We start from the raw sequence: 40,602 nt of genomic DNA on the forward strand, positions 1-40,602 counted from the left end.
GGAAACGCCGGCCGGCGGCGACGGCTCGCTGGACTGGCTCGACCAACCGGTGTTCGGCGCAGCGAGACATCCCCTCGGGTCGGGCGACGAGCCGGCGACCGCCCCTTTGTTCAGTCATCGAGTAGAAAAGTGAACCACGTCATAGGCCGGACCGGTTGGCGGGCGGTCGACCGGCGTGTTTGTGTTACTCCTGTGTGGCAGCCTTCCTTCCTCGTGACCCGGGCGCACATCGATCTGCTCCGCGTCGCCTCCGCTGCCTGTCCGGCCGGCTGACAGCCACCATCCGAGCGGCGTTCGCCCGCTCTCCGGCCCGTTCCTCGTCGGGCCCAGCCATGCCCCGCGTACCGGGGCTCGATGCCCGTGCCGGCGCAGCCCGCCGCGGCATCTCCGTCCGGCCACCGGTCCCGGCGCCCGCGGCCGGCCGGCCGCCGGCACCGACCGCGATGCCGCACCCACCGGCAGCCCGCAGAACCCGAGGAAGGCACCGCCATGCCTGTCGAGTACATCCGCGTTCACGAGACCACGGCCACCCCCGCGACGAGCGCCTCGGCGACGACCACCCTCACCGGCCAGCTCTTCGGCCAGCGCGCCGACCGGGGTTCCGGCCGCCGTTTCGCCACCCCCGGCACGCCGCCACGGACCCGCCCGCTCGCGGTACCCGGCCGGACCGGCATCCACCTCGACCGGGCCAGCTGGGAGGCACGCGCCGACGGGCGGCGCCTCGACCTGACCTATCTGGAGTTCGAGGTCCTCGACTTCCTCGTCCGCTCCCCCGGCCGGGTACACAGCCGCGCCGTGCTGCTGCGGGACGTCTGGGGGAACCAGGGCGAGGGCGGGCCGGTCCCGGGCGAGCGCAGCGTCGACGTCCTGATCACCCGGCTGCGGAATAAGATCGGGCCCGGACGGCGGCACGAGATCGAGACGGTGCGGCGGGTCGGCTACCGCTACCGGCCGGCCGAGGCCGCAGCGCAGCGCTGACCGCCGACCGATCTCCGGGAGCCCGCCACACATGACGATCGTCTCGCCCACCCCGCCGCCCGCCACGTCCACGGACGTCCGCCCGGGGGCACCCACCGCCCCCGCAGCGGCCCCGCTCGGGCCCGCCGTGGTCGCGGTCGTGATCCCGGGCCAGTTCGTCGGCCAGCTCCGCGCGCTGGTCGGCGCCGAGACGCAGGTCGTGGACGTCCTCGGCGGCGATCCCCTGCCGCCGGTGGAGAGTGGGGCGGGGCCGGTGATGACACTCGTCATGCCCTGGTCGCTGAAGGGCTCCCCGCCGGCCGCACTGGCCGCACTGGCCGCGGTCGAGCGGGCGCAGTGGGTGCACTTCGTGTCCGCCGGGGTCGACGGGTTCCCCCTCGATCGTCTGGCCGGCCGCACGGTGACCTGCGGCCGCGGCGCGAACAGCGCGGCGATCGCCGAGCTGACCGTCGGCCTGCTGCTGGCCGCCGAGAAGCGGATGCCCGACATCTGGGAGGCCGAGACGAACGAGCCGTTCTTCACCGCGCCGCTCGGCTCGCTCGTCGGTCGGACCGTCGGGCTGCTCGGCTTCGGCTCCATCGCACGGGAGCTGGCCCCCCGGCTGCACGGGTTCGGGACGCGCCAGCTGGCGCTGCGGCGCAGTGGCCGCCCCGCCGACGTGCCGGGGGTGACCGTTGTGCGGACCCTGCCGGAGCTGCTCGGCGAGACGGACCATCTGGTGGTGGCCGCGCCGCTGACCCCGGAGACCGATCGCCTGCTCGACGACGCCGCGTTCGCCGTCGCCAGGCCCGGGCTGCATCTGGTGAACGTCGCCCGCGGCCGGATCGTCGACACCGACGCGCTGGTCCGGGCACTGGCGGCCGGGACGGTGACCCGGGCCAGCCTGGACGTCACCGATCCCGAGCCGCTGCCGGCCGATCATCCGCTGCGCCGCGACCCGCGGGTCCGGATCATGCCGCACCTGTCGTGGTCGGCGCCCGGTGGGCTCAACGCCGGCCTGACGGTCTTCGTCGACAACCTGCGCCGCTGGCGGGCCGGCGAACCGCTGCACGGCGCAGTCGACCTCACGGCCGGCTACTGAGCCGCCAGCCAGCGCCGCCGGTCGAGACGGAACGCTCCCGAGGCGATGCCGCCGAGGATGGCCGGGCCGAGCCCGACCCGGACGGGCGCCCGACCCGGACGGGCGCCCGGCGCGGTGTGCGCCGTGCGCCCGCCGGGCGTTGTCAGACCGCGGCCGTCCCGCCCCGCCCCCGCGAGCGGGCGACCGTCCCGTCCGGTTCCGGGTGGATGACTACTTCTTGATCCACAGTTCTTCGGGCAGCAGCGACCCGGCGCCGTACTGGCGGACGCCGCCGACGTTCTCGTTCGCGATCACACCGGCCGCGGAGCGGGTCAGGAAGATGACCGGGGTCAGCTCGGACAGGCGCTCCTGCACGGTTTCGTAGGCGGCCTTGCGTGCCGCCTCCGACGTCTCGACCCGGCCGGCGTCCAGCGCATCGCTGAGTTCCTGGTCCTTGACGCCGGAGAGGACCGCCCGCGAGTCCTGGTGGAAGGCCGTCCACAGCCGCGGCTCGGGGTCCTGGAAGAACGCCGACGAGACGAGCGCGTCGAAGTCGAAGGTCGTGCGCAGCGCCGCGACCTGCGAGAAGTCGACGATCTTCACCTCGACCTTGACGTTCTTGAAGCCGCTCAGCTGCGCCTGGACGTTCTCCGCCATCGCCCGGTTCTGGCTGGTGGGGAAGGCGGAGAAGGCGAACGTCACCGGCTTGCCCTCGGCGGCGAGCTCGTCGAACAGCCGCTGGGCGAGGGCCTTGTCCGTCTTGCGCAGCGGGATGTCCGCGTAGAACGGTGACGACTCGGCGAACAGCTTCTCGGGCACCTGCGCGGTGCCGTTGTAGACGGCGAGGTTGAACGCCTCCATGTCGAGCGCCGCGGAGAGGGCCTGGCGGGCGCGGATGTCGTTGAACGGCGCCCGGCGCGAGTTCAGGGCCAGGAAGTTGCCCCCGCTGAGCGGCATCAGGTCACTGGTCATTCCGGCCTCGGCGGCCTTGTCCAGGTTGACCCAGTCGGCTTCGGCGGCGACATCGGCACCGCCGCTGACCAGCGTGTTGTAGCGCTGGGTGGTGTCGAGGGACGACCGGATGGTGAGCCGGTCGAGGTAGGGCTTCGGCGCGTCCCAGTAGCGGGAGTTCTTGACCAGCCTGATGTCCGCCTGGCGGGTCCAGCTGTCGAGGGTGAACGGGCCGGCGCCGATCGGGTTCTCGTCGAAGGACGCCTGGCCCTTCTGGAGCGCTGCCGGCGAGCCGATCCAGTTCATCGAGGACGTGAGGATGGCCTGCGCGTACGCCGACACCGGCTTGGCCATCGTGACCTTGAGGGTGGTCTCGTCGACGACCTCGGTCGACTGCATCATCGACGCTTCGGCGACGTAGGACGAGCCGACCGCCGGGTCCTTGGTCCGGTCCCAGTTGAACTTCACGGCCTCGGCGTCCAGCGGCGTGCCGTCGGAGAACACCAGGTCCGGGCGCAGCTTGAGGGTGAAGGTCTTGCCCTGGTCGGTCGTCTCGAACGACTCGGCCATCGTGTAGCTGATCTTTCCGGCCTCGTCGCCGACCATGAGAGTGCCGTACAGGGCGTTCCCCAGCACCGCGGTGATCGGGGTGTTGTTACCGAGAGTGGCTGGGTCCAGGCTGCGCGGGTCGCTCAGCATCAGGATCCGGCCTTCACCCCCGGCCACCGGCTGGCCGGTCGGGCCCGATGAGGACGACGAGGGCGAGCCGGTGTCATCGTCGCCGCCGCCGCAGGCGCCGAGGACGAGCGCCATACTGGACACGACGGCCGCGACCAGTAATCGCTTTACCCGAATCATGTTCTGCCTTTCTCGGTGTTTTTCTGGACGGTGCGTTCCGTGCGTTTTATGCGCTTATTTCATTCGGTGCGTTCAGTATGGACTGTGCGCGGGAGAGGTACCCGCGGTGGTCACCGTTTCGGACGGGGCGGAGCGCGCGCGGCCGTCCCGACCGCGGATGTGCCCTAGGCTTTCGACGCAGCGACTGGGCGCCGACTCGGTAGCGGGTTCCTCTTCACGACCGGCGTCCGGTTCCCGCTTTCCTTCTGCGTCGCGGCCGGAATCCGGCGGGCAGTACGCGGCCGCTTCACGTCTCCCGTATCCCGCCCATATGCGGGCCGCCGTCGACGGCCAGAGTCTGCCCGGTGATATAGGACGCGGCGTCGCTCACGAAGAACAGAATCGCCTGGGCGACCTCGTCCGGGGTCCCGGGGCGCCCGAGAGGCGTGGAACTGCTGAACTCGGCGGTGTCGATACCGGCCACCTGCCAGGCGGCCACGGCCCGCGCGGAGGCGACCGGGCCGACGGCGAGACAGTTGACCCGTATCCCGTGGGGTCCCCATTCGGCGGCGGCCACCGAGGTGAACATCTGCAGCGCGGCTTTCGACGAGGCGTAGTGCGCCCCGCCCCGCACTCCGTGCAGACCCGCGTCCGAGGAGATGTTGACGATCGCGCCCGACCCCTGCGCGATCAGATGACGACCGACCTCCCGGGTGCAGAAGTACGCCGCACGCACGTTGAGGTCGAAACTGGCGTCCCAGCCCTTGGTCGGCAGGGTCGCCAGCGGGCCCATCCGGGTCCCGCCGGCGTTGTTGATCAGGATGTCCACGCGGCCGAGCTCGTCGACGGTGCTCCCCACCAGCCGGACGACATCGTCCTCGACCTTGACGTCGGTGCGGATGGGCAGGCAGCGCCGGCCGGTGGCCTGTTCGACCTCGGCGGAGGTCCGCTCCAGGTCGGCGACGGTGCGCGCGGCGATGGCCACGTCGGCCCCGTACTCGGCAAGCAGCCGGGCGGTGGCGGCGCCGATACCGGTCCCGCCGCCGGTGACGATCGCGACCCGGCCGGTCAGGTCGTAGAGCCTTCTCCTCCGGTCGGCCGGCCCGCCGGTGCGTGGTGACGGCCCGGACGGGCCCGACAGCACCGCAGGTGAGAGGGCTGGTAGCGCCGCTGGCCCGGCGGGCRGCGGTGCGGAAGGCGGCGGCATGGTGGGTGAGGGGTGCGCCGCCGGTAACGGGTCCGACAGCGCGGTGGGTAAGGGCACCGAGGCCGGGGCGGACGGCACCATCGGCCGCCCCGTGGACGCATCCGTGTCGGGCTCGGCGAGCGGTTCCACGAACGGCGCCATCCGTGCCTGCCCGGCGCGCGGTGGACGAACCGGGTCACGAAGGCACAGCGCGTTCGCACAGAGTCGGGTGATCTGCTCGAGGGTGGCGTCGAACTGGCGGTCGGGGTGGCCCTGCACCAGCCACTGCTCGGCGAAGCGCCAGGTGAGCGCGCCCAACGCCGCTGCCGTCACCACCGGGTCGAGGTCGGGGTCGGCCAGCCCGTGGCGCTGCAGGTTCTCCACCGACGCTGCGACGTCGGTGTTGTGGTTCCAGTACAGGCCGTCCCACAGCTCGCGGATCCGCTCGTCGTGCCGCCCGACCTGTTCGATCACACTCATGATGCGCGCTTCTTCGCGGTAGGCCTCGAAATGGACCCGGATCGCCGCCGCGAGTCGCTCCCGGGGGGTCGCCGTGGACTCCCGGTCGAGAATGATGCGCATTCCGGCGCTGAGCTCGGTGTCGATCGTCGCCGCGACCTCGCGGAAGATCTCGTCTTTCGAGTCGAAGTAGTGATAAAAGGAGCCGTGGGACAGGCCCGCACGCTCGGCCACGTCCGCCACCCGGGCCTCGTGGAAGCCCTTTTCCTCGAACACCGACTTCGCCGCCTTCACGAGACGCGTCCTGGTCTCGGCGCCTCGGCGCGAGCGCGGCACGTTCGATTCGTTGGGGTCGGCTTCGGAGGTGGTGATCACGATGCGCTCCTGAGAGTCAAGGCATTACGGTGAAGGCCTCGCACTGCTTCTCGCCGCGGCACGTGAAGATACTCGCGTGCAGCGCGGTGCCCGTGGCCCGCCATCCCGGAAAAGCACCGGGAAACCGGGCCATGCCTAGGCCTTCCGAAACAGGTCGGGCGGCCGGAACCCGGGGGCCGGCGTGTACCCGCCCCCGCACATCGACTCCTGAACATCGCGCCAGAGATGGTTCTGTCTGGTCATGGTTCTCGTCGTGGTGCCGTTCTCGTCGTGTTCTGTTCTCGTCGTGGTTCTGCCTGGCGTCGACGTCAATGTTAGGAGAACATGACGTCAACGTAGACGAGAACGGGCAGCTCAGCAAGCATCCAGTCCCCTGGTAATCGCGGGACCCGCAGCGCCTGGCCTCAGCCGACCGGTGGTCCTGACGTTCGCGTCAACGTGGGCACCGCCGCTGGTCACCGGCCGCGACGCGCTCACCCGAAGCCGGAGCCGGGATGGGACCGGCATCAGGCGCCCGCGGTGCCACCGGTGCCACCAGCGCCGTCACGTACCCGGGCCACCAGATCCTCGGCCGCGCCGGGCCAGGTGGGGAAGTCGAAGACAAAGCCGGCGCGGAGCAGGCGGCCCGGCACCACGCGGCGGCTCTTCAGGAGAAGTTCGGTGTCACTGCGGAGCGCGAAGGCGCCGATCTCCGCCATCCAACGCGTGGCGGGCAGCCCGAGCCGCACGCCGGCCGCACCGCGCAGGCCCGCCATGAAGGCACGCAGCGGCAGCGGGTTCGGCGCAGCCAGGTTGACCGGCCCCGCGAATGTGTCGTCGGCGAGAAGAAGGTCGACGGCCCGCGCGAAGTCGCGGCCGTGGATCCAGGACATGTACTGCCGCCCGCCGCCGACCGGCCCGCCGAGGCCGCACCGGGTCAGCCGGAGCAGCATGTCGAACGCGCCGCCCCGACCGGGAGCCATCACCATCGACGTTCGGAGCGCGACCCGGCGGGTGTCCGGGGTCGGAGCGTCGGTCTGGGCGCGTTCCCAGTTCCGCGCGATGTCGACGCTGTACGCCCAGTAGGCCGGAACACCGTGCTCGGAGCCGCCGATGACGCCGGTCGCCTCGTCGTTGGCGCGGTCATGGCTGTGCGCGTAGATCGTGGCGGTGCTCATCTGCAGCCATACCCGGGGCGGCCGTGCCGCCCCGGCGATCATCGCGCCGACGGCGCTGGCCGAGTCGACCCGCGAATTCATCATCTCCCGCAGGTTGGCGTCGGTGTAACGGCAGTTCACAGTGCGCCCGGCCAGGTTGACCACCGCGTCCGCACCGTCGATCTCGGCCGCCCATGCTCCCGCGGTGCGCCCGTCCCAGTGCACCAGGCGGGCGCCGGGCACCTGCGCGTCCGGCTGCCGACTGAGCACGACCACGAGGTGCCCCGCGCCGCTGAGCGAACGCGCGAGCAGGCGCCCGAGGTGCCCGGTGCCGCCCGCAATGACGATCTTCACGATGCCCTCCCACGGAGGCCGGCCACCAGGGTGTGCAGGTCGTCGGCGACGCCGCGCAGGCCCGGCAGCCGGGTGAGCGGGACGGCCCGGGCGATCATCCGGGCGGAACCGTCGACCAGCTGCCGGGTGCGGGCCTGCCCGGGCGAGGTGTCGTACACCCAGTACAGCGTGATGCCGAGGTAGGCGAGCCACAGCAGCTCGGGCAGGTCCCTGCCGAGAGGCCCGGCGGGGCGGGCGTCGGAGCCGTCGAGTACCTCGCGGAACAGCCCGATCGCGGCGTCCCGCGCTGCGGCCGATTCGGGGCTGAACGGGCTGGATGTCGACGTCGGGGCGATCGCCACCCGGATGAACGACCCGGCGAAGGCGTGGTAGGGCGTCATCTCGTCGATGCCGGCGTGCAGCACCCCACGCAGCCGCTCCGCGAACCCGCGGGACTGCAACGCCTCGGTGGCCCGGAGCCGGTGCCCGTCCTGGATCAGGGCGTAGAACTCCTGGACCAGCTGTTCCTTCGAGCTGAAGTAGTAGTAGGCGTTCCCCGGCGAGACCCCGGCCGACTGCGCGATCCCCCGCATCGTCGTCTGGTCGTAGCCGCGGTCCCGGAACGACGCGAGCGCGGTCTGCAGGATCAGCGCCCGCGTCGCGGCGCCCTTCCCCGCGTTCCTTCCCCCGCTCACCGCGGGCCGGCCGCCGAGGCCGGAGCGGCCGGAAGGTTCACCGTCCTCGGTCTCCACTCCGGACTCCCCTGGGTCGGTGATCGCGTCAGGTCACGTTATCGCTCGATTTGAACGTGTTCAACTTCTGCTGGTACAGCCGTCGAAGGAGCGGACGGTGCGGCCCACAGACGGAGGAGGCGCTCCGGCAGGCGGGGTTGCGGCAGGGCAAGCCAGAGCCACAGGCTGAACCCGGGTGGAACCAGCGCTGCCGCCTGCTGCTGCTTCTCGAACGCATCGGCAAGAGAGCGCGCGCCCACCGCCGCTGCCGTGCTGCGGTCAGCTCGGCGGTCCGCARCCCGCAGTCCCATGGTCTGGGCAAACGAGGAGGCCAGCACTCCGGTACACGCTGTCAGCAGGACGGTGAGCGGCACGCCTTCGTCCTGCCACCCGATCAGCGTGGCGCACGCCACCCAGATCGCAGTGCCTGCCGGGAGGACGAGGTGGGCGGCCGGCGTGCGAAGCCTGGCGACATGGTGCGTGGCCAGGGCCTCCAGCTCCGCCGGGCTGGCCGCTGCCAGCTCCTTCCCCAGGATCACGTGATCGCGGCCGAGCAGCCCGACAGCCCCCACGTTGTGCACCGGACCGCGCCGGTTCGGCAGAATCCGCACGTCGGACAGCGGCCTGCCGACCCGCGCGGCCGCCGCCATGACCCGGCCACGCATCGGCTCCGCGCACGGCCGTGATCGTCTGATGACGAGCACCGGAAGCACGAGATACCCCAGCACGAGCTGGAACATCGCGACGCCGACAGCCACTCCGGCCGGCGGCGGGGCACCCAGCACGCCGGCAAGGAACCATCCGCCCGCACCCGCCGGAACGGACAACAGCGCGAGGGCCAGCCCCGCCCACTGGGCCGACATCGGTATCCCGGTAGCCCTCAACCGCGACGGCGACCGTGACGCCTTCGCCTGCCTTGCCACCGGGACGGGCAGGTCAAGCTGATCCTCACGTTCCGGCATGCGGAAATCCCTCCCCACGCACCCCGCGTGGGTGCGCGCGACATCTGATCACATGCCCGCAGGAGTGATCAGCCCGGCCCCGAGATGCTGATCACGCACGCCTGGTGCAGCGGATGGCGGCGACGGCTTGGGTAGTTTCAGGGATGCCAGGGCGGCCGGCCCTGGCGGACGTCCGTGCACCGCTACCGAACAAGGGACTCTTCTGTGAGCCTTCGGCTGGGCGATATCGCGCCCGATTTCACTGCCGCCACCACCGAGGGCGACATCTCCTTCCATGCCTGGAAGGAGGGCTCCTGGGTGGTCTTCTTCAGCCACCCGGCCGACTTCACGCCCGTGTGCACCACCGAGCTGGGACGGACCGCGGCGCTGCAGACCGAGTTCGCCAAGCGCAACACCAAGGCGCTCGCCGTGTCCGTCGACCCGGTCGAGGACCACCGTGGCTGGGCCCCGGACATCGGCGAGGTCGGCGGCACGCCGCTGAACTTCCCGATCGTCGCCGACCCGGACCGCAGCGTCGCCGAGCTGTACGGGATGATCCACCCCGGCGAGGGGGACACCTCCACGGTGCGCTCGGTCTTCATCATCGACCCGGCGAACAAGGTGCGCCTCACGCTCACCTACCCGAAGTCGGTGGGCCGCAACTTCGACGAGATCGTCCGGGTCATCGACGCGCTGCAGGCCACCGACGCCAACCCGATCGCCACCCCGGCGGACTGGAAGCCCGGCGACCGGGTGATCGTCTCGCCGGCCCTGTCGACCGAGGACGCCCGGGCGAAGCTCAGCAACGTCGAGGAGATCAAGCCCTACCTCCGCTACGCGGACGCTCCCTGACCAGTCGACCCAATCGACCCGGTCGACTGCCGGCAGACCAGCCGACCCGCTGACCCGCTGACCTGTCCGGCCAGCAGACTGCCCGGCCGGATGGCAGGCTGACCGTCGCTGGTCAACCGCGTGACGGCCGGCTCCGGATCCGGCGTCGGGGTGGGGTTCCGTGCCCCGCCCCGACGCCAGTCCGGCATGGACACACCGGCATAGACACACTGGCATGGACACACGACGGGACGCCCGACGAGAGGTGCGGTCCATGACTGACCAGACAGCTGACCAGACGGCTGACCGGCCGGCCGACGGGACCGCGTCCGAGGCGCCGGTGGACCAGTCCGCGGACGGGGCGGCGGGAAGGCCCGCGGAAAGGTCGGCGGTGCGCCGGATCTGCGTGGCGGCCGGCCTCGACCTGCACGTCGAGGACCTGCACCCCGCGGCCGTCGACACCACCCGGTCGGACCCCACCCCGGTCGTTCTCGTCCACGGCATCGCGGGGACCACCGCGGACTGGGCACGGGTGGCTCCCGAGCTGGCCACGACCCGACGGGTCATCGCCTACGACCACCGTGGCCACGGTGCCAGTGACCGGGCCGCCGGCGGACGCCCGTCCTACACCTTCGATCTGCTGCTGGCGGACCTCGTCGCGCTGCTGGACACGCTCGGCCTGCGCGCCGTCGACCTGGTCGGCCATTCGATGGGTGGAGTGGTGGCACTGCGCTACGTGCTCGACCATCCGGAGCGGGTGCGCTCCCTCGTTCTCGTCGACACCGCTGCCGAGCCGGCCTCCGCGACGGGCGGGGCGGCCCGGCGGGTCGTGTCCGCGTTGCTGGAGGGTGCCGCGGCGATCGCGACCGCCGTCCACGGCGCGCATGACCCGGAGCCGGCGGCCGACGGCGGCCCGAGCGAGCTCGCTGTCGTCGACGAGCGGGCCGGGGCGGCCGAGCGCCACGGCAGTGCTGCCGACCACCAGGTCGAGGGCCTCGGCCGGATCGATCCGGAGGCGCTGGTCGCGTTCGGCCGTGAGCTGGGGGCATACCCGTCGATGGTCGACCGGCTTGGCGAGATCGGCTGCCCGACGACGGTCATCGTCGGCGAGCGGGACTCGAGCCTGCGTGACTCGGCGCACACCCTGGCCCGGGCCGTCTCCCGCGCGCACCTGGCGGTGATCGCGGGGGCGGACCACAGCCCGCATGCCAGCCGACCGCTGGCCTGGCTGGCCGCCGTCGAACGCCACTTCGGGCGCCTCGCAGCGGACCTCGCAGTGAACCTTGCAGCGGACAAAGCCACCGCACCTGGGCGATCCGCCTACCCGTCCGCGCCGCTGCGCCCGTTCACCTGACCACGCCGGCTCGCACCGGCAGGGTTCGGGATGAACCCACGGGACGGGGGGCCGCCGGATGTCCGACACCGACACGGATCTGCTGCTGGTAAGGCACGGCGAGGCACACTGCAACATCGCCTGGGTCGCCGGTGGCGACCGCGGCTGCACCGGGCTGACCCCGCGGGGCCGCGAGCAGGCGGCGGGCCTTGCCCGGGCGCTGCGTGCCCTGCACGCGGCGCGGCCGATCGACATGGCCTACGCGGCGCCGCGGCTGCGGGTGCGGGAGACCGCACAGATCGTCTGCGACGAGCTCGGCCTGCCGGTGGCGGCGGAGCCGCGGCTGTCCGGACCCGATCACGGCGAGGCGGACGGACGGCCGTGGGCGGACATCATCGCCGAGTTCGGCGGGCCTCCCGCGGACCGGCCGGAGGAGCCGTTCGCGCCCGGTTCGGAGAGCTGGAGCGAGTTTCTCATCCGCGCGGGCGGCTGCCTGCGGGAGCTGACCGAGCTGCACCGCGGCCAGCGCGTGCTGGTCATCGCCCACGGAGAGACGGTGGAGGCGGCCCACCGGCTGCTGATGGGGGTGCCGGCCGTCACCCCGCTGCCCTATGGCTTCTCCGTCGCCCACGCGTCGCTGACCTGGTGGTCGCACCGCTGGTCCTCAGCTGGCAGCAGCCGGTGGTCGCTGGTGCTGCACGGAGCCACGGACGGCTTCCACACGATCCGGCCCAGCCGGGAGAACCGCAGCTGAGCGGGAGTACAGCGAGCGGCTCCCGCGGCGTGACCCACAATGCGGTTATGGTCAGCCCCCGCCGTACCGGCGCCGAAAGTTCCCGGACCCGCGCGCTCCTGATCCACGTCACCGAGCGCCTGATGCGGCAGGACGGCTACGCCGCGGTGAGCTCGCGGAGCGTCGCGAAGGCGGCCGGGGTCACTCCAGCTCTGATCCATTACTACTTCCCGACCCTGGATGATCTGTTTCTCGCCGTCTTCCGGTACGGCGCGGAGAAGAACCTCGCCCGGCAGGCCCGCGTGTTCACCGAGCCGCAGCCGCTGCGGGCCCTGTGGGAGCTCAGTGTGGAGCCGGCCCGCACCGCGCTGCTCTCCGAGTTCATGGCCCTCGCCAACCACCGCAAGAGCATCCGCGACGAGATCGCCGAGTACTCCCGGCGGTTCCGCCGGCAGCAGGCGGAACTCCTCGCCAGCCGACTGCCGGACTTCGGCACCGGCCCGGACGACATCCCGCCCGCCGCCCTGCTCTTCCTCATCGGCGCCGTCTCGCGCGGCTTCGTCGCCGAGGACCCGCTGGGGCTCACCGACGGCCACGCCGAGACACGCGCGCTGGTGGAGCGCCTCCTGCGCCGCTACGACAGCGGCGCGCTCGCCGCGGACACCGGCGCCCGCGCCGCAGAGGCCAGCACCCTCGAGGACGGCACCGCGGAGGACGGGACGTGAACTTCTGGTCGGCGCGGCTCGGTGACACGCGGTTGGTTCAGGGCAGGTGGCGTGCCGGCCGGCGGCTGGCCATCGGGTCAGACTCCGGCCAGGTCAGACTCCGGCCAGGTCGGAATCGGGCGCCGTCGCGGGGCGCCAGCCCAGGGCGGGCGCGACCTCGGTGGCGAGCAGCTCCAGCGCGCGGATGGCCGCGTCCTGGTCGACCACCGCCGGGTTGAACTGGGCGATCAGGTCGGTGGCCACCGGCAGCACCCGCTCCCGGCGCAGCGCCTCGGTCACCTCCTCCGGGTGTCCGTAGAAGGAGTGGAAGCGGCGTAGCGCCTCGTCGGTGTCGATGCCCGGCGGGAAGGCACCACGCTCGGCGAACCGCTGGGCGGCGGCGAGGACGTCCGGGCCGATCTGGGCCAGCGCGGTGCGGCGGTCCGCGGCCGGAAAGATGAACCGGGACAGCCCGACCCGCGGCGCCCGTGGCTGGTCCCAGGCGGCGAGATAGGCGTCCGCCCAGGGACGCTGCACCTCGTCGGTGGGCTCGTCGTAGCCGTAGGTCGCCCGGTTGAGGAGCAGATTCGAGCGTGACTGGGCGGCGTACCGTGCCCCGGGCCCGCTGAAGACGCCCTGCCAGATCCGGTCGGTGAAGTCATGCGCGGCCGGTTGGATGGTGAAGCCCGCCGCGCCCACCTCCTGGTTCGCCAGTGCCCGGCGCAGCACCGCCAGGCCCTCGCTGGTCAGTTCGCGCCTGCGGGTGATGTCCCGGCCGAAGGCCGCGTACTCCAGCTCGCTGCCGCCGCTGCCGACGCCGATCTCGACCCGGCCACCGCTGAGCGTGTCGACGACCGACACGTCCTCGGCGAGGCGCACCGGGTCCTCCAGCGGAAGGATCGTGATCGCGGTGGCGAGGCGGATCCGATGGGTGCGGGCGGCGGCGTAGGCGAGGAACGTCCACGGGGAGGGCAGGCCGCCCCCGCCGAGCGGCACATGGTGCTGGGCGACCCAGCCGACATCGAAGCCGAGCTCGTCGGCGACGACGAACAGCTCCTGGGCGTTGCGGTAGGCCGCCGTGGCGCCGGCCCGCCCCTGGACGTGGGTGAGGAACCCGAGCCGGAAGCGCGGCCGGCCGCCCCCGGGAGGCACGTCGGTCATGCCTGGACGCCTTTCAACGCCGGCAGAGCGGAGGTGCCCGCGGGGACCGGGAGGGCGGGGGCCGGTACCTCCGGACTCCCGGCACCGAGCACGCGGTCGAGGACGGCGCCAGCGCCGCCGGCGGGAAGCTCACCGCCGCGCCAGGCCACGTGCTGGTCCGGGCGGACGAGTACGTTGTCGGCGCCGTAGAGGGCGCGCACCGACGGGTCGGTGAGGTGCACGACGGTGAACCGCAGCCCGCGAGCGGACGCCTCGGTGGCGAACGCCTCCTCCACCGCGCGGTCCGAACCGAGCGCGAGCAGCGCGAAGGAGCTGCCGATCCGGTCGTAGAGCGTGTCGCCGTAGGGGTCGACGAAGCCGTCCGGCGCGCGATGGCCCGGGCGCGGGTCATCCTCGTAGACGTCCGCCCGCCACGGCGTCTCGGCGTCCAGCTGGCCGGCCTCGTACCAGATCACCGCGGACGCGTCGTAGCGCTCGTCGAACGTCACGCCGGTCGCCTCGAACCGCTCCCGGCCGATGTGGGCGCTGATCTCGGCACGCCGCTCGGCCGCCTGGGCGCTGGTGTCGGCGTCGTCGGGAATGCCGCCCGCCCGCAGCTCGGCCAGCAGGTCCCGGGAGCGCCGTCCGCGCTCCAGCGCGTGGTCGGCGACCCGCCAGTTGTGCGGACGGCGCTCCTGGTCGTACGAGTCCAGCAGCGTGTCGGGCGCCTGGCCGGCGAGCACGGCGGCAAGCTTCCAGCCGAGGTTCACCACGTCACCGAAGCCCTCGCCCAGGTTGCCGCCGGGGGTGCGCACGTGGGCGGCGTCGCCGGCGAGCAGCACCCGGCCGCGGCGGAACGTCCGCGCGATCCGGGTCGCGTCGTGGAAGGTCGTCGCCGAGGCCAGCTCCAGGTCGAGGTCGAACCCGAACGCCGCGCGGGCGACGTCGAGCAGCTCGGCCTCGTCGGGGGTGTGGTCGAGTGGGTACGGCCCGGCGTACACCCGCCATTCGCGGGTGCTGATCGCGGCGAGGAAGCCCGCGGCCTTCTGGTTGAACACGACGTTGGTGCCGCTGGGCGCCGCGCCGACGACGCCGGAGATGTCGCCGGTGCGGACGACGAGGCGCAGCCGCCTGTCGGGGGCGTGCTCGCCTTCGCGATCGATCCCGGCCAGCCGGCGGACGGTGCTGCTCCCGCCGTCCGCGCCGATCACATACCGTGCCCGGACGTCGATCCGCCGGGTGTCACTGTTCGTGACCGCGCCGTTGACCGTCCCACCGCCTGCCGCGCTGCCATCCGCCGGAGTGTTGGGCGGCCGCGGGCCGACCGCCGCCAGGCTGGCGGCGACATGATCGGCGCGTTCGTGCAGCTCGTCCAGCTGCCAGCCGCCGCTCACGGACACGCCGCGCTCCGCCAGATGGGTGAGGAAGACCTGCTGGAGGGCTGTCTGCGGGCGGCGCAACGCCTCCTGCGAGGAGTGCCGTCCGGTACCCGGGCCGGTGAAGGACACACCGCGGGCCTGGCCCAGCTCATGGCCGACGAGCGAGGTGACCAGCCGGATGCCCCGGTTCCACTCTGGCGGGAAGGTCCACTCCTCCCGGATCCGCTGCAGCAGGCCCCAGCGGCGGAAGTGCTCCACCACCCGCGGGGTGTGGCCCATCGCGCCGGCCCGTACCAGGGTGGCGGTGTGGGCGCGGTCCACGACCGCGACCCGGGCGCCGTGGGCGGTGAGCTCGACCGCGGCCGACAGCCCGACCGGGCCGGCGCCGACGATCAGCACGTCGACCTCGGCCGGCGGCGTGGTCAGCGGAAACCGCACGGTGTGGACGTCCCGGCCGCCCGTCGCCGCGACGGTGGTCATACCGTGCCCTCCGTGCCGGCGACGGCCGCCTCCCGGTCCGCGGTTTCCCGCGCCAGGGTGTGGCGGTTGACGGGGAACGGCAGGCCGAGGTTCTCGCGCAGGGTGTCGCCCTCGTACTCGGTGCGGAACAGGCCGCGCTTCTGCAGGAGCGGGACGACGTCGGCGACGAAGCGATCGAGGTCGTCGAGAGTACGGAAGCGCAGGTTGAGGCCATCGGTGGCAGCGGCCTGGAACCAGTGCTCGATGGTGTCGACGACGGTGTCGGGCGCGCCGGTGAACGGGGACGGGCGGTACTCGGTGACGGTCTCGACCACCTGCCGCAGGGTCTGCCCGGACTCCCGGGCCCGCTGGACGAGCTTCAGGCCGTGGGTACGTCCGCCCTTCTCCGCCAGGTGCGCGACATCAGGGAACGGCGCGTCGAGGTCGTGCTGGCCGAAGTCGTACGCGCCGAACGCGCGGCCGAGGAAGGCGAGCTTGCGGTCGAAGTCGTTGTCGGCGTCGAAGATCTCGCGGGAGATCCGGTGCGCCTCGGCATCGGTACCGCCGACGACGGGGCTCGCGCCGACGAAGATCACCACGTGGTCGGGCTCGCGACCGAGCGCCGCCGCGCGGGCCTTGACGTCGCGGAAGTAGGCCTGGGCCTGCTCCAGTGACTCGCCGGGGGCGTAGATCCCCTCCGCGACCCGAGCGGCCAGGTCTCGGCCCTCCTCGGAGACACCTGCCTGGAAGATCACCGGCTGCCCCTGCGGGGACCGCGACAGGTTCAGCGGGCCGGCCACCCTGAAGTGCTCGCCGACGTGGTTCAGGGCGTGCAGCCGGGTCGGGTCGAGGAAGAGGTTCCGCTCGACGTCGGCCGGGAAGGCATCGTCCTCGTAGGAGTCCCACAGCCCGCGGACCACCTGCACCGACTCCAGGGCACGCCCGTAGCGGGTGGCGTAGTCGAGGTGCTCGTCCAGGCCGTAGTTGCGGGACGTCTGGGTGTCGAAGCTGGTGACGACATTCCAGCCGGCGCGCCCGCCACTGATCTGGTCCAGCGAGGCGAAGCGCCGGGCGAGGTTGAACGGCGAGTTGTAGGTCGAGCTGGCCGTGGCGACCAGACCGAGCGACCGGGTGTGCGTCGCCACCGCCGACAGCAGGGTCAGCGGTTCGAGCCGGTTCAGGTAGTGCGCCGGGTAACCGGCGTTGATGAACTGGCTGTCGACGATGAAGTACGCGTCGAAGAGCGCCTGCTCGGCGGTCTTCGCCTGCCGGATGTAGTAGTCGATGTCGATGCTGGCGTTCGCCGGGACGCGCGGGTCCTTCCACAGGCCGTGCTGCCCGGGGCCACCGACGCCGTAGGCGCTCAGGGCGAGGTGGAGTGTGCGGCTCATCTGGTTTCCTTTCCGGCAGGTGTCAGCGCGCCGGTGCGAGGTCGGCTTCCGTCCGTGCGTGCAGCAGGGCGCGCAGTGCCTCGCGCTCGGCCCGGCTGGCCGAGGCGGAGCGCAGCGTGGGTGCCGAGCCGACGAGCAGGCGGGTGTAGGGGTGGCCCGGGGCCTTGATGATCGTGCGTGCGGGGCCCACCTCGACGATCTCGCCCTGGTAGAGCACGGCGATCCGGTCGGCGACGCCGACGACGGAGCCGAGGTCGTGGGAGATGAAGACGAGCGAGACCCCGGCGTCCCGCAGCTCCTTGAGGATCTCCAGTACGCCCACCCGGTTGGCGGAGTCGAGCGCACTGACCGGCTCGTCCAGAATGATCAGGCTGGGCTCGGAGACCAGCGCCCGCGCCACGGCGACTCGCTGGCGCTGGCCGCCGGAGAGCTCCCCGGGCAGCCTGCCGAGCAGGTCGTCCGCCAGGCGCACCCGGGCCAGGTAGGCACGGCCGCGGGCAGCCGCCTCCGCGCGGGGCACGCCCTGGATCAGCAGTGGCTCGATCAGCGACTCCTCGACCGTCAGATCCGGGTCGAGGCTGCGCAGCGGGTCCTGAAAGACGTACTGGACGACACCGCGCCGGCGCAGCGCCCGCCACTGCTGCGAGGAGTAGCCGGTCACCTCCTCCCCCGCGATGGTGATCCGTCCGCTGGTGGCCCGGACCAGGCCGAGCACCGCCCGGGCCAGGGTCGACTTGCCCGAGCCGGTCTCCCCGATCACGCCGACGGTCTCGCCGCGGTTCACCGTCAGGGAGACGCCGTGCAGCGCCCGGCGCCGCCTGCGCCGCAGGCCGTAGTGCACCTCCAGGTCTGCGACGTCGAGCACCGGCCGGCTGTCGTCGTCATCGGACACCGTCGAGCACCTTCCGATCCGGCGACTTCCGCCGCACCGGCAACGCCGGCCACTCGGGGGAATCCGGCAGGTCCGGAGACTCCCCCGCGACGGCGGTCGCGGCCGGCCCGTCCAGGTACCGTTCCAGCCCGTACTGCTCGTGCTCGGTGATGAGCAGCCTGGTGTACTCGTGCCGCGGGTGGTACAGGACGTCCTCGGTCGGCCCGTGCTCCACCACCTCGCCCTGACGCATCACCAGGACCTCGTCACACAGCTGCGCGACGACCGCGAGGTCGTGCGAGACGACGACGAGCGTGAGCCCGATGCGCTCCCGCAGGTCGGCCAGCAGGTCGAGGATCTCCGCCTGCACCGTCACGTCGAGGGCGGTGGTCGCCTCGTCGGCGATCAGGACCTGCGGGTCGGCGGCGATCGCCGTGGCGATCAGGACCCGCTGCAGCATCCCGCCGGACAGTTCGAAGACGTACTGGTCGTAGACCAGCTCGGGGTCGCGCAGGCGCACCGCCGCCAGCAGCTCGATCGCCCGGTGCCGCGCCGCCCGCCGGCCCAGGCCCAGCTTGGCCCTCAGGACCTCGGTGATCTGCGGCCCGACCTTGATGGACGGGTTGAGATAGGAGGCGGGATCCTGGAAGACCGCGCTGATCGTCGACGCACGCAGGTCCGTCCATTCCCGCTCGGTCAGGCCGCCGATGTCCCGGCCGGCGATCTGGACCGAACCGGCGGAAACGACGAGGTGGTCGGGCAGGATGCCGAGCACCGCCCGGCAGGTCAGCGTCTTGCCGCTGCCCGACTCCCCGACGATGCCGATCGCCTGGCCGGGCCGCAGCTCGAACGAGACGCCGTGCACGATCTCGCGGTCGTTGACCTCGTCGCGGATCCGGACGTCCCGGACCGCCAGCACGACCGCGGCCGCCGCGGGGCCGGCGTCCGCCGGTACGACGGAGTTCGTCGGCACGACCGTGTCCGTCGGCACGACCACGTCTGCCGGGTTGTCGGGAAGGGTCCCTGTCATCGGGTGGTACCTCCGGCGGTGAGCGGTTCGGGGCTGTCGAGGCGGCGGGCATGGGCCCGGCGGCTGTTGACCAGGGTCCGGCCGGCCTCGCCGGAGACGTCCCGGATCGCGTCGGCCAGCAGGTTGCTTCCCCAGACCGTCGCCATGATCAGGGCGGCCGGCACCACCGGTGCCCACGGCTGGTACGCCAGGTAGCCCAGGTCGGAGGCGAGCAGGCCACCCCAGGTCGGTTCCGGCGGCTGCACGCCGATGCCCAGGAAGGTCAGGCTGGAGACGACGATGAACCCGGTGCCGATGGTCTGGGCGAGTGCCACCGCGATCGGCGGCAGCACCTTGCCCCACACATGGCGGCGCACGAGCCAGCCGACCGAACCTCCGGAGATCAGCGCCGCCTCCACGTACTGCGACCGGGCGACGGCGAGCGTCGCCGCCCGTGACACCCGGAAGAACAGCGGCGAGACGAGCACGCCGACGACGAGCATCGCCTGGGAGATCCCGTTGCCGAGCAGCGCGGTGACGGCCACGGCGAACACAAGGAACGGCAGGGCGATGAGAGTGTCGGCGGCCCGCAGGGTCAGCCATTCGAACGCGCGGCCCAGATACACCGACAGGATGCCGGGGACCGCACCTGCCACCAGGCCGATCAGCGCGACCTGCACGGCACCGAGCACGCTGGTGCGCGACCCGTCGAGCAGCCGGCTGAACACGTCCCGGCCCAGGTAGTCGGTGCCGAGCCAGTGTGCCCAGGACGGCCCGGCGAGGGTCTCCGGGCGGGTCAGGAACGGATCCTGCGGGGCGAGGACCGGGCCGAGGATCGCCAGCAGCGCGATCGCGGACAGGATCCCCACGGCGACCCGCCCGGCCCGCAGGCCGAGAATGCGACGGACCATCTCACACGCCCCTCTGCGAGGCCGGCGTGACCCGTGCCAGGGCCACGTTGACGATCAGGTTGAAAGTGACGACCAGGACGATCGAGACGACCAGCACGCCCTGGACGGCGGGCACGTCGCCGGCCTGCGCCGAGTCGTTGGCGAACCGCCCGAACCCCTGCAGGCCGAAGATCCACTCGGTGACGACGGCGCCGCCGATGAGGGTGGGGAACTTCAGGCCGAGGACCGCGAGCGCCGGCCCGGTGCCGTTGCGCAGTACGTGCCGGAAGAAGATCCGCCGTGGGCTGAGCCCGCGCACCTTCGCGCCGATCACGTAGTTCTCCTGGTAGGCGGCGATGAGGCCGGTCCGGAGCTGCCGCGCGACGTCCGCGATGGTGTCGAAGCTGAGCGCCAGCGCGGGCAGCAGGATGTGGGACAGCCACGGCCAGGCCCCCGCGGCCGCCGGCACGTAGCCGGCGGCCGGGAGCCAGCCCAGGCCCACCGCGAAGACCGCCACCAGGACGATGCCGACCACGAACGGCGGCGTGACCGCCATGAAGGTGGTGAAGCCGGTGATCGCCCGGTCGACCCAGGTGGTGCGGCGCAGCGCGGCCAGCGTGCCCAACCCGAAGCCGCCGACCACGCCGATGACCAGGGCCAGTGCCGCCACCGACAGGCTGACAGCCAGGCCGTTGCCGATCAGCTCGTCGATGTCGGCGCCGTTCGACCAGCTGGAGCCCAGGTCGCCGCGCAGGATGTTCTCGAACCACGTCCAGTACTGGGCGAGGAAGGGGCGGTCGAGGCCCCACTCGTGCTCGATGYGGGCGACCGCCTCCGGGGTGGCGTTCTCGCCGAGCTGCATCTGTGCCGGGCTGAGTCCGCTGATCGCCCGCAGCGCGAAGGTCAGGAACGTCGCCACCAGGAAGACGGGGACGAAGATCGCGGCTGAGCGGGCGAGGGTGACCAGGACGCGGACGGCTGCCCGCCGCGCCCTGGTCGCGGCGACCCGTCCACGTCGGTCGGACACGACCAGGGTGTCAGCCGTGCTCACCGTCATGGGGTTGCCTCCTCTCGTTCGGGCGGGACGGCGACTGCGGTCAGTCGCCGAAGGTGACGCCCGTCCACTCGACGTGACCGGGGTTGGCGGGCAGGTCGGAGATCGCCGTGTTCTTGGCGTAGAGGTTCGGCTGGGAGTGGGTGAAGACCAGCGCCTTGCTCTCCAGCCCGGCGCGGGTGGCCGCCTGCAGGACCTGCGGGTAGTCCGGCGCGTCCAGCGGCGTCTCGCGGACCTTGGCGATCGCCGCCTCGAAGCCCTCCGGCTCGTACGGGGAGCTGAGGTTCAGCGGCCCGTCCGGCCCGAAGTGCGCGGTGAGGGTCTGTGCCGCGGAGTCACGCCCGGTCGTGCCGTACAGCGAGATCGTCAGGTCCTTGGCGAAGAACGGCGTCGTCCAGTTCTTGTCAATCTTGATGTCGAGGGTGATGCCGACCGCGCCGAGCTGGGACTGCACGATCTCCGCGGCCGGGCTCTCGGAGGGGATGACCAGCTCCAGCTTGATCTCACCGGGCTCGTAGCCGGCCTCGCTCAGCAGGCGCCTGGCCTTCGCGGCGTCGTGGGGGTACGGGTCCTTCGACTGCGGGTCGAAGGCGATGTAGCCCTCGGGGAACGGCTGGCTCGTCGCCGAGCCATAGCCAAAGGTGATCTTGTCGACGAACTCCTGGCGGTTGACCGCGTGCCGGACGGCGTCGACGACCTTCGGGTTGTCGAACGGCGGCTTGTTGATGTTCAGGCTGATGTTGGAGGCGTTGAAGCCGGGCTGCACGAAGACGTCGAGGCCGGCGGCCTTCGCGGCCTTGGCCTGGCTCGGCAGGATGTCGGCGAAGTTGTAGACGCCGGTCTGCAGGCCCGAGACGACGGTCGCCGGGTCCGGCGCCGAGACGAGTTCGACCCGGTCGATGTGGATGTTCGCCGCGTCCCAGTACCTGTCGTTCTTCTTCAGGACGGCCTTCGTGCCGGGGATCAGCTGCTCGACGATGAACGGGCCGGCGCCGACCGGGTTCTGGTCGAGCTTCGCCGGGTCGGCGGCGGCCTGCGGGCTTGCGACCTGCAGCACCCGCTGGCCGAGCAGCAGCGGGATCTGGTGGTCGACCTGGGTGAGATGGACGACGACGTCGAGGTCGCCGCTGGTCGTCACCGACTCGATCGAGGTGAGGTCCCCGAACAGGGCCGAGTCCTTCTGCGTCTTGGCCCGCTCGATCGCCTTCCTCACCGCGTCCGCGTTGACCGGGGCACCGTCACTGAACGTGATGTTCGGCCGCAGGTGGAAGGTCACCTCGTCACCGGCGTCGTTGTAATCCCAGCTCTCGGCCAGGTCGGGAACCGCGTTGCCCTTCGTGTCGGTGCGGGTCAGGGACGCGTAGACCAGCGCGAGCTGGCGGAACTGGGCGCCGCTGCCGGAGACCACCGGKTCCCAGTGGGTCGGGAAGTAGGAGGACGCCCACTTCAGCGTGGCCGAGCCACCGGCCCCGGCTGCGGTGCTGGTCCCGCCGCTGCCGCAGGCACCCAGAAGCAGGGCCGCGAGCGCCGTCAGGGCCCCGAGGATCACACCACCTCTGCGGCGGTGCGTGGATACCAGGTGTCGCTCCGAGGTCATGGTTCTCTTTCTTTGTTCAGGCTCCGGCAGGGGAGGACCGTGGTTCGTGGAAGATCGCGACGGCCACCCGCGGGCGAGCCGGGGCATCAGGAGACAGGCAGGGACCGGGACAGGGGCAAGAGGCAGGCGCCAACCAGACGGACAGGGCTGAGCAGGCGGACAGGGCTCAAGGAGGCCGGCGGGGCACCGAAGGGGCGGGCTCGTAGGCGGGTGGCCGCCTCAGCGGCAGGCGGGCTCAGCGGCAGGCGGGCTCATGGCGGACTCAGGAGACGAGCGTCGACTCCGCCGGCCCGGAGGCGGGCGCCGCGGCGGGTGCGTCCGCGAATCCGGCCTCGACCTCCGGGGGCGCGGCACCGTCGATCCCTGTGGGCTGGGACTGGTGCCGGGCCGCGGTGTGCCGGTTCTCCGGCACGCGCAGGCCGAGGTTGCCGCGCAGCGTCGTCGACTCGTACTCGGTGCGGGCGACACCGCGCTCCCGCAGGATCGGCAGCACCTGCTCGGTGAAGCGGGCGAACTCGCTCGGCACCGTCACCATGATGTTGATGCCGTCGAAGCCGCCGGCCTCGAACCAGCGCTGGATCTCGTTCGCGACGGTGAGCGGCGAGCCGACGAACGGCGAGCGGAACGCCCGGAGCTGGTGTTCGACGACCTGGCGCAGGGTCAGGTTGTTCTCCCGCGCAAGCTTCTTGATCCCCTCCGCCTGGGTCCGGAAGCTGAGCGCGCCGGCGTCGCCGACCTCCGGGAACGGGGCGTCAAGGTCGTACTGCGAGAAGTCGTGCCAGCCGAAGGGACGCCCGAGCTCCGCGAGCGCGCGGGCGAAGCTCTTCGCCCCCAACGTCGCTTCCTCCCTGGCCCGGGCCTCCTCGTCGGTGTCAGCGATGATCGGGAAGATGCCCGGGATGATCAGCACCTGCTCGGGGTCGCGGCCCTTGGCCGCCGCCCGCGCCCGCAGCTCGGTGCGGAAGGCCTGCGCCTGTTCCAGCGTCTGGGCATGGGTGAAGATCGCGTCGGCGATGCTCGCGCCGAGGTCCCGGCCCTCCTCGGAGTCGCCGGCCTGGAAGATGACCGGCTGGCCCTGCGGGGTCCGCTCCAGGTTGAGCGGCCCGACCACCGAGAAGTACTCACCGATGTGGTTCAGCGGGTGCTGACGGCTGCGGTCGAAGAAGACCCCGCGCTCCTTGTCGCGGGGGAAGGCATCAGCCTCGTAGGAGTCCCACAGGCCCTGCGCGATCCGCACATGCTCGAGGGCACGGCCGTACCGGGTCGTGTAGTCGTAATGCTCGTCGCGGCTGTAGTTGCCCGCCGTTCCGGCGTCGCCGCTGGTCACGACGTTCCAGCCGGCCCGCCCGCCGCTGATGTGGTCGAGCGAGGCCAACCGCCGGGCGACGTTGAACGGCTCGTTGTAGGACGTCGTGATCGTTCCCACCAGCCCGATGTGGCTGGTGTGCACCGCGACCGCGGACAGCAGCGTCAGTGGCTCCAGCCGGCTCAGGTAGTGGTTCGGTGAGTCCGCGGTGATGAACTGGCTGTCCACGATGAAGATGTGGTCGAACTTCGCGGCCTCCGCCTCCTGGGCGCGGGCGATGTACCAGCGGACGTCCACGCTGGCGTTGCCCGGGATCTCCGGGCTGAGCCAGGTGTTGTGCTGCCCGGGGCCGCCGACTCCGATGAGGACGGCCCCGAGCTTCAGCGTGCGAGTGGACATTCGGTGGAACCTTCCTGGTGGTTGGGCCGCGAGCACACGGGAGCTCCGCCGGCGTCCGCGCGGTCGGACTGCGGACGTCCAGCTGGGATCGGACGGTCGGGACCGCCGGCGCGGACCGGCCGGCCTGCCGGTCCGCCGGGTCGACACCATTGCGGCGACGGGCGTGCGGTGGGGTGGGGTGGGAAGCGAGAGCCCTGCACCTCGCGCGGCCGCTGACCTGATCACCGGCCGCGCGGCCGGTGATCAGGTCAGCGGCGGTGCGGTACGACGAACGTCCCGCGCCTGCGGGCACGGCGACGCGTCAGGAGACGGCGGAGCAGAACAAGGGCAGCGCAGGTCGGTGACCCGGTTCGGGTCAGCTACAGCGGGCTGCCTGGCTACGCGCAAGGTCAAGCCAGCGACAACACGTGAGCAGCACGGTGGTCAACTGGGTCATGGCGATGAGCATGCTTTGCCCAGGGCCAGATGTCCAACAATGGTTCGTAATGGCGATCTATCGCGGGCTGTGATTATTTCCCACTTTCCCGATGAACATGGTACGTTTCCGAGTACTCTGGCTGGCATGAGACGGACGTTGGACATCGCACCGCTGCGCAGCTTCGTCGCTGTCGCAGACTGCGGCGGTTTCCAGCGCGCCGCGCTGTCGCTGCACCTCAGCCAGGCGGCGGTGAGCCAGCACGTGCGCCGCCTCGAGGCCGCGACCGGCCGGGTCCTCGTCGAGCGCCAGGGCCGCGGCTCCTGCCTCACCCGTGACGGCGAACATCTGCTCGCACAGGCCCGGCGGATCCTCAGCCTGCACGACGAGACCCTGCACAACTTCGGCCTGGAGGCCGAGGAGACAGTGCTCATCGGGTCCACCGAGCACGGCGCCGCCCAGCTGCTGCCGTTCCTCGCCACCGCGCTGGAGCAGTCGCTGCCCCACCACCGCGTCCGGTTCCGCATCGACCGGGGCACCTCGCTGCGCGAAGGGCTCGACGCCGGGCGGATCGATCTGGCGCTGCTTCTCGGCCCGGCCGACGACCTCCGGGCGCACCCGGTCGGAGAGCTGGAGCTGACCTGGTACTCCGCCCCCACCTGGCGGCGTCCCGCCGCGGCGCAACCGATCCCGGTGGTGGCCTTCGACCAGCCCTGCGCGCTGCGCACCCGGGCGCTGGAAACGCTGTCGTTCCACGCGATCCCCGCGGTGATCGGCGCGGAGGCCATCCAGCTGGCCGGGGTGCAGGCCGCGGTCGGCGCCGGCCTCGGCATCGCACTGATGGCCACCCTCGGCCAGACCCCCGAAGGCCTCGTCGCCCGCCACGACCTTCCCGAGCCCACGCCCCTCCCGCTGGCGGTCTGGGCCCGGCACGGCCTGCCCGGGCAGGTCTCGCAACAGGTCGCCGACGCACTGCGGGATGTCCTCGCACACCCGGGCGGCGAGCCTGCCATCGCGGATCTCGAACTCGCCCAGGGCGCCTGACCCCAGCCCACGCGCTGCGGCGGGCTCCCCGAGCAGGCGGCGGCGAGCCGAAGGCCCCCGCCGGCCGGCCACACCACACCACACCACAGCGGAGCAGAGCATCCGTCCGTCGTTGACAGGATTACTGCTGCCTGCGGGATTTCAAGATCATCTAACTCGCGGCCAGCCGTCAACGTCGTTGACTATCTTTACGCGAGTGGCGCAACGCGGGATCCGATGGCGTCATCCCCCTGTCACCCAGGACGCCGGGCGCCTCAGCCCCGGTGGCAGCTGCGTCTGCCCATCTCCCCAGGCGACATCCACCTGCCACTGTGACAACCCGAGCGCATCCAGAAGGTTCGCTCGGTGCAGAACAGCGTTGGCGAGATTCGCCCCGCCCAGCTCGGCACCGGCGAGGTTGACTCCCTCCAGCCAGGCGCTGGTGAGATCGGCCCCGACCAGCCGGGCACAGCTGAGGTCCGCCACGCTCAAACCAGCATGGGCGAGGTTCGCCCCGTCCAGTCGGGCGTAGGCGAGGTTCGCCCCGAACAGCCGGGCGGACGTCAGATCAGCCCCCTCCAGCTGAGCAAAGGCGAGATTCGCTCCCTCCAGCCGGGCGAACGTCAGATCCGCGCCGACCAACTGGGCATGCGCGAGGTTCCCGTCGACGGCCTGGAGGCGATGCAGGGCGGCGGGGCCGGTCAGGTCAGCCCCCAGCAGATCCGACCGGGGCACACCAGCGAGACCGGGCAGGCGGGCCAGCACGGTCACCGCCGCATGCACGTCAACCGCCGCACGCACCGGCGAGGCCGGGTCAGGGGAGGCAGGCCGCAGGTCGGGATCGGCGCTGCGGTCGCGCGCGAACGCGGACAGGACCTCCACGACGGTCCGCTGGTCCGCGGGCGAGTCGACGGCTATGCGCTCAAGCGCGTAGATCCCGGCCAGCCGGATTCCGCGCTCATGATCATTGAGGAGCTTCACGGCCTCCACATAGAGCTCTCGGACGTGCGTGTTCGCGTTCGCCCGCCGCGTCTCGTCCAGGGCGATCAGACCACCGGCGACCGCCGTCAACGCGGCGGCCGCGGTCAGCAGTCCACTCTGCAGGGCCGCCCGCGCCGCCTGGTCGGTGTACATCCGATCCGGCAGGTGCCAGATCCCCACCACCGCCGCCACCGCCCCCAGAGCGGCGATCCCCGCCACGATCCACAGCCAGCGCCGCCCGCTCCGCCGGCGTGCGCCCCCCATGTCAGCCATGGGCCTGGTTGTACGCCACCGCGACCCTTGGAGCGCACACCGTCATCCATCAGCGGACCGTCGCCGTCACCGCGAGACTCTGTCGATCCCGCCGTCGCCCGCGAGGGGGCCAGATCGGCCCGCGCCAGTCGACCGGGCCGCCTTCCGCACCGCGCCCGTGCCCGTGCCCGCGCCAACTAGAGAATCTTTCTAGAAAAACTTTCTAGTTCTTGCTACGGTCGCCGGGTGGACGACACCGAGCGCGGCACCGGGAGTGCTCGTGACGACGACCCGGCGACGGCAGTAGTCACCGGCGGTAATCGCGGCATCGGCCAGGCGGTGGCCGAGCAGCTCGCCCGGGCGGGGGTGCGCGTCGCCCTCGTCGCCCGCGACCCGCTGCGCGGCGAACGGGCACGGGCCCGGCTCGACGCCACCCGAGGACCGCGGGCACCGCACGTCGAGCTGGTCACCGGCGACCTGTCGGACATCGCCGGGGTACGCGCCACCGCCGCGAAGCTGCTGGACGTCTGCCCGCAGCTCGACATCCTCGTCCACAACGCCGGCATCTGGCCCGCCGCACGCACCCTGAACGCCGACGGGCTGGAGCAGGCGTTCGCCACCAACCACCTGGCTCCCTTCCTGCTCAACCATCTGCTGGAGGACCGGCTCGCCGCCAGCAGCGCCCGGGTCGTGCAGGTCACCGCCGGCCTGTACGGCAAGGCACGGATCGACCTGGAGCGGACGCCGCGCGGCGACGACTTCCACCCGATCCGCACCTACGCGAACACCAAGGCGGCGAACCTGGCACTGGTCCCGCTGTTCGCCCGCCGTTGGGCGGACGCCGGCACCGGCATCCGCGTCAATGCCGTGCACCCGGGAGTCATCCGCACCGGCCTCGGCGACCGGCGGGGGCCGCTCGGGCTCGCTCTGAAGGCGGTGAAGCGGTTCTGGACGCCCGTCGAGCAGGGGGCGCCTCCGGTCATCCGGCTGGCGCTCGCCCCCGAACTCGACGGCGTGACCGGGCGATACTTCGAGATCGAGAAGGCGGCCCCGCTCCACGGCCCCGTCGACGACCCCGACCTGGCCAGGCTGCTGTGGACACAGGCCGCGAACCTGACCGGCGTCGGCAGCCGCCCACCGACCCACCCCCTGACCCTCCCGCCGGCCGACACCGTGGCCCACCCACCGGGCCGGTGAGATCATCGCGGTCATGCTCCCCGGACAGCGATGACCCCCCGACAGCAACGCGGCGCGGACACCGTCGAGCGACTCCTCACCGCCGCGCTTGACGTGTACGCCGACCGCGGCCCGGACGGCTTCACCGTCACCGCCGTCACAGCGGCCAGCGGCACCAGTCTCGGGAGCCTCTACCACCATTTCGGCACCTTCGACGGCCTGGCCGCCGCGTTGTACGGCCGCTGCATGGACCGGCTGCTCGACCGCCTGGTGCACGCCGTGGAGCAGACGGACGGCGCCGCGGCAGGCATCCGCGCCGCGGTGACCGCCTACCTCCAGTTCGTGGGCGAGGAACCGGCAGCCGCCCGGGTGATCCACCTCTCCGGATTCGCGCCGCGGACGCCCGAACAGGCCGAGCGTTTCGCGGGCGGCAAAGCCCCGCGCATCAGCCGCCTGCTGGCCTGGCTACGCCCGCACACCCGGTCCGGCCAGATCGTGGACGTGCCGGACCTGCTGATCGAGATGCTGCTGATCGGCCCCCCGGCCGAGCTCGCGCGCCGCTGGCTGGCCGGCGCCGCCGATATCGACCTCGTCGCAGCGGCCGACATCCTGCCCGAGCGTGTCTGGCAGTCGCTGCGCGGCACGGACCGCTGAACCGCTTCCCGCTGGTCGCCTTCGACCGCCTCGGCGGGTCCGGCCGAGCACCACTGCGCGGCGCCGCGCGGTCGCGGACCATGGCGATATCCGGGGCCGCGGGGCGAGCCGAGCGAGGACCGGTTCGACGAAGCCGCTACCGGGTGGGTCTGTGTTACCGGTCCTCGCCGGTCTCGCGACCGCGGTCGTGAGGTCGGCCTGTCGCGGCGCTTCCGTCAGCGCCGGCTACCTGGCCTTGTCGGGCTTCCTCGCCGCGCCGCCCGCGGAGCGCCGACCGTCACTGGACAATGGAGGCGATACAGGCCACAACACCGCCTCTGGGCGCGTTGACATTCGCGGCGAGCCGGTAGTTCCTCTCGGTGTAGGAAACGGAGACCTGCCGCTTCCCGTAGAAGTCCTTGTAGATCTTCTCGATGTCCTCGCCCTCGGTGACGAAGCCTATGTACGTTCCGTTGTCCTCGAAATACGGGACAGCGAAGAGATGCGCGAAGCGGATCTTCGGAGAACTGAAGATCATGACTCCTTCGGCACCGCGCATCCCGAAGTTCCGGTCGGCGAAGTAGATTCCGGCGAACACGAGGTTCTCAGGATCGTTCGGCCCGAAGTTGATGCGGGCCCTGATCTGCACCTTCGGTGAGATCAGCCCGCCCTCGTTGTCCTGCATGAAGGAGGCCATGTGCCCGAAGGCCAGATACAGGTCGCCGGCCTTCTTCCCGTCCACCCCCTTCTCCCAGTCCTTGACGACGAAGTGCTCGTCGGTGTCGTTGATGACCATTCCGAGGATCTTCTTCGGATTTTCGAGGAACAGGTAGAGCAGGAATCCGACGAGGACCACGACGACGGCACCGATCGCGGTCTTGAGGCCGATGCTGGTGATACCGGTGCGGATTGCGGTGAGCAGGGCCTGCCCGGCGCGCAATGCCTTGATCGTCTCGACCGCCATCGGCACGCCTACGCTGACCAGGCCGCCAGACACCAGTTCGATCGCGAGCTGGCCCGGGGTCTTGGCGTTCTGCATGTTCTCGAAGCGCTTCGTGAGCGAGCTGAGGTACAGCCTTACGTCGTCACCCCGCAGACCCATGACGAAGTTCGCATCGCTGCGCGTCATCGAGAGGTTCGGCTCGATGTCGACCTCGGTGTCCAGCATCCTCTCGAGAGCGGTGTCCTCGTCGAAGTCGGTGGCTACGAGGCCCGTCGCGCCGGAGCCCGGCCGGCCCACCTCCTCCAGGAGCGCCTCCAGGAGCCGGACCCGCGCAATCCGGGCCTTCTTCCTTTCACTCAGTGCGTCATTCGCGAAGATCGCTCGCAGGTCGACCCCGTGCCGCTCTTTGATCGACTCCATGATCTGCTCGGCGAACAGCCTGTCACTCAGGTGTGAGTACGTCGACACAAGTTCCACCAGACACCCCCGAATTATTCATGCCCGAGTATTTACGAAGACGTGACGGACTCCGCCGCCATGCCACCCGGGAGGGAGGCGACGACGAAGGATCCGCTGGAGAGAACGAAACAGACGAACGCCGGAGAACCACCCGCGGAGTGTGATCTCCGAAATTTCTGAACCGACGTGCGACAGGAGTCGCCGTCACCTACATGGTCCTTATACGTCGACCAGCAGAGCGAGCCTAACGGCGGCGCGAACCGCTCGTCCAGCCAGAACGAAAGGCGCTGACCTATGCGCACAAGGCCGCCGTTCGGTGGYAGCAACAAACCGCGCTGACGGCTGTGGCTGCCATCGAAGCCAGGGGCAGCTGAAGGTCACRCCCGGCCTGGTGGAACCACCAGGCGACGGCATCCTCGGCGGCGAGGGTGTCGGGGTGGCTGGGGTCGAGGCTCCGGTGACGGCTCTCCTGGACGTCCGATGACCAGGGGGTCGGTCAGGAGAGCTCGCGCTTGAGGATCTTGCCGGTGGCGGTCATCGGCAGCGTGTCGACGAACTCCACGATCCGTGGGTACTTGTAGGCGGCCATCTGCTCCTTCGCCCACCCGATCAGTTCGTCACCGGTGACGGTGGCACCCGGTTCGCGGATCACGACGGCCTTGATCTCCTCCCCGTGGCGCGGGTGCGGGACTCCGATGACGGCAACGAGCGACACATCCGGATGGGTCACCAGCACCTCCTCGATCTCCCGCGGGTACACGTTGTACCCACCTCGGGCGATCATGTCCTTGGACCGGTCGACGATGTAGTACCAGCCGTCCTCGTCCCTGCGGGCCAGGTCGCCGGTGCGGAACCAGCCGTCCCGGATGACCTCCGCGGTCTCGTCGGGACGCCGATGGTAGCCCTTCATCACGTTGTGCCCGCGGACGGCGATCTCGCCGATCCCGGCCGGGTCGGCGAGCTCGTCCCAGGTGTCACGCTCGAGAAGGGTCATCTCGACGCCGCGGATCGGCAGGCCGATGGAGCCGACCCGCGGCGGCTCGCCATACGGCGAGAACGACGCCACCGGCGAGGTCTCCGACAGCCCGTACCCCTCCAGGATGGTGACGCCGAACTGCTTCTCGAACTGCCGGTGCACCTCGACCGGCAGCGCCGAACCTCCCGAGACGGCAACCCGCAGGTTGCGCGCGAGTGCCGCGGTGTCGATCGACGGGTCCTGCCCGAGCGCGTTGCGCAGGCCCCAGTACATGGTGGGGACACCGGCGAACATCGTCACCCGCTCGTCGAGCATCAGCCGGATCGCCGCGCCCGCGTCGAACCGGGGCAGCAGCACCACGGTGCCACCGAACGCGAACGCCCCGTTCTGGACGACCGTCTGCCCGAACGAGTGGAACAGCGGCAGCGCGCCCAGGTAGGTGTCGGGACGGGAGATGTCGGAGCCGAACTGGTCCCGCCCGGCGAGCGCGTTGTCCCGCATGTTGCGGTGACGCAGCTCCGCCCCCTTCGGCCGCCCGGTGGTACCCGACGTGTACAGAATGACGGCGGTGTCGTCATCGTCGCGCGCGACGGTCGGGAACGTGGACGGCTGGCCGGCGACGGCCCGCGCCAGCGTCTCCACCGGGCGCGCCGAGGTTCCCGCCACCGGGGACGGCGCGGCCGGGTCCAGCGTGATGACGAAGAAGTGTTCGCAGCCGGGAGTGTCGGCGAAGCCGGCGAATCCCTCCTGCGCCACGGGCAGCTCGGCGGAACCCTCGAAGCAGAAGTAGGCCCGGGCCTCGGAATCGCCCAGGTGGTAGGCCACCTCGCGGTGGCGCAGCAGAACGTTGAGCGGGACCACGACCGCGCCGGCCTTGAGGATGCCGTAGTACACCACCGTGAAGTGCGGAATGTTCGCACACGTCAGCGCGACCCTGTCGCCAGGACGAATCCCCCGGGCAACCAGCAGGTTCGCGACGGCGGCCGCGGCGGCGTCCACCTCGGTGTACGTCAGCCGCGACGATCCGAGGACAACCGCCTCGCGGTCGGGACAGGTGGCGGCGGTGTCCTCCAGGAGCTGCGCCAGGTTGGYCATGTCCGCGTCCTCTCGGTCTCGAACGCGGCGACGCGATCCGGCCTGACCTGCCGGATTCGCCGCCCGTTCTCGGTCTCACCGCTGCCCTGCCCCGTACACGTGACCGAAATACCGCTGATCGGCACGAGCCGGGCGTCGCAAGGTGCAGTGATGACAGAGTGACCGAGGGAGACAGCCATGGGAAGACGCAGCGTACGGAGAACAGGTCAACGGGCCGCAGTGCCGTCATCCCGTCGGCGGGATGAACTGTGCGGCGCGTCAGTGCGGCGCGTCAGTGCGGTGCGTCAGTGCGGTGCGTCAGCTGTGCGAGTGCGCCCAGCGCAGCACCCGGCGACGCTGGACCGGGCGCTCCCGCTCCACCCGGCCGGACACGGGGCGGCGGGGGCCCGCGACGGCCTGGGGCTCCGGCAGCGCAGCGGGGGCGCCGAGGGTCAGGAAGGTCTCCTCGGGGCCGAAGAACCAGGAACGGGCAGAGCTGCGCACAGCCGGCATCGTGCGTGTGCCGGGACGGGCGAAGGCGTGGACGACGTTCATCACGGCAGGCTCCCAGGTGCAGAGAAAAGACTGGCGACGGCGGCCGATCGCACAGCCACCGTCTTTATGGTGCGCTCATTCCGGAGCTTTTATGAGCCCTCTGGACGTGACCTGAGACGCACCCACTCGCACAAGAATATATTGTGATCCACGCCCGTGGCCCACGACACAAAACGGCCCACCGAACCCTCGGAGCCGAGGAATCAGGGTTGCCCGGATCACATTCCCCCATCCTTCGGTGACGCATGTCACTGGCATCTGGCCGGCGCTCGAGGTGTTCCAGCTCACGTGCATTCTCTGCGTCCCGGCGGCGCGGCGGCCACCGCAGACCGACTCCCTCGGGCGGATGCCCGTGCACCGATGGCGGTCGGGTCAGCCCGGCAGCACCGACATCCGCTTCATCTGCCCGGCCCCTGCCGGCCTGGCGTGGAACACCACGTTCGGGGGTACCGCGGCACGTTCCGGCGATTGGCCGGAGCCGGCGAACTTACACTCGCCGTCCGCATCGGCGGTCCAGGACCGACCGGAGAGTGAGGCGAGGTCGAGAATGACACGAGCTCCGAACCGTGGCGGGCGCCGGCACTGGCGAGAAGGGGGCCGGCCCGGAGGCTTCCGGCCGGGCCGAACGAGAACGACGGGCCAGGCGGTGCTGCTCGCCGTCAGCCTGGCGGCAACGGCGACACTGGTGTCCTGCAGCGACGACTCCCCGGCCGAACCAGCGGGGCGAGCCGACGTCGGACGTCCCTTACAGCTGCGCGACGGCGCACTTCAGGGGCCCGCCTGCACACCGGGGCCGCAGGGTGGCACCGCCCTGTTCGTCACCGACCGGTGTGTGGACCCGACGCTGAACCAGCCTTTCGTCGACCGGGACGAAAAACAGGACATCACCGACCCCTCCACGGATGTCACCGTCCACGTGCGCCACATCCACGGCGGTTTCACCGGCACCAGGRCAACGTTCTCGCTCTACTTCCCCGAGCGTTATCAGGGCCGCTTCTTCCATTCGACGTATCCGACGCTGTCCACCGACGAGGCCGCACCGAACACCGTGGCCTTCGCCGTCTCGAGCGGGGCGTATGTCGTCTCCACGAACAACGCCGGTGGCCTGCCTGCTGCCGGCGACATCGCCGGTTACCGGGTCAACGCGGCGGCGGCGAAGTTCTCCCGGACGGTCGCGGCRCAGGTCTACGACGATCCTGCCCGCCCCCGCGGCTACATCTACGGGGCGAGYGGCGGTGCGTACCAGACGATCGGCGCCCTGGAGAACACCGAAGGCGTGTGGGACGGCGGGGTGCCGATGGTCCCCGGCACGCCGAACGCCATCCCGAGCAGCATGACCACGCAACTGCTGGCGCTGCGGGTTCTGAAGCCCGTCTTCCCACAGATCGTGGACGCGATGGAGCCTGGCGGCAGCGGCGACCCCTACGCCGGCCTGAACGAGGAGCAGCGCGCGGTGCTGCGCGAGGCGACCCGGATCGGCTTCCCGCTGCGTGGCTGGTGGGACCACGAGAAGATGAACGGCGGTGCCTTCTTCGCGGTCGGCGGAGGGGTGCGCGTTCTGGACCCGACCTATGTCGACGACTTCTGGTCGAAGCCGGGCTACGCCGGCACCGACCCGGCGTCGTCCGCCGGGGCCGCGCGCGTCCGGCACGAGGCCGAGGTCACCGCCCGGGCGGACGACCCCGGTACCGCCGCCCGGCCAGCCCTGCGGGACGTCCAGGGCACGCCGACGATTCCGGCCGCGCCGCCCGGCAGRCTGACTCTCAGTGCCGCGCCGGCCGGGGAGCTGGCCGGAGCCGACCTCGTCGTGCTCAGCGGTGCCGCCGCCGGGAAGACGGTGCCCCTCGGGGCGGTGGAGGGGAACACCATCACCTTCGGGACCGGCGCGGACAGGTCGGTGACCGACACGATCCGACCCGGCGACCGGCTCCGTCTCGACAACTCGTGGATCATCGCGCTGCAGTACTACCAGCGTCACCAGGTCCCGGCACCCGGAGAGTACGGCTGGGACCAGTTCCGCGGCCCGGACGGCGCGCCGCTCCACCCGCAGCGCCCGCTCCTCGTCGGGCCGACGTTCGCGCAGGCGGCCAGCGGCGCCGTCCCCACCGGCACCTTCCACGGTAAAATGATCATGCTGGGTTCGCTGCTCGACACCGAGGCCTTCCCGTGGCCGGCCGACTGGTACCGCCGGGCGGCGCAGACCCACCTCGGTTCCGGCCTGGACGGCTCCTACCGGCTGTGGTTCATGGACAACGCCGGCCATGTGCCGCCGCGTGACGCGGCCGTCGAGACCCACATCGTCCGGTACCTGTCGGAGCTGCAGCAGGCCCTGCTCTACCTCGACGACTGGGTCACCCACGGGACGGCGCCGCCGGCCAGCACCAGCTACGAGGTCGACGGTGAGACGCAGATCCACGTGCCGGCCGGCGCCGGCGAGCGCCGTGGCGTCCAGCCGGTCGTCGACGTCAGGGTCACCGAGGTCGACGACCGCGAGATCCGGCCCGCCGCGCGCGCCGACGCCCGCGCCGGCCAGCCGGTCACCCTCGCCGTCACCGCCGAACTGCCGCCGGGGGCCGGCGAGATCGTCCGGGTGGAGTGGGACTTCGACGGCACCGGCGCCTACGCCGAGCGGCCCGAGATCGACCCGACCGACGGCACGGTCCGGCTGACCGCCACCCATACGTTCGACCGGGCCGGAACGTACTTCCCGGTCGCCCGGGTCACCGCGCGGCGGGCCGGCGCCGGGGACAGCCCCTACGGGCTCGTCCAGAACCTCGCCCGCGCCCGCGTCGTCGTCCGCTGACGCGAGAACTGCGCACGGTGGCGGGCTGTCGCCGGCCGACAGAGCCGGCGGCAGCCCGTCAGGTGCGGGTGGCAGCCCGTCAGGTGCCGGTGGCTGGCCCGTCCAGGAGGGTCTGGCGCAGCCAGGCACGCGCGGCGGCCAGGTACTCGACGCTGATGGTCGTCTCCGACGCCCAGGTTTCGAAGCCGTGCGGCGCCCCGGGCACCGCGTGGAAGGTCGTCGGCACCCCGGCGGCACTCAGCCGCTGGGCGTAGGCGCGGTCCTCGGCGAGGAACAGGTCGACCTCACCGACTCCGATCCAGGCGGGCGGGAGCCCGGCCAGGTCCTCGCGCCGGGCCGGCACCGCGTACGGCGGCACCGGGGCGGCGGAGCCGGGGTCGGCGCCCAGGTAGGAGCGCCAGCCGAAGCGGTTCAGCCGGTTGCTCCACACCGGGTGCGCCGGGGAGTCCAGGTCACGACGGGCGGCCGTGCGGTCGTCCAGCATCGGCGCGTGCAGCCACTGGGCGGCTGGCCGGGGGCCGCCGCTCTGGTCGTGCAGCCGCTGGATCAGGGATGCCGCGAGCCCGCCGCCGGCGCTCTGACCGCCGACCGCCACCCGCGACGGGTCCACCCCCAGTGCCGCGGCCTGCTCCTGCAGCCACTCCCAGGCGGCCTGGCAGTCGTCGAGCGGGACGGGGAACGGGTGCTCGGGGGCCTTGCTGTACTCGATGGCCACGACGGGGATGCCGAGCTCGAGGGCGGTGCCCGCGCACTGGCGGTGGTCCTGGGCGACGGCGCCCATCACCAGCCCGCCGCCGTGGATCCACAGCAACGCGGCATCCGAACGGCGGGTCTCCGGACGGTAGACCTGCAGGCCCTGCCCCACCTCGGGATACTGCTCGACGGTGACCCCGGCGAACGGGGGCGCCGGCAGCCGGCCGATCGCGAACCGCGCGAAGCGCAGCACCGGTGCCCGGTACACCGGCAGTCGCGGTGAGCGGCGGAGCCTGGCGCGCAGTTCCGGCGCCACCTGGGCGGACGACATACGCCGGGATGCTAGCCCAAACCTCTGCGTACGGGGAGAAACCTCTACGCCTCAGACAGCGGTGGGGACAGGCGCGCGCCCCAGACGCCGGACCCGACCAGCCGAGCCGCCTCCTCGCGGATGATCTCACCGACCCTGGTGGCGAAGCCGCGGGGCAGTTCGAGGTTCGCGGTGACGGCGACACCCAGCTGCCGGGTCAGGGACGGGTCGCACAGCGGGGCATAACGCAGTTTCCTCGCGTCGATCTCGGCGGCGCACGCCGACAGCGGCAGCACACCATAACCGCGCCCCGCCTCGATGAGGCTTTTCGTGACCTGCAGCGAATCGGTGGAGAATCGGGACTGCAGCCGGTGCTTGAGCCGCAGCGCGGTGTTCTCGACGCTGGTACGGATTCCGCTCGGAGACGCGGGAAGAATGAGCGGGCGGCGGGCGAGTTCGGCGAACTCGATGGCGGTGCCCGGCTGCAGGTCCGACGTACGACCGCCGACGAGCACGAGATCCTCCACCAGCAGGTCGTGATAGAAGAGACGGCCGTCCTGGACGGGGTCGATGACCGAGATGTCGACAGCGCCCTTCAACATTCCCTCGACGAGCACGTCCGTGCTGGCGACGCTTATCTGGAAGTCGACCCTGGGGAATGCCGCGCTCAGGCCGTCGAGCAGTGGGGAGGCGAGGATACCGGTGGCGGTGGCCGGCAGGCCGATGTGCAGGCCACGCTCGACCCGCGCCAGCGGGGACCCCACGTATCGCATAGCGAGCTCGAGCTGGCGCAGCGGCGCGGCGGTGGTCGCACGCAGCCGCTCCCCCTCCTCGGTGAGCTGGACGCCGCGGGCCGTGCGCCGGAACAGGGTGACGCCGAGATCCTCCTCCAGCAGCCGTACCTGGCGACTCAGCGCCGGCTGGGCGATCCCCAGCGTGTTGGCCGCCCGGTTGATCGAACCCTCGTCCGCGATGCGTAAGAAGTACCTCAGACGATGAGTGTCCATGTCGCGGATGTTACCCCAGTTATACCGATCCTGTATATCTGAGCGCCGAATTTTGTATTGGCAGCCCGCCGCCACATCGCCCTAGCATCGCTCGAAACAGTCGCGACGGGGCGTACTGCCGTTCGGGCGGTACACCCTCGCCGGCACGGCGACAGGAGATCTCCCATGCGCGTGGAGGAACAGGAAGAACAGGACTGGTCTGCGGCGATGGGGCTCGACCGGCTCCCGACGCACATCATCGAGAAGCGTGTGAGCGATCTGTTGGACCTGAGGGGCCAGAAGGCGATCGTCACCGGGGCCGGCGGCGACGGACTGGGCCAGGCCATCGCCAATCGCCTGGCCGGTTCCGGCGCCGATGTCGCGCTTGTCGGCCGGACTTTCTCCAAGGTCGAGCGCAGGGCCGCGGAGGTCGAGAAGCGCTGGGGCGTGAAGGCCGTTCCGATCCGCGCGGACATGTCGGACTGGGACCAGGTGCACCAGGCCGTGGCGGAAAGCCGGGAAGCTCTCGGCGGCCTGGACATTATGGTCAACAATCCGGTGATGGTCTCGGCCGGCGCCTTCGAGAACTTCACGAAGGACCAGATCGACGGGACGGTGCTGGGCAGCCTGACCATGATGATGTACGGCGCCCACGCCGCCCTGCAGTACCTGGTTCCGCAGGGGTCCGGGCGCATCATCAACATCGGGGCGGTCGGCGGGCGCGTCCAGCAGCCCGGCCTCACGGTCTACTGCGCCTGCAAGGCCGGCGTCATCGGCTTCACCCGCAACCTCGCCCACGAGTTCGCGCCCCGGGGCATCAACGTCCTGGGTGTGGCGCCGGGCATCATGATCAAGCCCGACATGAAGCGGATGATCCTCGACCCGCAGAACGAGGGTGACCTCGCTGGCCGCACCACTATCGCGAACGCGCTGAAGAACCAGGTCCAGCTGGGTCGCGTCTGCCTGCCCGAAGAGGTCGCCAACATGGTTGCCTACCTCGCCTCGGAGGCCGCCAACTACATGTGCGGCCAGACCATCGACGTGGCCGGCGGCCAGTGGATGGGGTGAGCCCGCGCCCTTTGACGTCACCTCGGACCCGGACATGGTGGAGCATTGTGGAGACGGTGGATGCGCGGACTCGCAGGTAGGACCTTCGTCATCGCGGGCGGGGCGACCGGCATCGGTGCCGGGGCCGCGAAGCGGCTCGGCGAGGAGGGCGCCAACGTCGTCGTCGGCGACATCAACATCGACGGGGCGACGACCACCGCCAAGGAGATCACCGGAGCCGGCGGCCAAGCCGTCGCCGTCCGTTTCGACCTGGCGGACGAGGCCTCCGTCCAGGAGCTGGTCGACGCGACGCTCGCCGAGTACGGTGCCGTCCACGGCCTGTTCAACGTCGGGGCCGACCTGTCCCCGGGCAACCTCGGGCGCGACCGGACGCTGCTCGACACCGACCTCGACGTCTGGCACCGCACCCTGGACGTCAACGTGGTCGGCTACGTCCGGACGTCCCGCGCCGTGCTGCCGCACCTGCTCGCGAACGGCGGCGGCAGCATCGTCAACACGTCGTCGGGCGCTGCGGTCAGCGGCGGYAGCGGCGACCAGCTCCGGCCCGCCTACGCGGCCTCGAAGTCGGCCGTCCACGCGCTCACCCGGCACATCGCCGGCAACTGGGGCCGCCGGGGGGTGCGCTGCAACGGCGTGATGCCGGGCCTCGTGATGGGCGAGACGCAGGCGCAGCAGAACGACGTCGAGCTGCAGCAGCGGTTCCTCACCCAGGTGCCGACAACCCGGCTGGGCCGCCCGAGCGACCTGGCGGCGACCGTCGCGTTCCTGCTCTCCGACGACGCCGAATGGATCAATGGCCAGGTGTGGGCCATCGACGGTGGCGCCAACATGCGCGCCTGATCGTGGACGACCAGGGAGATCACCATGGGATTACAGGACGAGCTGCTCGACGAGGCCCGGGCCGAGACCGGCCTCACGGACTTCGGCGATGACTCCTTCCGGGAGGGTCTCGAACGGCTCACCCGCTCGCTGGAGACGGAAGCCCGGCTGAACACGACCGGGCAGGCCGTGCTCCGCAAGCTGCTCGGCGGGCTGCTGTCGCAGCGGCTGCAGGTCGAGGACTGGTACCGGCGTCACCCCGAGATCGACGACGAGGCGATCGTGGCCCCGCTGATCGGCCTGGGGCTGCCCCGCACCGGATCGACGGCACTGTCGTTCCTGCTCGCCGAGGACCCGCGGGCCCGTTCGCTGCGCACCTGGGAGGCGTCGCAACCCTGCCCGCCGCCCTCCACGGGCGACGGCCTGGACAGCCGACTCGACGACAGCCGCTCGGACGCCGAGTTCCGCGCGACGAGCTCGCCGCGGCGCGCCAAGCTCGTCCCGGCCAGCGCGACCGGGCCGACGGAGTGCCATGGCCTGCTGGCGCTCGATTTCAAGGCGCACTACTTCCAGGCCTTCGCCTACGTCCCGTCGTACTCGAAGTGGCTGCTGGAAAGCGCCGACCTGACCACCAGCTACCGGTACGAGCTGCGCGTCCTGAAACTGCTGCAGTGGGGTTCCCCGGCGCAGCCGTGGCGGCTGAAGTGCCCCGCCCACCTGCTGTTCCTGGCCCAGCTCGACGAGGCGTTCCCGGACGCCCGGTTCGTGATGACGCACCGGGACCCCGCCGAGGTGATGGTGTCATCGGCCGACCTGTACGCGGCGGTGGCCCGGTCCTACTGCGACGAGATCGACCTGCGCTACCTGGGTGCGCTCAACGTCGAGCACTGGTCGGTCGGGATGGAACGCGCACTCGCGTTCCGGGACTCCGGCGCCGACGGCAGATTCTACGACATCGACTTCCGGGCCATGCAGCGCAGGCCACTCGAGGAGGTGCGCGGGCTGTACGCCTGGCTGGGCGAGCCGGTCACCGAGGAGTTCGAGGCCGGAATGGCGCGGTGGTGGCGGGAGAACGCGGAGAAGCGGGAGGCCAACGTCCACCCCGAACCGGCCACCTTCGGCATCGACATCGACGGGATCCGGCCGCTGTTCGCCGACTACACCGCGCGCGCGGCACGCTGGGCCGCTCGCTGACCACAGATCACGAGAGGTCAGGCCGGCCCTGTGGGGCCACCGGCGGGAAGGGCGGGCCGATGACGGGTCGACTGACGCATCTGCAGCGGCTGGAGGCGGAGAGCATCCAGATTTTCCGGGAGGCCGTGTCGGAGTGTGAGCGGCCGGTGATGTTGTATT

At 71.4% G+C, this 40,602-nt stretch carries 34 protein-coding genes and 1 pseudogene; 15 read left to right on the top strand and 20 right to left on the bottom strand.

Annotated elements, in window-relative coordinates:
• Positions 1–192: 192 nt before the first annotated feature.
• From CC117_RS40535 to CC117_RS14245, 3 genes are all read left to right on the top strand, one after another.
• A complete protein-coding gene (locus tag CC117_RS40535) occupies positions 193–273 on the top strand; it encodes a putative leader peptide (protein WP_407673526.1) in 81 nt (26 codons plus the stop codon).
• A gap of 216 nt (positions 274–489) precedes the next feature.
• Positions 490–978, top strand: a complete 489-nt coding sequence (locus CC117_RS34725; RefSeq protein WP_084132085.1) for a winged helix-turn-helix domain-containing protein — start codon at positions 490–492, stop codon at positions 976–978.
• A 31-nt stretch (positions 979–1,009) separates the two neighbouring features.
• Positions 1,010–2,059, top strand: a complete 1,050-nt coding sequence (locus CC117_RS14245) for an NAD(P)-dependent oxidoreductase (protein WP_071084284.1) — start codon at positions 1,010–1,012, stop codon at positions 2,057–2,059.
• Positions 2,060–2,269: 210 nt separating this feature from the next.
• Here CC117_RS14245 and CC117_RS14250 read toward each other — a convergent pair whose 3' ends face one another.
• The 5 genes from CC117_RS14250 to CC117_RS14275 all read right to left on the bottom strand — a co-directional run bounded on the left by CC117_RS14250 (position 2,270) and on the right by CC117_RS14275 (position 9,008).
• Entirely contained in the window at positions 2,270–3,847 is a 1,578-nt protein-coding gene (locus CC117_RS14250) for an ABC transporter substrate-binding protein (protein WP_071084286.1), read from the bottom strand.
• 286 nt (positions 3,848–4,133) lie between these two features.
• Positions 4,134–5,846 (bottom strand): glucose 1-dehydrogenase, encoded by a 1,713-nt coding sequence (locus CC117_RS40120; protein WP_321572611.1) that lies wholly within the window; start codon positions 5,844–5,846, stop codon positions 4,134–4,136.
• A 506-nt stretch (positions 5,847–6,352) separates the two neighbouring features.
• Entirely contained in the window at positions 6,353–7,336 is a 984-nt protein-coding gene (locus tag CC117_RS14265) for a TIGR01777 family oxidoreductase (protein WP_071084288.1), read from the bottom strand.
• Positions 7,333–8,067 carry a TetR family transcriptional regulator gene (locus tag CC117_RS14270; RefSeq protein WP_241830095.1) on the bottom strand — a complete coding sequence of 245 codons (735 nt, stop codon included), beginning with the start codon at positions 8,065–8,067 and terminating at the stop codon, positions 7,333–7,335. Before CC117_RS14270 ends, CC117_RS14265 begins: the two co-directional genes overlap by 4 nt.
• Positions 8,068–8,105: 38 nt before the next feature.
• Positions 8,106–9,008, bottom strand: a complete 903-nt coding sequence (locus CC117_RS14275; RefSeq protein WP_131803069.1) for a M48 family metalloprotease — start codon at positions 9,006–9,008, stop codon at positions 8,106–8,108.
• 204 nt (positions 9,009–9,212) lie between these two features.
• Between CC117_RS14275 and CC117_RS14280 the strand changes: the two genes are divergently transcribed.
• The 4 genes from CC117_RS14280 to CC117_RS14295 all read left to right on the top strand — a co-directional run bounded on the left by CC117_RS14280 (position 9,213) and on the right by CC117_RS14295 (position 12,609).
• Positions 9,213–9,839: a peroxiredoxin gene (locus CC117_RS14280; RefSeq protein ID WP_071084293.1), complete on the top strand. Its 627-nt coding sequence runs from the start codon at positions 9,213–9,215 to the stop codon at positions 9,837–9,839.
• A 253-nt stretch (positions 9,840–10,092) separates the two neighbouring features.
• Positions 10,093–11,172 carry an alpha/beta fold hydrolase gene (locus CC117_RS14285; RefSeq protein WP_198541846.1) on the top strand — a complete coding sequence of 360 codons (1,080 nt, stop codon included), beginning with the start codon at positions 10,093–10,095 and terminating at the stop codon, positions 11,170–11,172.
• Positions 11,173–11,230: 58 nt separating this feature from the next.
• Entirely contained in the window at positions 11,231–11,905 is a 675-nt protein-coding gene (locus CC117_RS14290; RefSeq protein WP_071084297.1) for a histidine phosphatase family protein, read from the top strand.
• A gap of 47 nt (positions 11,906–11,952) precedes the next feature.
• Positions 11,953–12,609, top strand: a complete 657-nt coding sequence (locus CC117_RS14295) for a TetR/AcrR family transcriptional regulator (RefSeq protein WP_071084299.1) — start codon at positions 11,953–11,955, stop codon at positions 12,607–12,609.
• Between the two features lie 93 nt (positions 12,610–12,702).
• Here CC117_RS14295 and CC117_RS14300 read toward each other — a convergent pair whose 3' ends face one another.
• From CC117_RS14300 to CC117_RS14340, 9 genes are all read right to left on the bottom strand, one after another.
• On the bottom strand, positions 12,703–13,749 hold the full coding sequence (locus CC117_RS14300) for an LLM class flavin-dependent oxidoreductase (RefSeq protein WP_071084301.1): 1,047 nt from the start codon (positions 13,747–13,749) through the stop codon (positions 12,703–12,705).
• Entirely contained in the window at positions 13,746–15,587 is a 1,842-nt protein-coding gene (locus CC117_RS14305) for an FAD-dependent monooxygenase (RefSeq protein ID WP_071084303.1), read from the bottom strand. The genes CC117_RS14300 and CC117_RS14305 overlap by 4 nt, the downstream gene beginning before the upstream one ends.
• The gene (locus CC117_RS14310; RefSeq protein ID WP_071084305.1) at positions 15,584–16,957 is read right to left on the bottom strand and encodes an NtaA/DmoA family FMN-dependent monooxygenase; all 1,374 of its coding nucleotides are present in this window, start codon (positions 16,955–16,957) and stop codon (positions 15,584–15,586) included. The genes CC117_RS14305 and CC117_RS14310 overlap by 4 nt, the downstream gene beginning before the upstream one ends.
• A 22-nt stretch (positions 16,958–16,979) precedes the next feature.
• Entirely contained in the window at positions 16,980–17,849 is an 870-nt protein-coding gene (locus CC117_RS39000; protein WP_241830096.1) for an ABC transporter ATP-binding protein, read from the bottom strand.
• Positions 17,839–18,858, bottom strand: a complete 1,020-nt coding sequence (locus tag CC117_RS39005; RefSeq protein WP_084132089.1) for an ABC transporter ATP-binding protein — start codon at positions 18,856–18,858, stop codon at positions 17,839–17,841. Before CC117_RS39005 ends, CC117_RS39000 begins: the two co-directional genes overlap by 11 nt.
• Positions 18,855–19,748: an ABC transporter permease gene (locus CC117_RS14325; protein WP_071084309.1), complete on the bottom strand. Its 894-nt coding sequence runs from the start codon at positions 19,746–19,748 to the stop codon at positions 18,855–18,857. The genes CC117_RS39005 and CC117_RS14325 overlap by 4 nt, the downstream gene beginning before the upstream one ends.
• 1 nt (position 19,749) lies before the next feature.
• The gene (locus CC117_RS14330; RefSeq protein WP_071084311.1) at positions 19,750–20,784 is read right to left on the bottom strand and encodes an ABC transporter permease; all 1,035 of its coding nucleotides are present in this window, start codon (positions 20,782–20,784) and stop codon (positions 19,750–19,752) included.
• A gap of 40 nt (positions 20,785–20,824) precedes the next feature.
• Positions 20,825–22,378: an ABC transporter substrate-binding protein gene (locus CC117_RS14335; protein WP_071084313.1), complete on the bottom strand. Its 1,554-nt coding sequence runs from the start codon at positions 22,376–22,378 to the stop codon at positions 20,825–20,827.
• 262 nt (positions 22,379–22,640) lie between these two features.
• The gene (locus CC117_RS14340) at positions 22,641–24,083 is read right to left on the bottom strand and encodes an LLM class flavin-dependent oxidoreductase (protein ID WP_071084314.1); all 1,443 of its coding nucleotides are present in this window, start codon (positions 24,081–24,083) and stop codon (positions 22,641–22,643) included.
• 562 nt (positions 24,084–24,645) lie between these two features.
• Between CC117_RS14340 and CC117_RS14345 the strand changes: the two genes are divergently transcribed.
• Entirely contained in the window at positions 24,646–25,542 is an 897-nt protein-coding gene (locus tag CC117_RS14345) for a LysR family transcriptional regulator (protein ID WP_071084316.1), read from the top strand.
• Positions 25,543–25,764: 222 nt separating this feature from the next.
• On the opposite strand, the gene CC117_RS14350 is transcribed toward CC117_RS14345, so the two are convergent.
• On the bottom strand, positions 25,765–26,775 hold the full coding sequence (locus CC117_RS14350; protein ID WP_071084318.1) for a pentapeptide repeat-containing protein: 1,011 nt from the start codon (positions 26,773–26,775) through the stop codon (positions 25,765–25,767).
• Positions 26,776–27,000: 225 nt separating this feature from the next.
• On the opposite strand from CC117_RS14350, the gene CC117_RS14355 reads away from it, so the two are divergent.
• Both CC117_RS14355 and CC117_RS14360 read left to right on the top strand, forming a co-directional pair.
• A complete protein-coding gene (locus CC117_RS14355) occupies positions 27,001–27,951 on the top strand; it encodes an SDR family NAD(P)-dependent oxidoreductase (protein WP_071084320.1) in 951 nt (316 codons plus the stop codon).
• A 30-nt stretch (positions 27,952–27,981) separates the two neighbouring features.
• The gene (locus CC117_RS14360) at positions 27,982–28,584 is read left to right on the top strand and encodes a TetR/AcrR family transcriptional regulator (protein ID WP_071084322.1); all 603 of its coding nucleotides are present in this window, start codon (positions 27,982–27,984) and stop codon (positions 28,582–28,584) included.
• Positions 28,585–28,861: 277 nt separating this feature from the next.
• On the opposite strand, the gene CC117_RS14365 is transcribed toward CC117_RS14360, so the two are convergent.
• The 3 genes from CC117_RS14365 to CC117_RS14375 form a co-directional block, all read right to left on the bottom strand.
• Entirely contained in the window at positions 28,862–29,974 is a 1,113-nt protein-coding gene (locus CC117_RS14365) for a hypothetical protein (protein WP_241830097.1), read from the bottom strand.
• A 487-nt stretch (positions 29,975–30,461) separates the two neighbouring features.
• Positions 30,462–32,036 carry a long-chain-fatty-acid--CoA ligase gene (locus tag CC117_RS14370; RefSeq protein ID WP_071084326.1) on the bottom strand — a complete coding sequence of 525 codons (1,575 nt, stop codon included), beginning with the start codon at positions 32,034–32,036 and terminating at the stop codon, positions 30,462–30,464.
• Positions 32,037–32,333: 297 nt separating this feature from the next.
• A complete protein-coding gene (locus CC117_RS14375; protein ID WP_116287789.1) occupies positions 32,334–32,573 on the bottom strand; it encodes a hypothetical protein in 240 nt (79 codons plus the stop codon).
• 643 nt (positions 32,574–33,216) lie between these two features.
• Between CC117_RS14375 and CC117_RS14380 the strand changes: the two genes are divergently transcribed.
• Positions 33,217–35,373 carry a hypothetical protein gene (locus CC117_RS14380; RefSeq protein ID WP_071084328.1) on the top strand — a complete coding sequence of 719 codons (2,157 nt, stop codon included), beginning with the start codon at positions 33,217–33,219 and terminating at the stop codon, positions 35,371–35,373.
• A gap of 79 nt (positions 35,374–35,452) precedes the next feature.
• Here CC117_RS14380 and CC117_RS14385 read toward each other — a convergent pair whose 3' ends face one another.
• Positions 35,453–36,397 (bottom strand): alpha/beta hydrolase, encoded by a 945-nt coding sequence (locus CC117_RS14385; RefSeq protein WP_071084329.1) that lies wholly within the window; start codon positions 36,395–36,397, stop codon positions 35,453–35,455.
• Positions 36,398–36,441: 44 nt separating this feature from the next.
• Positions 36,442–37,383 (bottom strand): LysR family transcriptional regulator, encoded by a 942-nt coding sequence (locus tag CC117_RS14390; protein WP_071084331.1) that lies wholly within the window; start codon positions 37,381–37,383, stop codon positions 36,442–36,444.
• Positions 37,384–37,548: 165 nt separating this feature from the next.
• On the opposite strand from CC117_RS14390, the gene CC117_RS14395 reads away from it, so the two are divergent.
• From CC117_RS14395 to CC117_RS39010, 4 genes and pseudogenes are all read left to right on the top strand, one after another.
• Positions 37,549–38,430, top strand: a complete 882-nt coding sequence (locus CC117_RS14395) for an SDR family NAD(P)-dependent oxidoreductase (RefSeq protein WP_071084333.1) — start codon at positions 37,549–37,551, stop codon at positions 38,428–38,430.
• 60 nt (positions 38,431–38,490) lie between these two features.
• A complete protein-coding gene (locus CC117_RS14400) occupies positions 38,491–39,270 on the top strand; it encodes an SDR family NAD(P)-dependent oxidoreductase (protein ID WP_071084335.1) in 780 nt (259 codons plus the stop codon).
• A 24-nt stretch (positions 39,271–39,294) separates the two neighbouring features.
• Positions 39,295–40,443, top strand: coding sequence for a sulfotransferase family protein (locus CC117_RS14405; protein WP_071084338.1), 1,149 nt, complete (start codon positions 39,295–39,297; stop codon positions 40,441–40,443).
• A 59-nt stretch (positions 40,444–40,502) separates the two neighbouring features.
• Positions 40,503–40,602, top strand: a pseudogene (locus CC117_RS39010) (sulfate adenylyltransferase subunit CysD); the annotation flags it as partial.

Origin of the sequence: Parafrankia colletiae, from assembly GCF_001854655.1 — a bacterium.
Lineage (GTDB): Bacteria > Actinomycetota > Actinomycetes > Frankiales > Frankiaceae > Parafrankia > Parafrankia colletiae.

Bases quoted from the DNA above. Each gene is read 5' to 3' on its own strand.
- CC117_RS34725 (WP_084132085.1), top strand. From the start codon at position 490: ATGCCTGTCGAGTACATCCGCGTTCACGAGACCACGGCCACCCCCGCG.
- CC117_RS14245 (WP_071084284.1), top strand. From the start codon at position 1,010: ATGACGATCGTCTCGCCCACCCCGCCGCCCGCCACGTCCACGGACGTC.
- CC117_RS14250 (WP_071084286.1), bottom strand. From the start codon at position 3,847: ATGATTCGGGTAAAGCGATTACTGGTCGCGGCCGTCGTGTCCAGTATG.
- CC117_RS14285 (WP_198541846.1), top strand. From the start codon at position 10,093: ATGACTGACCAGACAGCTGACCAGACGGCTGACCGGCCGGCCGACGGG.
- CC117_RS14290 (WP_071084297.1), top strand. From the start codon at position 11,231: ATGTCCGACACCGACACGGATCTGCTGCTGGTAAGGCACGGCGAGGCA.
- CC117_RS14295 (WP_071084299.1), top strand. From the start codon at position 11,953: ATGGTCAGCCCCCGCCGTACCGGCGCCGAAAGTTCCCGGACCCGCGCG.
- CC117_RS14300 (WP_071084301.1), bottom strand. From the start codon at position 13,749: ATGACCGACGTGCCTCCCGGGGGCGGCCGGCCGCGCTTCCGGCTCGGG.
- CC117_RS14305 (WP_071084303.1), bottom strand. From the start codon at position 15,587: ATGACCACCGTCGCGGCGACGGGCGGCCGGGACGTCCACACCGTGCGG.
- CC117_RS14310 (WP_071084305.1), bottom strand. From the start codon at position 16,957: ATGAGCCGCACACTCCACCTCGCCCTGAGCGCCTACGGCGTCGGTGGC.
- CC117_RS39005 (WP_084132089.1), bottom strand. From the start codon at position 18,858: ATGACAGGGACCCTTCCCGACAACCCGGCAGACGTGGTCGTGCCGACG.
- CC117_RS14325 (WP_071084309.1), bottom strand. From the start codon at position 19,748: ATGGTCCGTCGCATTCTCGGCCTGCGGGCCGGGCGGGTCGCCGTGGGG.
- CC117_RS14340 (WP_071084314.1), bottom strand. From the start codon at position 24,083: ATGTCCACTCGCACGCTGAAGCTCGGGGCCGTCCTCATCGGAGTCGGC.
- CC117_RS14345 (WP_071084316.1), top strand. From the start codon at position 24,646: ATGAGACGGACGTTGGACATCGCACCGCTGCGCAGCTTCGTCGCTGTC.
- CC117_RS14350 (WP_071084318.1), bottom strand. From the start codon at position 26,775: ATGGCTGACATGGGGGGCGCACGCCGGCGGAGCGGGCGGCGCTGGCTG.
- CC117_RS14360 (WP_071084322.1), top strand. From the start codon at position 27,982: ATGACCCCCCGACAGCAACGCGGCGCGGACACCGTCGAGCGACTCCTC.
- CC117_RS14385 (WP_071084329.1), bottom strand. From the start codon at position 36,397: ATGTCGTCCGCCCAGGTGGCGCCGGAACTGCGCGCCAGGCTCCGCCGC.
- CC117_RS14390 (WP_071084331.1), bottom strand. From the start codon at position 37,383: ATGGACACTCATCGTCTGAGGTACTTCTTACGCATCGCGGACGAGGGT.
- CC117_RS14395 (WP_071084333.1), top strand. From the start codon at position 37,549: ATGCGCGTGGAGGAACAGGAAGAACAGGACTGGTCTGCGGCGATGGGG.
- CC117_RS14405 (WP_071084338.1), top strand. From the start codon at position 39,295: ATGGGATTACAGGACGAGCTGCTCGACGAGGCCCGGGCCGAGACCGGC.